The organism is Sphingobium sp. (assembly GCF_032153725.1).
Taxonomy (GTDB): domain Bacteria; phylum Pseudomonadota; class Alphaproteobacteria; order Sphingomonadales; family Sphingomonadaceae; genus Sphingobium.
Window position 1 is genome coordinate 1 of record NZ_JALDYQ010000025.1, and the last position, 57,671, is coordinate 57,671.

The window sequence follows — 57,671 nt, forward strand, 5'->3', positions numbered from 1 at the left end:
AGCTCGCAAGCATCATGCTATGGCTCAAATGATTAAATCGTCACTACAGCCTAGATATTCTCCCCAATCCCTTCGCGCCCCTCCTCCACCAACGCATGGACGCGATGGGGGGCGGAGACTTCCACCCGGCTGGTCACTTCATAATGGGCCTTGGCCTGCCGGACATTGCTGTCGGCCGGCACGCTGTCGGTCAGCCAGACATTGCCGCCGATCACTGATCGGCTACCGATGATGATGCGGCCAAGGATCGTCGCGCCGGCATAGATCACCACGTCATCCTCGATGATCGGATGGCGCGGCAGAGCCTTTTCCAGTGCCCCTTTTCCGTCCGCCGGAAAACTGCGCGCGCCCAGCGTCACGCCCTGATAGATGCGCACCCGGTCCCCGACGATCGCCGTCTCCCCGATCACCACGCCGGTGCCGTGATCGATGAAGAAGCCATGGCCGATTTTCGCGCCGGGATGGATGTCGATCCCCGTGCTGCCATGCGCGATTTCAGAGATGATGCGCGCGACCAGCGGCGCCCCCAGCTGATGGAGCCGATGCGCGAGGCGATGATGCGTGATCGCCATCATCGAGGGATAGCAGATCAGCACCTCATCCACGCTCCGGGCGGCCGGATCGCCCAGAAATGCCGCCTCCACATCGCTGTCGAGCAGTTCGCGCAAAGCGGGCAGGCTTTGCGCGAAGGCGCCGATGATGCGGGTCGCTTCCCCGTCCACGGTTTCAACGGGTTCGTCCTTCATCGCATAGATGAGTTCGAGACGGATTTGGCCGTAAAGGCGGCTGAGGACGGTCTGCAATGTCTGGGCGACAAAGGCATCCTCATTATGCAGACGCACGAAGCTGGGACCCAGCCGCAGCGGAAACAGCGCACCGCACAGCCCCGCCATGATCTTGGTCAGCGTCGCGCGGGACGGAAAACCCTCGGCGCCATATTCGGCATGATGATCCTGCCCCTGACGCCAGCGCCGCCTCACGGTGCCCAGTTCCGCCGCCAGCCGGTCGATATCCCAATAGCCTTCGCCCTGCGCCGTCATATGTGCCTCTTTTCGAACAGGCTTCCGGCATAGCCCGTTGAGGCGCGCGGCGATAAACGAGTTTTGCTTGGGGGTTGCCAGATTCTCTTTGTCGACCTTTCAGCGCTCCCCGACCGGCACATGCAGGCAAATTTCGGCGCGCAACCCGCCGTCGGGGCGATTGGCAAGGATCAGTTGCCCTCCTTCCTGCTCGACCGCGCGGGCGACAATGGCGAGGCCCAGGCCAAGCCCGCGCGTATTGCGCTGACGCGCCTCGTCCAGGCGGGCGAAGGGTTTGAGTACCTCCTCCAGCCTGTCGCGGGGAATCCCCGGACCGTCATCGTCGACGCGGATCAGAACCTCCCCATCCCCGCGTTCCAGCATCACGCGGGCGCGGGCACCGTAATGCAGGGCATTTTCGATGAGATTGACAATGGCCCGGCGCAGCGAAAGCGACCGCACCGCCATTTCCAGATGATCCGGCCCGGCATAATCGACATCCTTTCCCTGGTCCTGAAAAGCGTCGACCACCGTTGCCACCAGCACCGCCAGATCGGTACGCACCGGCGGCTCGCCATTTTTCTCGCCCCCCAGGAATGCGAGGAGCGAATCGATCATCTCCCCCATTTCCTCAAGGTCGCCCTCCATCGCCTCCCGCGCGTCATTTTCCGGGAGATTGTCCATCCGCAGGCGCAACCGGGCCAGCGGCGTGCGCAGGTCATGGCCGACGGCGGCCAGCGTCTCGGTCCGCTCGGTGATCAGGCGATGGATGCGCGTCTGCATCGCATTGAAGGCGCGGATGAGGTTGCGCACATCATTGGAGCCGCCCTCCTCCACCACAACCTCATCGCTAAGGCCAATACGTTCGGTCGCCCTGGTGAGATCGCGCAACGGCGCCAGGGTGCGGCGGATCATGATGCCCCCGACGACCAGCAACGCCAGCACCGGGATCAGCGCCAACCCCATGCGGCCGATGGTGAAGGTCCATTTGCCGCCGCTATGCCGCATGCCGAAATAGAGCCAGCTGCCGTCCGCCAGCCGGAGCCCGCCATTGATCTCCGACACGCGCCCGGGCGAGGCCAGGCGCAGCCAGAGGCCCGATTGTTCCAGCGTCGGTTCCCATGTGATGATCTGACGGCGCATCCGCTCCAGTCCCGGCGCCAGCGGCGGCGGCGGCGGCGAGGCCGGGGTCCAGTGGATGTCGTAACGGTCTGTGGTCAGTTGCAGCGCCAGCGCGTGGCGATCCTCCAGTGGTTGTTCGATCAGCAGCTTGCGGGCGATGACCAGATGCTCGGCCAGGCGGCGGGCCTCGTCATCCTGCAGGGACAGATGGTTGGCCCGCTCATAGACCAGGGTGCCGACGGCAAATTCCAGCGTGAGGGTCAGCAGCAGGATCGCGAAAATCTGCCCGACCAGGCTGACATGCCGTCTCAAGCGCGGCTGACCTCCGCATTGAACATATAGCCGACGCCGCGAACGGTGGTGATCGGCGCGGTGCGATCCTCCGTCGACAGCTTGCGGCGCAGGCGGCTCACGAGGACGTCGATGCTGCGGTCGCTGCTGTCGCCCATGCGGGTACGGGACAGTTCGATCAGCCGCTCACGGGCGATGACGCGCTGCGGGTGGCTGAGGAAGGAACCGAGCAGATCAAACTCCGCGCCGGTCAGATCGACGATCGCACCGGTGGGCGAGCGCAACTCGCGGCGGGGGAAATTGACGATCCAGCCGTCGAAGCGCGCTTCATTCTCGCGATGTTCCTCCGGGCCGCGCTCCACCCCGACGCGGCGCAGAATGGCGCGGATGCGGGCGATCAATTCGCGGGTGCCGAAGGGCTTGGGAAGATAATCGTCGGCGCCCAGTTCCAGCCCGACGATGCGGTCCGTCTCGCTGCCCTTGGCGCTGATGAAGATGATGGGCACATCGCTCTTGCGCCGGATCTGGCGGCAAAGGTCGATGCCGTTGGTACCGGGCAACATCACGTCGAGCACGACCAGATCGACCGGTCCCGCTTCGAAGGCCACCCACATTTCCGGTCCTGAGGATGCCGGGCGGACCTGATAGCCATGTTCCTGCAACGCCCGCGCGGTCAGCGTACGCAGCGGCGGGTCGTCTTCCACCAGAATGATGGTCGGGGCGGTCATGCCGCGCGGCACAGAAAATTGCACATGGGGAGCGAGATAGGTCCCGCCACGCGGAGGGTCAACCGGACGTTGCCGCAGCAACGGGGCGAGCCAAGTTTAGCAACAATTTGTCACGCCCGGGACAATCGCCTGTCCCGACGCAGCAATTTTTGTCATGCCGGGCCTCGCATGCCAAGGGCCGATGATCATGTCATCGGACCTTGGTCAAGTCCGCGCGGCGTCTGGGCGAACTCGCTCAGACGCCACGCGGCATGCATCTCGTCAGAAAGCCGCCGAAAGGGAAAAGACCAGCTGGCTGCGCGCGATCGACTTGCCGAAATTGTCGGCATCCTGAACCATGAAGTTCGGGCGGAGGTAATTTTCCTCGACCCGCGCAATGTCGGTGTCGACATAGGCGACGCCCAGCGTCAGCGGCGTGCCGGGGATGGCGAGGTCCGCGCCCACCAGCCAATCCAGATATTTGCCGGTCGGCGCGACCGAGGTGCCATTGGGGCCAAGACCCGCATTGCCGTTCGACCAGCCCAGATGCGCCTTCAGCGTGACCGGCGTGTTCGGCACGGCGCCGCTGATGTCGCCCCAGACGTAGAGATTGTCTTCCTTGTCGCCCGGATCGAACACTGTGCAGGCAGCATCGCTGCACCATTTGCCCAATGCTTCCTGCTTGGGCGCATAAGCGACGCCGATCAGGCCCTTCACCGGACCCACCTGGCTCGACAGCTTCACATAGGGTTCGGCAAAGTCGGTGATGTCCGCGCCCGACGGATACATGTACCAGGTCAGGCCGACGTCCAGCGTCGCGCCGCCCAGCGGGATCGCATAGCCGGCGAACAGGTCGAGTTCCATGTTCGCGCCGCCGAACTGGCCCCAACCGGCAAGGCTCGATCCCCAGGTGCCGACATAGACACCGCTTTCGTGCGTCGCGGTGACGCCGCCCTGAACGGCCATGGCCTTGTCGGACTGCGACACGCCACGGAAGCGATAGTCGGATACCAGCGCGACGCTGCCGGAAACGGTGACGGGACCTGCGGGCTCTTCCTGAGCGAAAGCCGGAGCGCTGGAAAACAGCGCAAGCGCGGCACAGGCAATCTGATACTTCATGAACATTCCCCTTTTAGGCAAGAATGTTCCGTCCTGCGTCCGCTCCGTCCGAAGATCTGTTGATCGTTCGTCTTCGATACCGGCGGATCAGGAGGAGATTATGGAGGTGCAGGGAATTGGGGAAACGGCTTTTTCGTAAGTGCAACAGGGAATGACCGCACTGTGTTGTCGGCAACACGATTATTGTCTTACACCATTCTGAATATTTCCATTTCGTTTCTGATACGCAACACAAAACCGCCGCATCACTGGGAGGGGGTGATGCGGCGGTTCGCTGGTCGCACTGGGAAGGGGGTGGGATCAGGCGACGAGGTGACGCATGCGGCCAGTGGCGCCGAACAGTTCGACCTCTGCACCGGCGCCCCGGCGGCGGTCGACCCATTCACGGACCATTTCCGCGCAAGTATGATCGATATGGCCGAGCCGCTCGACATTCAGGATCACCGGCCGTCCGGCGGGCACCGATTCCAGCTTGGCCGACAGCCTGGGCAGGCTGAGGAAGGTGGCGGTGCCGTGCAGCGCCAACTCATGCGCATCCTCGCGGCTTTCCTCGTCCAGCCCCAGGCGCAGGCGGCGTGCATGGGGCAGCATTTCCAGCATGGAAAGGCCTATGCCAACCAGCACGCCGGTCAACAGGTCGGTCGCCACGACGCAGATCAGCGTGGCCGCCCATACCACGGCCGGCAGCGGACCATAACGGTGGAACAGGTGCTTCGCATGATCCAGGCTGACCAGACGGATACCGGTGACGACCAATATGCCCGCCAGCGCCGCCATCGGGATTTCGCGCAGCAGCCAGGGCAGCAAAGCGACGAAGCCCAAAATCCAGACGCCGTGGAGGATGGTCGACAGGCGCGTCCTGGCGCCAGCCTGCACATTGGCGGAACTGCGAACGATCACGCCGGTCATCGGCAGCGCGCCCGCCACGCCGCAAAGCAGATTGCCGAGTCCCTGCGCGCTGAGTTCCCGGTTGTAATTGGTGCGCACGCCGTCATGCATCCGGTCGACGGCCGCCGCCGACAACAGGGTTTCGGCGCTGGCGATGAAGGCGATGGCAATGGCCGTGGTGATCACGGTCGGGTTCATCAACTGCTGAAGCAGGCCCTGCTCCGGCAGCGAGATGGCGGCAACGATCGATTCCGGCACGACGACACGCGCCACCGGCAGGCCGAGGATGAAGGCCACCAGCGTCGCCAGCACCACGCCGACCAACGCGCCCGGCAAAAGCTTCATCGAAGCGGGCCGAATCCTTTCCCAGCCCAGCATGCCACCGATGGTGACAAGACCGACCGCGAAGGCCGTCGCCGCATCCTGATTGGAAAGGCCGAAAATCTGCCCGGGCATCGCCACCAGATTGGCCAACCCACTCGACAGGGGTTTATCATCGAACAGCACATGGAACTGACCGACGACGATCAGCACGCCAATGCCGGCCAGCATGCCGTGCACCACGGCGGGTGAGATGGCGCGGAACCAACCGCCGACCCGCAGCAGCCCGGCGACCACCTGAATGGCGCCGGCCAGGATCAATATCGGGCCAAGGGCCGACAATCCCTGTTTCTGCACAATTTCGAAGACGATGACGGCCAGCCCCGCCGCCGGACCGCTGACCTGCAAGGGCGAGCCCGCCAGCAAGCCGACAATCAGGCCACCGATCATGCCCGTGATCAGGCCCTTTTCCGGCGGTACGCCGGACGCGATGGCAATGCCCATGCACAGCGGCATCGCCACCAGGAAAACGACGATGGAGGCCGTGAAGTCGCGGCTGAAGGCGCCACCGGAAAATGCCTTGAGCATGGGATTACTCCGCCGCCTGCGCATAGGCGATGTCAGCTGCAAGGCGCCTGGCATGCGGCAGAGCGACAGGCAGCGGCTGGCCTTCGCGCAGCGGCAGGAAACGGCCGGTTTCGCCGTCCAGACCCAGAACCTGACCCGCATGAATGTCGACATACCAGCCGTGCAGCGCGATCTCGCCGCGGGCGATGCCCGACGCGACCGAGGGATGGGTACGCAGATGGGCAAGCTGTACCACGATATTTTCCAGCGCCATGTTGCGCAGCTTCTCTGAGTCGCTCAGATCGTCGGGATAGCTTTCGCGGCAGACCTTCTGCGCGGCGTGGCTGTGACGCAGCCAGGCGGCGACATTGGGCATCGCGGTGAGATCGGCGTTGGTGGACAGAGCCTTCATCGCGCCGCAATCGCTGTGACCACAGACGATGATGTCGCGCACGCCCAGAACCATGACGGCATATTCGACGGTCGAGGTGACGCCGCCATTCTGCGTGGCATGCGGCGGCACGATATTGCCGGCATTGCGGCAGACGAACAGGTCGCCCGGATCGGCCTGCATGATATGTTCGGGGACAATGCGCGAATCCGCGCAGGAGATCATCAGCGCCTTGGGGCTTTGTCCTTCACTGACCAGGCGGTTGTAGAGCGCGCTCTGGTTCGGAAAGACCTGACTTTCGAAGCTGAAGACGCGACCGATCAGCTCGTTCATGGCATTGCTTCCTTCTTGTCTGATCGCCGGTCAGGGGGCAGACCGGCCTTGATCATCAAGGATAGGGAAGCGTTTTTGCTGCGGCGCAGCGGCTTTGTTAAATAATATGTCTGGGCCTCTGAAGACGCGATCGGGCCGGCAGCTCGCCTGATTTTCCAGTCGAATCAATGCCATGATCAGGAAACAATCAGGGTCAGCGCCGGTCGACCACCGCGCTGAACATATATCCGCCGCCCCGCACCGTGACGATCGGCGCAGGCCGCCGCCCATGGCCGAGTTTGCGCCGCAATCGGCTGACCAGCACATCGACGCTGCGGTCGGAGGACGGCGTGTCGCGCACCCCCGCCAATTCCATCAGGCGCGAGCGGGCGATCACCACCTGCGGATGATCGAGCAATACCAGCAGCAACGAAAATTCCGCGGCGGTCAGGTCGACCTGCGCGCCATCGGGATCGATGACCTCGCGCCGGGAGGAGTCGACCACCCAACCGTCGAAGCGCGCCTCGGCCGGGCGGCGCTGGCCCAGGGCGCGCTCAGTGCGGCCACGGCGCAGCACCGCGCGCAGCCGGGCGGCCAGTTCGCGGGTCGAATAAGGTTTCGCCATATAGTCGTCAGCGCCCAGCTCCAGCCCGACCACGCGGTCGACCTCGCTGCTGTTGGCGCCGACCAGGATGATCGGCACGTCACTGCGTTCCCGGACGTCACGGCACAGGTCCATGCCGTCCGGGCCTCGCAGCGCGGCATCCAGCACGACCGCGCCCACGGCCATGCTGTCGATCGCAGCCCAGATGTCATTCGCGCAGGCAGCGGACAGGGCATGGAACCCACTCTCCTCCAGCGACTGGTGCACCTCGTGACGCACATCCTGCCGGGCCTCGGCGATCACTATGAGCGGTGGGCTCATCCGCCTGTCACGGCGCCTTTCACGGACAGCGCATGGATGCCGTCAAGCTCGTTGACCAGCACGGCGCGGTCCCGCCGCGCGACACCGACAGCCTCGGCCTTGCGGACGGCATTATGGCGCGCCACTTCCCCCTCGATCTGGCCGCGCGCGGCGGAACAACCGCCCGCATGGCTGCCCGAGATGGGAGCGAAGCGGTGGATCGGCTTGGCGACGGCGGCCAGCGTGCGGCCTTGCGCCGCGACATCGCGGTTCACGACCAGTTCGGCCTGCCAGCGGCACACCGGCACCGATGGGCGGTTGGCGAAACGGGATTCCACCTCGCGGAAACGGACGGTCGATTCCGTCTGATAGCTGGCCGTGTAGGCGTTGGACGCGTGGGTGATTTCGGCACTGTGGATCGGCGTGGCGACGGCAAGGGCTGCCGCGCTGGAAGCGAGAATGAACGACATGGGGGCCTTCTCCTTGACAACCGGAAATGGTCGATCGGGATTTAGGCCCCCTGAATGTCTCCGTAATTTGCCGAGCGTTACAAATTGTTGCTCAACGATTTTCCGATCCGGGATTTTCCGATCCGGGATTTTCCGTTCAGGAGAGGCCCGCCAGCGCAGGGCGCTCGACCACCGGCTTGCCCGCGATATGATCCAGCAGGCAGGACAGCCACAGCGCATCGCTCGCCGCGCGGTGCCGCGCCGGATAGCGCGCATCGGCAAGCACCACCGCTTCCATGATCCGCCGTTCACCAGCGCGATGTTCGTCCAGCAACAGCGAGACATGATCGATCATGAAAGGCGTCGCCCGCCCTGCTGCATCGGCCAGGGTTTCCAGCCAATATTGGTCGATCACGCTGTCGGCGACCATCCGATGACCGGCCACTGCCGCCACCAGTTCCGCCAGCACGGTTTCCACGGGCAAGCCATCGCGGTTCACCGTCTCCAGCTTCAGGCCATGCAACGCCTCGGCCTCCGCCGACCAATGCCAGCCAGCCCAGTCGTCATGCGGACGGATCAGCCAGCTCTGCGCTTTGCCGCCGCCGGCAATGCCGACTTCGATCGGGTAGGACAGGCCGTGCCGGGGCAGGCACGACGCCTCGAAATCGATCGTGAGGATCGTCAATTTACTCTCCATATTTCAAGGCCATGTCCGCCCCTCTTCAGACCGGCCAGCCAGTTTGTCGATGTGACCTCCTAGAGCGGGACTATGTCAGTCCGAAGTCAGCCGCGCGAAAAATGATGCGGACGGGCGCTTTCCGGCGACCAGCCGAACAGACCCGGAATTGAGCAAAATCCGGACATGCCGGCGCAATCCTCATGCAACTTGCAGGGCGTTCACGCTTTTAAGAGGGGCGCCCGCCGCAGGTCGGGGGATCGGTGACGGCGCCCGCCTATCGGAGAGGAATGCCCGACCATGAAAATCGCCCAGATTGCCCCGCTTGCCGAAAGCGTGCCGCCCCGTCTTTACGGCGGCACCGAACGTATCGTATCCTATCTGACCGAAGAACTGGTCCGTCAGGGCCATGATGTGACGCTGTTCGCGAGCGGCGATTCGGTGACGCGGGCCGAACTGGTCCCGGTAACGGAGATGGCGCTGCGGCTGAACCCCGCCGTGCGCGACCCCATTCCCTATCATATGATATTGCTGGACGCGGTGCGGCGACGGGCGGACGAGTTCGACGCGCTGCATTTCCACATCGACCTTATCCACATGCCGCTGGTGCAGGATTTCATCGACCGTTGCGTGACGACACTGCACGGGCGGCTCGACCTGCCGGACCTGCCCGCTTTCTACCGGACATTCGGCAAGCACAGTCTGGTATCGATCTCCGACCATCAGCGGCTGCCGATGCCGCCGGTCAACTGGGCGGGGACCATCCATCATGGCCTGCCCGCCGACCTGCTGTCGCCCCGCACGGGGCCGAGCGAGGGCTATCTCGCTTTTCTGGGCCGGATTTCCCCGGAAAAGCGGCCCGACCGGGCGATCCGCATCGCCGCGCGCGCCGGATTGGCGCTGCGCATCGCGGCAAAGATCGACGCGGTGGACCGGCTTTATTGGGAAAAGGAAATCGCTCCGCTGGTAGAGCGTTACCCGAACATCCATTATATCGGCGAGATCAGCGAAGCGCAGAAGGCCGAATTTCTGGGCCGGGCGAGCGCCCTGCTCTTTCCCATCGACTGGCCTGAACCCTTTGGACTGGTGATGATAGAGGCGATGGCCTGCGCGACGCCGGTCGTCGCCTTCCGCTGCGGGTCCGTGCCCGAAGTGATCGACCATGGCCAATCCGGCTTCATCGTCGAGAACGAGGATGAGGCGGTGGAAGCCGTCCGCCTTCTGCACGAACTGGACCGCCGGCGGGTGCGCGCCGCCTTTGACGCACGCTTCACGGCAGAGCGGATGGCGGCCGATTACGTGGGGCTCTATCATGCCCTTCCCGGCGCGCGGACGCAGCCCGCCATGCTGTGCCGATTGCGTGGAGAAGGCGCGGAACTTCAGGTCGTGGGATAATCAAGGAGAGCGGCATGACGGCGAGCCAGTTGCAGCCCGAAAACCCGAGCCCTTCGGTCCAGAACATCAATCCCGGACAGGCTCTGTCGCAGGCGCAGACCCAATTCTTCATTCCGGCCACGGCGTCGCTGCATGAGCGGCGCCCCCGGACGCTGAAACATGGCGACAGCTTCGCCGTGTTCGACCATAGCGGCGACGCGATCGCGGGTCCGGGCAGTCCGGAGGGGCTGTACCATCGCGACACGCGGCATTTGTCGCATCTCTACCTCACCATCAACGACACGCGGCCGATCCTGCTGAGTTCGGGGCTGCGCGACGACAATGCGATGCTGACCTGCGACCTCACCAACCCCGATTTCACGGGCGATGATGGCAGGGTGGCGGTGGAGCATGACCTTATTCACCTGCGCCGCACGCGTTTCCTGTGGGAAGGGGCAGTGCATGAACGGATCACCATCCGCAATTTCGACACGGACATCCGCGCGGTCGCGGTGAATATCAGCTTTGCCGCCGATTTCGCTGACCTCTTCGAGATACGGGGCATGACGCGGTTGCGGCGCGGCACGCTGCGGGAGCCGGTAATCGGCGCGGATGCGGTGCTGCTGGGCTATGACGGGCGCGATGACAGGCGGCGCGAAACGCTGCTGCGCTTCGACCCCGTGCCGCAGACGCTGAGCGAGAATCAGGCCCGTTTCGACGTGACCGTGCCGCCGGGCGAACGACGCACCATCTATCTTCAAATCCGTTGCCAGCCGACGGACCAGCCCATCGGCGATCTTTCGAAACATTTCCTCAAGACCCTTCGGGAATCCATGCAGGCCCTGAAGCAGGCGCGGTCACGCGCGGCCACGGTGCAGACATCCAACCAGCTGTTCAACGAAGTCGCGCGGCGATCCGTGGCCGACATCACCATGTTGTCGACCGATACCGAATATGGGCCATATCCCTATGCGGGCATCCCCTGGTTCAGCACCGTATTCGGACGCGACGCGATCATCACCGCGCTGGAAACGCTGTGGCTGGACCCGGCGATCAGCCGGGGCGTGCTGGGCTATCTCGCCGCGCATCAGGCGACCAGCTTCGATGCCGCCGCCGATGCCGAGCCGGGCAAGATCCTGCATGAAGTGCGCCACGGTGAAATGGCGGAATTGGGCGAAGTGCCCTTCCGCCATTATTATGGCAGCATCGATTCCACGCCCCTGTTCGTGATGCTGGCCGGCTCCTATCTGGAGCGGACCGGAGACAGCGCTTTCATCGCATCCATCCTGCCGAATGTGGAGGCCGCGCTGGCCTGGATCGACCAGCATGGCGACCGCGACGGCGACGGTTTCGTCGAATATGGGCGCCTTACCGATCAGGGGCTGGCCAATCAAGGCTGGAAGGACAGCCATGATTCCGTCTTCCACGCCGATGGCAGCATTGCGCGCGGCCCCATCGCGCTGGCAGAAGTGCAGGCCTATGTCCACGGCGCCTGGGTCGCTGCCGAGGCGATCTTCACCGTGCTGGGCGATCCGGACAAGGCAAAGGAGTATCGCACCCGGACAGATGATCTGCGCGAGCGGTTCGATGCGGCCTTTTTCGATGCCGGGATCGGCACCTATGTCCTGGCGCTGGACGGCGAGAAAAGGCCCTGCCGCGTGCGTTCCTCCAATGCGGGCCATGTGCTGTTCACGGGACTGGCCAAGGAAGAGCGCGCGGAAACGGTCGTACACACGCTGATGGCGCCCGCCTCCTTCTCGGGCTGGGGCGTCAGGACCATCGCCTCGACCGAAGCGCGCTATAATCCGATGAGCTATCATAACGGCTCGATCTGGCCGCACGACAATGCCCTGATCGCCGCGGGCTTTTCACGCTACGGCTATCGCGCGCAGGCCGCGCAGATTTTCGAGGGGCTGTTCGCGGCGGCAACCTATGTCGACCTGATGCGCCTGCCCGAACTGTTCTGTGGCTTTCCCCGGCGACGCGCGCAGGGGCCGACCTTCTATCCCGTCGCGTGCAGCCCGCAGGCCTGGTCTGCGGCCGCGCCGCTGTCGCTGATCCAGTCCAGCCTGGGCCTGACCTTCGACGTCGCCAGCGGCGAGATTGCGCTGCGCGAACCCACCCTTCCCCGCTTCATCGACGAACTGACGCTTTACGGGCTGCGCGTGGGGGATGCGACGGTCGACATCGCCTTTGACCGCATGGGCGACAAGGTGGTGGTGAAACCGCTCGATCGCAGGGGGCGCGCGCGCGTCGTGACCATTGCGTGAAAACTGGTGCTTGGCATTGCCGCAAATAGCCTTACATCCCGGCCATTCACCTGAAGGGATGGAAGAGAGCATGACGGGAACCGCGCTGATCACCGGAGCAACCGCAGGCATCGGCGCCGCATCGGCGCGGCGTTTCGTGGCGGCGGGCTGGAAGGTGATCGTCACCGGACGTCGTGCCGACCGGCTGGATGCGCTGGTGAATGAACTGGGCGCGGACAATGTGCACGCGATCAGCTTCGACATGCGCGACGAAGCCGCGATCGACGCGGCGCTGGCCGCCCTGCCCGCCGGTTTTTCCGATATTGATCTGCTGATCAACAATGCGGGGCTGGCGCTGGGAACGGCACCCGCGCAACAGGCCGATCTCACTCAATGGCGCCAGATGATCGATACCAACATCACGGGCCTGGTCACGATGACCCACAAGCTGCTGCCGCGCCTGATCGAGCGCAAGGGCATGATCATCAACATCAGTTCGGTGGCAGCGACCTATCCCTATGCCGGCAGCAATGCCTATGGCGGAAGCAAGGCGTTCGTCACGCAATTCTCCCTTGGCCTGCGGTCGGACCTGCACGGCACCGGAGTGCGCGTCACGACGATAGAACCCGGCATGGTCGAAACCGAATTCACGCTGGTCCGAACCGGCAGCCAGGCAGCGTCCGACGCGCTGTACGGCGCTGCCAACCCGATGACGGCGGAAGATATCGCCGAAACCCTGTTCTGGGTCGCCAGCCAGCCGCCGCACATCAACCTCAACCGGATCGAGCTGATGCCGGTCAGCCAGTCCTTCGCCGGTTTCCAGGTCGCGCGCGAAGGTTGAGGAAAACGCCGCCGCAAGACGGCATTGGCATTCCGCGACGGGAATGATAAAGCCCCGCGGCAGGGGATTTTCTTATCATGGAACGCATGAGTGGCCCTGCATCTGCTGATCGTCGATGATGACGAAGCCCTCGCCCCGCAACTCGCCGAACAGCTCCGGCTGATGGGGCACAGCGCCGTCATGGTGCAGGACGGCCGGCGCGCCATGGAGGCAGTGGCGGGCGCCCAGTTCGATGCGATCATCCTGGATCGCATCCTTCCCGGCATGGATGGCATCGCGGTGCTGCGCAGCCTGCGCGCCAACAATATCCTGACGCCGATCATCATGCTGACCGCATTGGGCCAGTCCCGGCAGAAGGTCGAAGGACTGGACAGCGGCGCCGACGATTATGTCGTGAAGCCGGTCGATCCGGCCGAACTCAACGCCCGGCTCCAGGCGCTGGTGCGGGCGCGGGGCTGGGGGGAACGCGGGTCGGACGAAACGCTGCGCGCCGGCGACCTGCTCGTCAGTCCCACGAAGCATAGCGCCTGGCGCGACGGCAAGGCGCTCAACCTCCAGAAGATCGAATTCAGGCTGCTGACCGAATTGGTGCGCAATGCCGACAGCGCGGTCACGCGCGCCATGCTGCTGGAGCGGGTGTGGAATTATGATTTCGAGCCGGCAACCAACATCGTCGAAGCCTATATTCGCAGGTTGCGGATCAAGCTGACCGAATTCGGGGGCGATGATCCCATCAAGACCATTCGCGGCGTCGGTTACATGTTGAGGGGATGATTTGCGGTTGCGATCGTCGCGGGCATTGGCGCTCGCTTTCTTCGCCGTTTTTCTCTGCGCCACGCTGGCGGCGGCTTTCGGCGGTCCATTTTCCCATCGCATGAAAAATGGCGCACTACCATAAGGTAGCGCGCCATTTTTCAATTCAGCTCCGATCAGAACTTGATGGATGCTTCGACGCCATAGGTGCGCGGCGCGTTGAAGTTGCCATAGTCGCCCAGGACGTTGGCGATGCTGCCGGTCGTCGTGCTGGTGGTCGGCGCGGCGGGCAGGCTGTTCGACGGATCGCGACGGAACACATATTGTTCGTTGAACAGATTGCGGCCCCAGAGGCTCAGCGTCAGGCTGCGGCCGTTGCCCGTGCCGATGTCGGCGAGCGAGATGCGGCCGTTGAAGATCAGCGAACTGTCATTCTTCGTGGCGAACTGGTCGAAGGCCTGGGTGGCCTGCGAATAGTTGCCGTCGAAGTGGAACTTCAGCTTTGTGTCGCCGCCGCCGATGGGCAGGGCGTAATCGATCGACCCGCTGGCCGCGTTGCGCGGCGTGAAGACGATGTAGAAGTCCTGATAGACATTGGTCGCGGTGATCAGCACCGGCGGGATCTTCGTGTAGGTATAGGCATAGGAGGCGTTCAGCGTCAGCCCGTCGAGGGGCTCAACGGTCAGGTCGGCTTCGATGCCACGGATCTTGGTGATGCCCGGAGCATTGATGGTGACCAGATTGTTGAAGCTGCTCGTCCCCACGAACTGGATCGAGCTGATGTCGACCTGGCTGTTCTTGCGGTCCATGATGTAACCGGCCAGATTGAAGCGGGCGCGGTTGTTCCAGAAGTCCGACTTCAGGCCGACTTCATAGGACTTCACATCTTCAGGATTGAAGGTCTGGTAGTTGGACGTGCGCGAACTGGCGCCGCCAGCGCGATAGCCGGTCGCATATTTGGCATAGACGTGCAGGCCGTTGCTGACGTCATAGGCGATCGTCGCCATCGGATTGAAGCGGTTCCACGTCGCATCCAGCGGCTTGTAGCCGACGCCAGTGAGGAAGGCGGCCGTGGCGGTGTCATAGTTGACGTTGCGCGAATAGTGCAGGACGCCCTTCTTCTCGTCATGCGTATAACGGCCGCCCACGGTGATATGCAGCGCATCCGTGGCGTTCCAGGTCAGCTGGCCATAGGCGGCATAGCTCTTCGACCAGACTTCCGAAGCGCGGTCGATCGAACAGCCGTTGACCGCCTTGCCGACGAAGGCCGGGGTCGATGCGGTGCAGAAGGGGATGGTGACGTAGTTGGCGCCAGTGACCACGCCGGCGGCGTTCTTGACGGCAACGGCACCCATCGAGCTGGGGGTCGCGGCGTCGTCGCTGACATGTTCGTTGAAGTAGAAGCCGCCCGCGACATAGTCGATCGAACCGACCGTGCCGACAGCCTGGAGTTCCTGGCTGAACTGGCGCTGGCGCAGGTCGGCGAGGCTGTAGCGGCTGAAGGCACACGGCGAGGCTGCAGTGCACGCACTGGTGGTGGTGCCAAGGCCGAGGTTGACCAGCGGCGGACGGTGGGCGCCGCCCGAATTGTCCCACTGGGTGGCGTCGACGCCGCGCCATGCGGTGATCGAGCGCAGCTCGAACGCGTCGGACAGGTGCCACTTCAGATTGTTGGTGAAGCCGTGCGTCTTGTCTACGCTGACCTGCTGCGGCACGCCGATGTCGGCTTCGCTCATGCGGCTATCGCCGTTGACGACGACGCCGGGCAGCAGCGCCTTGACCGGGCCACCGGTCAGGTTGGTGTAGTTGGTGCCCGGCAGCTTGCAGTTGGGCTGCGACGCCTGGGTGCCGTTGGCGCAACCATTGGGATCATAGTTCAGCAGCTGGCTGTAGAAGGGCGTATTTTCATCCTTCGCGACGTCATAGGAGAAGTCGTTGGTGATGGTGCTGGTCGGCTGCCAGCGCACGGCGGCGCGCATGCCCTTGCGGTTGTAATAGTTCCAGCCGGCCTGGCCCGCGAGCGGGTTCTCGGTGGTCGCATCCTGATGCTGGATCACGCCGTCCAGCTTGATCGAGAAGCCTGCGATCTTGGGCAGATCGATGTGGGCATCGGCGGTACGGCCACCATAATTGCCGGCGCCTGCCTCGATGCGGCCGCCCCATTCGCCGGTCGGCGCCTTGCTGACGATGCTGAGCGCGCCGCCTTCGGTGTTGCGCCCGAACAGCGTGCCCTGCGGGCCCTTCAGCACTTCGACGCGCTCGATGTCGAACAGCGCGGCGTTCAGGCCATGCTGGCGGCCCATGTAAACGCCGTCGACGTAGATGCCGACGCCCTGTTCACGAGCGGGCTGGTTGGCGTCGAGCGGCACGATGCCGCGAATGCCGATGGTAAGAGCCGACTGGCGCGCTTCGAAAGTCGCGACGCGCAGCGACGGGACGGCGCCGTCGGCGAGGTCGTAGAGGCTCGCGACATGGCGATCCTTGAGCGCTTCGGTGCTCATCACCGCCATGGAAATCGGGGTTTCCTGCAAATTGGTTTCACGCTTGGTGGCGGTGACGACGATCATGCCAAGGCCGGAATCATCGACGGCGGCGTCTGCGGGCTGCTCGTCAGTCGCGGCGCTCGCCAGCGCAGGCGCTGAAACCGATGCCAGCAGCAGCCCGCAAAGCGACGCGCGCAGCAAGGAAGCGGAAGAACGAATCATGCGTGTAACCCCTTTTGAAATCCATCGAGTGGACGTTTCGCGGGGCCGCCATTAGGTTTCGATCACAACATTTTTGTTACACTGGGTGTAACAATAACCCTAGCAATCTTGTAATTTTCGTTTCATAATTCAATTTTCATAAATAAAACTTTGGTTATTTTTAATCAATTCTCAAACATAATAAATTATTTATAATAACTTAAAGAAAAATATCTTTAAATTATCTTCTAAAATTCACATTTTCAGAAATATTTAAAAATCATCTTACGTACTATAGCTATTTCAAGCTAAGTGGTTTTGCTTGCAGGACAAGCAAAATCCGACATGCATGAAGCAGGTTCAGGCCACCGCCCGTCCCATGTCGCGATAATCTTCCGCCACGCAAAACTGGACCTGCGCCTTGCCCTTGGCTTTCGAACGATAAAGCGCGGCATCCGCGCAGGCGATGAGGCGTTCCATGTCCACGCCGAATTCGGGGGCCAGCGCGACGCCCACGCTGACGGTGACGCGCATTTCGATGCCGTCGATCACATAAGGTTCGCTGAGTTGCCTGATGACCCGGCGGGCAAGCAATTCAGCCTGATCCTGATGCTGCACATTGGCCTGGATCAGAAGGAATTCGTCTCCGCCAAGCCGGGAAGCGACATCTTCCGAGCGCACGATCGAACTCAGCCTCTGGGCCACCTCCAGCAACATCCTGTCACCGGCCGGATGCCCGTGACAGTCGTTGATCGCCTTGAACCCGTCCAGATCGAGATAGTGGATCGCCAACCCGCGGGCGGCCTGCTGGGAAGATTTGAGTCCCGATTGAAAGGACTCCCGCAACAGCAGGCGGTTGGGAAGCCCGGTCAGGGGATCGAAACGAGCGAGCTTGGCCAGATCATGCTTGGCGGTCAGATGCTCCACTGCGGAGCTGTAGAGATGCCGGACGGAACCCATGCTCATGGCGGCGACTGCCAGCAGCAGCAACGCCTCGAAAGCGAAGAATTCGGCGTGAAAGGGTTCGTCATATTCGGTCGTCGCATGGGCCAGCATCGCGGCAGCGGTAGGCACGACCGCCAGCGCAAGGCTGATCACGCACAGCCGGGGCCGGCCTGCATTCCTTGAAACGATGCCCGCGCCGAAGGTGAAGACCAGGCTGATCGTGGCGATATGGACAAGCGGCTGATGCGCTATGAGGGCGCGGATGTTGAGGGCCGCCAGCAACAGCGCGAACACATAGGTCAGGCTGGCGTAGCGCCATTCCCAGAGCCGGAGTTCCGCAATCCCCTGCGATGCTCCGCCAGCCCGATGATAGGAAGAGATGACATGGACGCGCAAGGCCGTGACCGCGATCGCGACAATGGTGAGCGCGGCGACCACCCAATCGTGCCATTTCAGATAAACCAGCGTGCCGACGATCAGATAGAGCAGGCCGAAACCGACGATCAGCAGCCGCATGGAGAAAAGCGTCGAGAGAAGGTCGCGATACACCGCCTCCGGCAGTTCGCCTGCCGAACTTCCCAGGACCGCGCCCAGCATGGAACGCAGCCCGCCTCTCTCCCCGGTTCTGTCCATGCGCCATCTTTCCACGAGGAAGGTTAACGAAATCCTACCCCCACGCCCAGCCGAGGCGGTTCCGAAGCCGCCGGCAAAATGGAGGTGTCATTAACAGGCTGATAACTATCCCAGGTTAAGACCTCGAGAAATTGTCATAGCGATCGAAGCTGCGGGGAAAAATGATCGACATCCAGAATCTCCTGCGTGCGCGAAAGACACGCATCATCGTGGCTGCGGTCCTGATCGGGGGCGGCGCCATGGGATTCGCGCCCTATATGCTGAACGACGTCTCCACCCAGGCGGCGATCAACGCTCCCCTGATCCGGCTTACCGCCGCAGCCGACGGAACGGTCGCCGATCTTCCGGCCAATGGCCGGTATTTCGACCGGACGACGGAAGTTCATCTGCTGAACCTGTCGCAGGACACCGGCGACGTCGCTGATCTCAGGGCCGAAGCGGAACTGGCGCGCACGGAAATGGCGCTCGACCAGCGGCAACTGGCGGAGTTGAACGGCCAGAGCCAAAGACTGACGCAGCGCGCGGCGCTCTTTTCCGGCGCGATGACCGCCCGCCTCGCAGCCGACCGTGACTCGGCCCAGGCCGACCTCACAGGCTGCCAGGCCGAACGCGCGGAACAGGCCGCCAACCTGGCACGCACGCGCACCCTGGCGGCGCAGGGCTTCATCTCGCCTGCCGGAGTGCAGAAGGCGGAAGCGTCGGCATCGCTGAAGAACAGCAATTGCAGCAGCGCCGCCGCACGGTTGCGGGCGATCCAGGTCACCCGCGACGCCGCGCAGTCCGACGTCTTCATCGGCGACAGCTATAATGACGCGCCCTATGCGGTGCAGCAGGCCGACCGCCTGCTGTTGCAGAAACAGGCGGTCGAAAAGACGTTGAGCGATGCGACGGCCCGTTATCGCCAGGCCAGCCTGCGGCTGAAGGATGCGCTGGCCCGGGCGGGCTATCGCGCGCCGGCAGGAACGCTGATATGGGCGGCGACGGCCAGCCCCGGCGCCGCGATCCGCGCGGGCGAACCCGTGCTGGACCTGCTCGATTGCCGCCGCCGCTTCGTTCAGGTCGCCCTGCCGGAACGCAAGGCGGAGGTGATCGGCCCCGGCACGCCCGCCGATGTCCGCATGATCGGTTCCGACCAGTGGCTCAAGGGGCAGGTCGTGAACATCACCGGCGCGGCGGGTCGCCGCAAGGAAGAATTGCTGGCCGCATCCACCTATTCCCTGCCCGAAGATCGGGAAATCGTGGTGGACGTCGCTCTGCCGACGCCCGACCCGCGGCGGATCGACGGCGCGCGCAAATGCGATGTCGGACGCCTGGCGGAGGTGCGGTTCAGCCGCAGGCTCTGACGGCGCATGTCCGGCATCGCCACCACAGCCCCCTTCGCGCCGCTAGTACTGCTGGCCGGCCTGCTGCTGCTCTTCGGCAAGATATGGCCGTCCAGAGCCGGCCTGGTGGCGACCATCGGGTGCACGATCCTCTATTATCTCCAGTGGCGGATCACCCAGACGATCCCCTGGGGCGAAGGCGCGGATAAGCTGTGGTGGCCGCTGACCTGCCTGTTCGTGGAAAGTGCCGCGCTGTTCGACGGCATCATATTGCTGGCGATCCTCTCCCGGCCGCGCGACCGCTCGGCGGAGGCGGATGCCGGCGAAGCGCGACTGCGCTCGGCTTGGGACGAGGATGCGGGTCTATTGCCCGCCGTCGACATCTTCATCGCCACCTATAACGAACCGCGCGAAGTGCTGGAAAAGACCATTCTCGGCTGCCTGTCGCTCGAATGGCCGGACGCGCGGGTGTGGGTGCTGGACGATGGCCGGCGCCCATGGGTACGCGATCTGTGCGTCGCGAAGGGCGCGGGCTATATCAACCGGCCTGACAACAGGGGCGCCAAGGCCGGCAATATCAATCACGCATTGACCGTGACCGACGCGCCCTTCGTGGCGGTGTTCGACGCGGATTTCGTGCCGCGCCGCGACTTCCTGCTGCGCACCATGGGCTTTTTCGATTCCAGGCGGATCGGCATCGTCCAGGTCCCGCATAGTTTCTACAATCACGATCCCATGCAGACCAATCTGGGACTGCAACAGGCGATGCCGGACGACCAGCGTTTCTTCTTCGAATCGATCATGCCCGGACGCGACGGTTGGGATGCCGCCTTTTGTTGCGGATCGAACAGCGTGACGCGCAGGACGCTGTTCGAATCGATCGGCGGCGGGCTGCCGGAAGGATCGATCACCGAAGACATGTTGCTGACGCTGGCCAGCCTGCGTCAGGGCTATGTCACCCGTTATCTGAACGAACCCCTCGCCTATGGCCTTGCGCCGGAAAGCACCGCCGCCTTCTTCGTCCAGCGTCAGCGCTGGGCACAGGGCGCGATCCAGATCCTGTACCTGAAACAGGGTCCGCTGGGGCCGGGGCTGAAGCTGCGCTATCGACTGCTGTTCCTGCCCAGCGCATGGATCACGCAGGGATTGCAGTCGGTCTTCACCGTGCTGACGCCGATCTTCTTCATGCTGTTCAACCTGGCCCCCATGGTCGGCATCAATCTGGAGGCGGTCGTTCATTACGTACTGCCGCTGATCATCGCGATGCTGAGTGGCATCACCTTGCTGGCGCCGGGGCGTTACTACCCGCTCGCGGCGCAGATATTGTCGCTGTTCCAGACCTTCCGCATCCTGCCGGTCGCCCTGCAAACGCTGTTCCGCCCCAGGGGCCTTGTCTTCAAAGTCACGCCCAAAGGAGCCGACGCGGGCGGCAGTCCATGGGAAAGCACGATATTATCCGCTTCCCTCGCGCTGATCGCATTGAGCTTCGCCGGCCTGATGATCAATGCCAACCCGGATTATCGCATCGTTTCGCAGGTCGGGCTGATGCCCATGGTCACTTTCTGGACGATCGTGAACATGTTCATGCTGATGCTGGTCGCCATGATGTGCCTTGAAAAGCCGCGCGTCCGGGGGGAGGAACGCTTCGCTTTGCGGCAAGGCGTGACGCTGCTGGGCGAACAGGGACAGATGATCCGGTCCGACAAGGGCGATATCTCCATTTCCGGTCTTGGACTGGAAGTGGCGGAGGCCACGGACCTGCGCGTCGGCGACCGCGTGGAGATCATCTTGCCGGACATTGGCCTGTTGCGCGGCTTCGTGCGACGTTCGGGCAGGCGCATCGGCATCGAGTTCGACTTTCATTCGGAACAGCTTCGCGACCGGCTGATCGTCGCTCTGTTCACGGACGAGATCCGGATCAACGCCCTGCGCCCCTCCGCGCTTGCCGTCGCGATCGCCGTGGCGAAACGCCTCTGGTCAGCGGATCTGCGCATTGTCGAAGCCCCTCCCCGCGCCACCGCTCTGACGCCCGCTTCGGACAAGCTGAGCGCAATGACCCGAGTCATCGCCCCATGGGAAAAAGAGGAGCGGAAAGCCCCCGTCCGCATTGCCGCCACTCGCGCCGGAAATGATCGGGCGGCGTAAAAGCAATGCGGGCTTTCCGCGATCCGGATCGCGGCCCTCCCGGCACGACCGTCACGCAGTCGCCAGACTGGCCTCCCCCGCGATCATCCCGGCCAGGCGCGATGCGATGATGCTTTCCGCTTCGCGCATGATCCGCTGGAGCAACACCTCGCAGGTCGGGATATCGCGGATCAGTCCCTGCACCTGCCCCGCCCAGACGAGTCCGGCATCGATGTCCCCTGTTTCAAGTGCGACGCGACCCTTGGCGCCCGATACCAGCGGCCTGATATCCTCGAACAGCGCACCGTCGCGGGCCGAGATTTCCACGACCTGATCCGACACGCTGTTCCTGGCGACGCGACCGGTATTGTGGAACTTGCGGAAGATCAGGTTGGTGCTGCGCTCGTCATTGTCGACGATGAACTGCTTCACCCGATCGTGGATCGGCGCCTCCACCGTGGCGCAGAAGCGCGTTCCCATGTTGATGCCTTCCGCGCCCAGGGCGAGCGCGGCAGCAAGCCCCCGGCCGTCGCCGAAGCCGCCGCTGGCGATCATCGGAACCTTCACCTTGTCCGCCGCCGCCGGAATCAGGATGAGGCCGGGAATATCATCCTCGCCCGGATGGCCCGCGCATTCGAAACCGTCGATCGAAATGGCATCCACGCCCATCCGCTCCGCCGACAGGGCGTGGCGGACGGCGGTGCATTTGTGGATGACGGTGATGCCGTGCGCCTTGAAATGCTCGACATGCTCCTGCGGTTTGTGCCCGGCGGTTTCGACGATTTTCACGCCGCTCTCGATGATCGCGCGGCGATATTCAGCATAGGGCGGCGGCGCGACGGAGGGCAGGATGGTGAGGTTCACGCCGAAGGGCTTGTCCGTCATCGCGCGGCAACGGTCGATTTCGCGCCGCAGATCGTCCGGCGTCGGTTGGGTGAGCGCCGTCAATATGCCAAGGCCACCCGCATTGGACACCGCCGCCGCCAGCTCGGCCCGACCGACCCACATCATGCCGCCCTGAACGATGGGATGCTCGATCCCCACCAGTTCGGTGAAGCGCGTCCTGAGAGCCATTTACAACGCCTCCACGATGGTCACATTGGCGATGCCGCCCCCCTCGCACATGGTTTGCAGGCCGTAACGCAGCCCGCGCGCCTTCAGCGCATGGATCAGCGTCGCCATCAGCTTCGTCCCGCTCGCGCCCAGCGGATGGCCCAGCGCGATCGCGCCGCCATTGACGTTCAACCGATCGGGATCCGCGCCCAATGCCTTCGCCCAGGCCAGGGGAATCGGCGCGAAGGCTTCGTTGACCTCATAGAGATCGATGTCGCCGATGGTCATGCCCGCGCGTTCGAGTGCCCTCTGCGTCGCCGGAATCGGCTCTTCCAGCATGATGACCGGGTCGCCAGCCGTCACTGTCATGTTGACGATCCGCGCGATCGGCGTCAGGCCATGCGCCTTGAGCGCCCGTTCCGATACGATCAGCGCGCCGGAAGCGCCGTCGCAGATCTGACTGGCATTGGCGGCGGAAATCACGCCACCTTCCTGCAACAGCTTGACGGAGCCGATCCCTGCCAGCGTCGCGTCGGCACGAATGCCTTCGTCGATGACATGGGGGACGCCATCCACGTCCAGCGGCACGATCTCCCGTTCGAAGGCGCCGGCCTGCGTGGCGGCGGCGGCACGACGATGGCTTTCCAGCGCGAAGCGGTCCAGCGTCTCGCGGTCGAAGCCATATTTGGCAGCGATCATTTCCGCGCCGTCGAACTGGCTGAAGCTCTTCACGCCGAAACGTTGCTGGATGCGGGGACTGAACGGGCCGACGCCGACGCCCTCCTTCGCGTGAAAACTGGTGTTGGAGAACATTGGCACGCGGCTCATGCTCTCGCCCCCTGCCGCGATCACCACATCCTGCGTGCCCGACATCACCGCCTGCGCCGCGAACTGGATCGCCTGCTGCGACGATCCGCATTGCCGGTCGATGGTGACGGCGGGGACGCTGACCGGCAGTCTGGAGGCCAGCACGGCATTGCGGGCAAGGGCAAAGCCCTGCTCACCCGCCTGTGTCACGCACCCCAGGATCACGTCATCGATCGCCGCCGGATCGATGCCCGTTCGGTCGACCAGCGCGTTCAACACTTCCCCCGCCATGTCGGCCGGATGCCAGCCCGCCAGCTTCCCATTACGCCGTCCACCGGCAGTGCGCACCGCTTCGACAATATAGGCTTCCGCCATGTTCAGACTCCTTTGAAGTTGGGCGACCGCTTTGCGAAATAGGCGGCCAGACCTTCCCGGCATTCGGGCGTGGCGCCCGCCCGCGTGATCGATGCGACCTCGCGTTCGAGTTGGGTTTCGAAACTGCTCTCCAGGCTTTGCCGCAGCAGAGCCCGCGCCGCGCCGATCGTGCCGACCGCCGCACCGGCGAGCTGCGCGGCCAGCCTGTCGCCTTCCTCGGCCAGCGCTTCATCATCCACCAGGCGCGTCACCATGCCGATCGCTTCGGCCTCCTCCGCCTTGATCCGGCGATTGGTGAGGATGATCTCCTGCGCCTTGCGAAGGCCCACCAGACGGGGCAGCAGCCAGCTCATCCCGCCATCGGGCGTCAGCCCCAGCGTGCCATAAGCCGCCGTGAAATGCGCCGACCGCGCACACAGCACGACATCGCCACCGACCGCAAGGCTGAGGCCCGCGCCGGCAGCGGGGCCGTTCACCAGCACCAGCAACGGCTTGGCCATATGCGCGAAGCGGGTGAGCGCCATGTGCAAGGTGCCCGCCAGGTCGCTCAGCAACGCATCGACATGATCGCCTGCGGACTGGAACAGGCCGATATCGCCGCCCGCGCAGAACAGCCGCCCGGCGCCGGTCAGCACCACGCAGCGTATGCCCTCGTCGGTCTGGCAGCGGATCGCGGCCTCCACCAGCGCGCGCGCCATGGGCAGGTCCACCGCATTGCCCGCCTCCGGGCGATTGAGCGTGATGCGCGCGACGCCGTCCATCACGGAAAACAGAACCGGTGCGTCGTTCATCGGCACCCCTCCATGCTTTCGACGGCCAGGGCGATCAGGCGCGGCAGGCTTTCGGCCCGCTCCTTCGCATGGGCGGAGGCCGCCGTCCCCCGGATCACCCGCCCCTTGATGCCGTGGAAGATCGCCGCCAGCCGGAAGAAGTTGAAGGCGACGCAAAAGGCGTAGTCCACCTCCGAAATCGGCGGACGGCCGGCATTCCGGCAATAGGCAGCGCGATATTCATCCTCGCCCGGGATGCCGAGCGCGGCGAGATCGGCCCCGCCCAGCCCCGCCACGATGTCAGGCGGCATGCGGAACATCATCGCATGATAAGCGAAATCCGCCAGCGGATGTCCCAGGGTCGACAGTTCCCAGTCGAGCACCGCCAGCACGCGCGGTTCGGTCGGGTGGAAGATCATATTGTCGCAGCGGAAATCCCCATGGACGATCCGCGTCTCGTCCCCGGCCGGAATGGCGGTCGGCAGCCACTCGATCAGCCGGTCCATGCCAGGGTCGCGGCCTGCGGCCTCATCCTCCAGATATTGCTTGGACCAGCGGGCGATCTGCCGCTCGAAATAATTGCCGGGGCGGCCATAGTCGCCAAGGCCGACCGCTTCGGGATCGATCCGGTGGAGCGCCGCGATCGTGCCGTTCATCGCATCGAAATAAGCCGCGCGCTCGTCCCGGCTCACATCGGGGAAGGTCGCATCCCAGAAGATGCGCCCTTCGACCATCTCCATGACATAGAACCAGCTGCCGATGACGCTGTCGTCAGTGCAAAGACCGTGGACATGCGCCACCGGAAAGCCGGTCTTGCCCAGCGCCTCCAGCACCCGCGCCTCACGCTCGACGGCATGGGCCCCCTTCAGCACCTGCCCCGGCGGCTTGCGGCGCAACACATAGGACCGACCCGGCGTCAGCAACTTGTAGGTCGGGTTGGACTGACCGCCCTTGAACTGCTCGACGGTCAGCGGCCCCGCGAAGCCCGCCACATGGTCGCCCATCCAGGCCGCCATCCGCCCCTCATCGAAGCGATGGGCGTCGCGGACGGCGGTCGTTCCCGCATTGGCGGATGCATCGACGCTCATGCCCCCTCCCTTGCTTTCCAGTCGCGCCTGATCTTCCTGGCGAGGCTCCATTTGTGCACTTCGGTCGGCCCGTCATAGATGCGGAAGGCGCGGATTTCGCGGAACACCTGCTCCACGATGGTTTCACCGGTCACGCCCGCGCCTCCCATCACCTGGACGCAACGGTCGGCAACCCGCATCAGCGCTTCGGACACCGCCACCTTTGCCATGGAACTTTCCGCCGTGCCCAGCGCACCGCCGTCCAGCACGTCCGCGCACCAGTCGATCATCAGTTCGGCCTGCTTCAGATCGATCAGATTCTCCGCCAGCATGAAACCGACGCCCTCATGATCGATCAGCGTCTTGCCGAAGGCCATGCGGCGATTGGCATAGTCGGTTGCGATCTCATTCGCCCGGATGCACGCCCCCAGCCAGCGCATGCAGTGCGACAGCCGCGCGGGGCTGAGGCGGACCTGCGCATATTGGAAGCCCTCGCCCGCCTGACCCAGCATCTGGTCGGCGGGCACGCGCAGATTGTCGATCGTCACCACCGCATGGCCGCCCGGCATGGAGCTGTCGATCGTATTGGGCACATGATCGATTCGGATCGCCGGATCGGGCAAATCAACCAGGAACATGCATGCACCTGCTTCGGCCTTCGCCATGACAATGCCAACCTGCGCGCCCTGCGCGCCGGTGATGAACGCCTTGCGTCCATTGATGACCCAGTGATTGCCGTCCTGCCGGCAGACCGTCCGCATCATCGACGGATCAGACCCCGCGCCATTTTCCGACGCGGGTTCGGTCATGAAGAAGGCGGAACGCGCGCGCCCCTCCACCAGCGGTTTCAGGAAACGGTCCTTGATCTCCGCATTGCCGACCTTGCCCAGCAGATAGATATTGCCTTCGTCGGGCGCAGCCGTGTTGCAGGCGAGCGGCCCCAGGGGCGAGAGGCCGGTTTTCTGAAGCACGATTGCGGTTTCACGCTGCGTCAGATGGCCGCCGTCGGGCAGGATATGGGGCGTCAGAACCCCTGCCGCCCGCGCCTTTTCCTTGAGTTCGGCGACCAGTTCCTCGCTTGGGCAGTCATGATGATCGCGGCGCGGATCGCGCTCATAGGGCACGACCACCTCGCGGACGAAGGCCTCCACCTTCGCCGCGATTTCCATCGTCTTTTCGGGACCGGCTCCGGTCGATCCGCCGCCGCTCATTTCGGCGCCATCCGGATCGCGCCGTCCAGACGGATGACTTCGCCGTTCAGCATCGGATTGGCGATGATCTGCTCGACCATCAGCGCATATTCGTTGGGCTGGCCCAGGCGGCTGGGGAAGGGCACCTGCTTGCCCAGCGAATCCTGCGCCTCCTGCGGCAGCGACGCCAGCAGCGGCGTCAGGAAAAGGCCCGGCGCGATCGTCATCACGCGGATGCCATGGCGGGCGAATTCCCGCGCGATCGGCAGGGTCATGCCGACCACGCCGCCCTTGGAGGCAGAATAGGCCGCCTGGCCGATCTGGCCGTCATAGGCAGCGACGCTGGCGGTGTTGATGATGACGCCGCGTTCCTCGCCGCCGACCGTATCGACGTCATGCAGGCGGGCCGCGAATTTCGACAGGACATTGAAGCTGCCGATCAGGTTGATGGTCACGATCTTCGAAAAATCTGCCAGCGGAATCGCCTTGCCGTCGCGGCCGATCACCTTGGCGGGCGGCCCGATGCCGGCGCAATTGACCAGGATGCGGGCCTTGCCGTTCAGCGCCTCCGCCTCTTCCATCGCCGCGTCGACGGCAGCCTCGTCCGTTACATCCACCGGGATGAAGTGCCCGCCAATCGCCCCGGCATGGGCCTCTCCCAGATCCGCATTCAGATCGAAAATCGTTACTTTGGCACCGCCCTTGGCCAAGCGCTCCGCCGTCGCCCCGCCAAGGCCTGACGCGCCGCCCGTGACGATGGCCGCAAGTCCACTGATGTCCATTCAACGCTCTCCCGGCAAAATAATGAAACTCAATAGTGCATCATGCACTTATGAGTGTATTGCGTCTTCCGACGTTTCCTGTCAACGCACTATCTGCACCGAAAAAGGGTAATTGATGCAGCCGGCCTCTCCATTTCGCACCCCCGCCCAGAAGGAAGCGGAACGTGCCGCAAAACGGGACGCCGTGCTGCGCGCGGCGGTCAAGATGTTCAACGAACGGGGGTTCCACGCGACCTCGCTGGACGATGTCGCCGCCAGCCTGGGCATATCGAAGCGGACCATTTACCATTATCTGGCGAACAAGGATCAGGTGCTGCTGGAATGCATCACCATCGGCCTGCACCAATTGCTGGAAGCGGCGGCGGAAGTGCGCAGCGAACCGGGCGACGGGCGCCATCGCCTGACGCGTTTCCTGCGCCGCTATGCCGAAATCAACATGGAGGATTTCGGGCGCTGCGTGATCCGAACCGGCGTGGAAGTCCTTTCTCCCGACAGCCTGCCCCGCTATCGCCAGCTCAAGCGTGCCATCGATGACGCGCTGCGCGCGATGATAGAGGATGCCATTGCCGACGGTTCCATTGCGCCGGTCGATGTCAAGATGGCCGCCTTCGTCCTGGCGGGCGCGCTGAACTGGCCGGCGCGCTGGCATGATCCGGAAGGTCCGCTGCCGGTTGACGTCATTGCCAGGAAACTGGTCGATATATTGACCGAAGGCCTCAATCCGCGCCCCTGAAGTCAGGGGATCAATACCGCCTTCACGCAATCGCCCCGCGCCTGGGCGGCAACCGCTTCGTTGATGTCCGCCAGCGGAAAGGTCCGGATAAGCCGGTCGAAGGGGAAACGCCCGGCCCGGTAGAGTTCGACCAGTTCCGGAATGAAGCCGTCAAGGTCGCTGTCGCCTTCGATAATACCGTGAATCCGGTGCCCATAGGTGATCAGCGCCGCCAGATTGATCGACAGGCTGCTGTCGGGCCGGGGCGGTATGCCGACCAGACCCAGCAGACCATGGCTGGCAAGCGAGGCCAACGCCGCTTCCACCACCGCTTCGCGGCCGCTGGTTTCAAAGGCGAATTCAACGCCGTCGGACAGGATCGCGCGGATGGCGGCGGGCACGTCTCCCTCCGCCGGATCGATCGCATGGGTCGCGCCCAGCGACAAGGCCAGTTCCCGCCGTCCCGCCATCGGCTCCACCACGATGATCGTCGCGCATTGCCGGATGACCGCTCCCATCACGGCGGCGAGGCCGACTGGCCCGGCGCCGAAGATCGCAATGCTGGACCCCGCCGGGCAGGCCAGCGAGCGCATCACCCCGCCCGCTCCCGTCTGGAATCCGCAACCCAGAGGTCCCAGCAGTTCGATCGGCACGTCTTCGGCATCGATCTTCACGACATTGCGCTCCTGCGCCAGGGCATGCGCCGCGAAGGAGGACTGGCCGAAAAAATGGGCCGAGAGCGCCCCATCCTTCCCGCAGAGGCCGGTCGTGCCGTCCGCCCGCGCACCGGCATAGTTCAACACCGGGAATTCGCGGCAATAGGAGGGCAGATGCTCCTGGCAGCGCGGACAATGGCCGCAGCTGGAAAAGCCCAGCACGACGCGGTCGCCCGGCTTCACCTTGGTCACGCCCGCGCCCACCGCTTCCACAACCCCTGCGCCTTCATGACCAAGGACCGCGGGCAGCGGAATGGGGATGAACTGGTCGCGCGCCACCAGATCGGTATGGCACAGGCCAACCCCGGCGATCCGCACCAGCACTTCCCCGGCGCGGGGCGCCTCGATCTCGATCGCTTCCATCGAGAAGGGGCCATGCGGTTCCCGCGCGACCGCTGCCATGCTCTCCATCATCTTCCTCGCTGTGGGTTCACACGGCCATGACGACCGATTTGGGTTCCAGATAGGCGTCCAGCACTTCGCTGCCATTTTCCCTGCCGATGCCCGACATCTTCATGCCGCCAAAGGGAAAGGCCGGGTCGGCCAGCATCACGCAATTGACGAAGACGGTCCCGGCCTCGATCGCCGCCGAAGCCCGGTGCGCCGTCGCCAGGTCGCGCGTGAAGACATGTCCGGCAAGGCCATAAGGGCTGCCGTTCGCCAGCGCGATCGCCTCATCCAGGTCGTCGAAGGGCGCTGTCGCCAGCACGGGCCCGAAGACCTCCTCCCGCGCGACCTCCGCATCGGGCGGCACATCGCGAAGGACAGTCGGCGCGAAATAATAGCCGCCGTCAGGCAACTCCGCGCGGAGCGGCACGGCTTCCAGACCGCCACTCCTCGCCCGCGCGACAAAGCCCGCGACCCGCGCCCGCTGCCGCTCGCTGATCAGCGGTCCCATCTGGCTGGCGCGATCGGCGCTCGGCCCCATGCGCTGGGCCGCGCCGACTGCCGCTATGCCCTCCAGCACCCGGTCGTAGATCGAGCGGTGGACATAGAGCCGCGTCCCCGCGTAGCAGACCTGCCCGGCATTGAAGAAACAGCCCATCGCCGCCTGCGGGATCGCCAGATCGAGATCGGCGTCCGCGCAGATGATCGACGGCGACTTGCCGCCTAGTTCCAGCGTGACGCGCTTCAGGTCGGGCACCGATGCCTTGAGGATCGCCTGTCCGGTCGCGGTCGATCCGGTGAAGGCCACCTTGGCGACGAGCGGATGGCTGGCGAGTGCGGCCCCGGTGGCGCCGTCCCCCGTCACCACGCTCAGCACCCCGTCCGGCAGCCCCGCCTCCCGCGCCAGCTCCACCAGCCGCAAGGCGCTGAGCGGCGTTTCAGGCGCGGGTTTCAACACCACCGTGCATCCCGCCGCCAGCGCCGGCGCGATCTTCCACATCGCCAGCACGATCGGGAAGTTCCACGGCGTGATCGCGGCGACCACGCCCACCGGCTCCCGCCGCGAATAGACATGGAAAGCGCCGGGCGTGCCGCTCAATGTCCCGGCCCGTCCCGCCAGCTTCGTCGGCCAGCCCGCATAGACGCGCAGCCAGGCGATGGCGGCGGGAATATCGACCATCTCGACGATGGATATGGGCTTGCCGGTATCCAACGCCTCCAGCGCGGCGATGCGGGGCAGATCGGCCTCGATCGCGTCGGCGAAACGATGCAGCAATCGCTCTCGCGCCAGCGACGTCAGGTCCCGCCAGCCGGGATTGCGGAAGGCCCTGTGCGCCGCATAGACAATCGCATCCACCTGCGCCGCGCTGGCGACGGCCATGTCTGCGAAGGCCGACCCAGTGCAGGGATCGATATCCGGCAATACCGCTTCCGTCGCCAACCTGTCCCCGCCCGCGCGCAGCGAAAGTTCCGGCAAGTGTAGCCCGTCAAAACCCTGGATCACTGTAGCGTCTCCAACCGCCGCCTGCGGAAATCGCTCGGCGTTTCGCCCGCAAATTGCCGGAAGGCGCGCGTGAAATGGCTCTGGCTGGTAAAGCCCAGAGCCTCGGCGATGGTGGCCATCGGCGTGTCCGACTGTTCCAGCATCTGCTGTGCCCGGTCGAGCCGCGCCCGCATCACATATTGATGGGGACTGACGCCGGTCGCCTTCTTGAAGATACGGCAGAAATGGGCGGGCGTGACCCCCGCCTGCGCCGCCATTTCCTCCAGGCTGTGATCGATCTCCGGCCGGTGCAGGATGGCGTTCATGATGTTGTGGATGCGGTAGGACGAAAAGGCGGAGGTCGGAATATCCGCCGCTCCCGCATTGACCGGGCCGCGCAGCATATGCGCCTTCAGCGCATCGACCAGAGCGCTGACATAAATGTCGCGTTCCGGCGTCTGCGGCGCGTAAAGCTCCCCCAGCACCTGCCGCGTCAGCGCGACGCCCAGAGGATCGGAAAAGGCAAAGCGCATCCGCTTGAACTGGTCCAGCGCGGGGGCATTTTGCAGATCCGTCGATGCAACGCTCAAAGTCACCACATCCAATTCGCCGTCGACCAGCCAGCCGGTGGGCTGGCCTGAAGGCACGATGGTCGCGCAGCCCGGCAGCGAACTCGCCTCGCTCCACCCGTCGCGCTCCCAGGTGCGCACATTGGGCTTGCCCGCGATATGGACGACGAACATCGGATCGGGCAGCGCGGGAAGCGTGTAGCTGCCGACGAATTGCCGCCAGCGGCACAGGCGCCAGCGGCCATGCTCCCCCCCCAACTGCATGTCCGGCGCGCGCCCCAGCGCATCCGAGATGATGTCTTCGTCGTTAGACCCGTTGGCGTCGGCCATGTTCCTCTCCTTCAGGCGGGCGTCAGCACCACGTCCAGATTTTTCAGTCCGTTGATGAAATTCGACCTGAAACGGCGAGGCTGCGCCATTATCCGGAAGGATGCAACGCGCTCCGCCAATATGCCGAAGGCCACGCGCAGCTGCATTTCCGCCAGCCGCGATCCGACACAGACATGCTGGCCGGTGCCGAAGCCCAGATGCTGGATATTGCCCCGCTCTATGTCGAAGCGGTGAGGATCGGCAAAGACGCTCTCGTCCCGGTTGGCGGCGATGTACCAGAGGACGATCTTGTCGCCCTTCCGGATCGCCTGACCGCCGATTTCCGTGTCCGCCATGGCCGTGCGCCGCATGTGCATGACCGGGCTGGCATAGCGCACCATTTCGCGCACACCATTTTTCAGCAGGTCCGGCTGCGCCCTCACCTTGTCCCACTGATCGGGATTATCGGCAAAGGCGACGATGGAGTGGCTGATCGAATTGCGCGTCGTCTCGTTCGCACCGACCAGCGCGAGGATCATATTGCCGATGAACTCGCGCAGGGCCACCGGTTGCCCGTTGACCTCCATGGTCGCGAGCAATGTGGCAAGGTCCTGTCCCGGTCGCGCGCGGCGTTCCTCGAACAGTTGCTGCGCGAAGGCCATGAACTCGCCCAGCACCGCCGCCATGGCTTCGGGGGATTGGCGGAAATCGGGATCATCCTCCCCCACAAAGGCATTGGTCCAGTCGTAAAGCTTCACCCACATGTCGGCGGGCAGATCGAACAGCTCGCACAAGGTCAGCAGCGGCAGCGGCGCCGAGAGCAGCGGCACGATATCGACCGTCTCGCCCAGCGGTATCCTGTCGATCAGCGTCAGGCAGCGTTCCCTGATCCGCTCCTCAATCCCCGCCAGCCGCCCCGGCGCGACGGCGGGCATGATATATTTGCGATATTGGGTATGCACCGGCGGATCGACCGAGATGAAGGGGATGCCGATCGCAGCCTCCCCCGCGCCCGTCAGCCCCACTTCATTCTCGTTGAAGATCCGATGCCCGCCATTTTCATAAGCCGAGGAGAAGAGTGCCGGATTGCGCGACACCTCGACAATGTCGGCATAGCGGGTCAGCGCCCAGAAGCCCGCGCCGTCACTCTCCGGGTTCCATTAGACCGGCTGCTCCTGCCGCAGCCGGTCGAACAGGGGATGCGGCACCTGCTGGAGATAAAGGTCCGGGTCCTTGAGGTCCGCGATCATGGGACGCCCTTTCGTCAGAAGCTGAACCGGGCCGTCACGCCATAGGTGCGCGGCGTCGAGGGCACGAGGAAGTTATAGGGGAAGCCCGCCCCGCGCAGGTCGAGGCCGTAGCTGTAGACCTTCCGGTTGAAGGCGTTGTTGATCCAGCCCCTGATCTGGATCGGCCCATGTGCCCATGCCAGCGCTGCGTTGACCTTGGCATAGCCCTTCTGTTGCAGCTCGGCATTGACCTGCCCCGTCCCCGCCGCGTTGACGGCATTGAAGGGCGAGAAATATTGCCGGCTGAAATAATTGACCGTCGGGGAGAAGGTCAGACTGTCGCTGCCCGTATCGAAGATCGTCCAGTCGAACCCGGCCGTCCCGGTCCAGCGCGGCGCGAAGGGCAGATCATTGCCCGACAGGTCCGTGCCCTGAAGCGTCAGCTCCTTATAGGTCGCGTGCAGATAGCCGCCCGACATATTGATCGTGAAGCCGGGAAAGGCGCGGAAACTGGCTTCGACTTCGCCGCCATAGACTTCGGATTTGGGCGCATTGACCAGGAACGACACCGGGCCGGGCCGCGTATCCTGCACCTGCTGATTACTATAGTCATAATAGAAACCGGCCGCCGACAGCGTCAGCCTCTTGTCGAGGAAACGACCCTTGATGCCTGCTTCATAGGCGTTCACCCGCTCCGGATCGATATAGGTGATGCCGACCGAGGAAGTATAGCCGCCGCCGTTGAATGCACCCGACCGATAGCCCCGGCTGTAGCTGGCATAAACCAATGTGCCGCCATCGAAAGTGTAGCTCAATGCCGCGCGGCCGGTCAGCGCCTTGTTGCTGCCGTCGATTTCGTAGCGGGCGGCGGGATCATAAGCGCAGGTCCCGGGCGCACCCGCGCAGGGCACGGTGCTGGCCAGCGGCAGGTCCGGCCCGCCCACATCGCCCGCGAACAGATAGGCATAGCCGTCGCGATAATGCGCCTTGTCCCAAGTGTAGCGGGCACCCAGTGTCAGGACCAGCCTGTCCGTCAGGTCATAATCGCCCTGAAGGAAGACGGCTTGGGAGCGGCGCGATTGGCGATAATGCTGGAAGAAGCCGCCATTGACGCCCGCGCCCAACATGCTGCCGATATTGAAGCGGTTGTCCGTGATCGTCCGGTCCCAGCCGTAGAACAGGCCGCCGACCAGCTTCAGGCTGTCGCCTTCATAATTGAGCCGCGCTTCCTCGCTGAACTGGCGGAAGTTGGAACGCCAGTTGATGTCCAGCACATCCAGCGGCGATCCATCGGCTGCCTGCTGCAAATTCTGCTTGCCGCCATCATAGGAGGTGATCGAGGTCAGCGTGACCTGCGGGCTCAATTCCAGCGCGACATTGGCGGCCACGCCCCAGGCATCGGTACGGCTGTCGCCGATGCGGTTCTCATTGACTTCGAAAAAGCCCTGCCCCGGCGTGCCCGGCCCGGTCAGCCCATGGATGCCCGCCTGCGTGCCGCGATCCCGCCCGGCATAGGCACGGATCTTGATGTCCAGCGGACCATTGCCTGGCCTGACGCGCAGGGAGAAACGGCCCTGAAGCGTATCCACGCTGTTGGCATCACGCCCGCCCGGCGCGACATTGCGCAACTGGCCGTCGCCCTTCTCGTAATTGGCGGCGATGCGGATGCCCAGTTCATCTTCCACCAACGTGGTTTCGATCGCGCCCTGCGCCTTTATCGTGTCGAAATTGCCGTAACCCGCCTCAATCGTGCCGTTGCTGCCCGACAGTTTCGGCGCGCGGGTGATGAAGTTGATCGCGCCGCCCGTGGTATTGCGTCCGAAGAGCGTACCCTGCGGCCCGCGCAACACTTCGACGCGATCGAGGTCGAACAGGCCCATGCCATGGCTGGTCCGCGCGGCGATATAGACGTCGTCAATATAGACGCCGACCGGCGAGGCCTGATTCGAATTATATTCATTGGCGACGCTGATCCCGCGCAGCGAGAAATTGGGCTGCGTATTGCCATAGGGGCTGCTGACCTGCAGGTTCGGCACCGCCGTCGCCAGGCTGGCCGAATTGGAAATGCCCTTGTTCTGGAGGGTATCGCCGCCCAGCGCCGAAATGGCGAGCGGCACGTCGAGCAGCGATTGTGATCGGCGCTGTGCGGTCACGATGATATCCGTGGGGTCGCCGGCAGGGGTTTCATCCTGCGCGATGGCCAGTTGCGACACGCCGCAAAGAAACAGGACGCCCAGATAACCTGTTGTGCGCTTCATTACCCTCTCCTCATCCTTATCTGGCCGCCACGGCCTTATCGACGACCCATTGAGTAGCGGATGAAAGGGGTCTTGGCTTTACACCGGAGTGACCCCGAATTTGCCATTTCTTGCGCTCGCCTTGTGCGCCGGAGCAAATTGATCCTGAATGAGCGCAAGGAAAACAGGCGCGGCCGGGCCAATGCGCATGGTCGCCGCAGGAGAGGTTTTTGCAAAATGCATCCCCGACATCATGCCCTATCGGACCCGCAACGCCCCGCGCTGATCCTGCCCGAACGGCGGCAGAGCGTCAGCTATGGCCAGTTGGAAAGTGCAGCCAACAAAGGCGCGCATCTGTTGCGCGGTCTGGGCATGGCCCGGGGCGATGTGATCGCCCTTCTGCTCGACAATGAGGCGGCGATTTTCGAGGCCGGATGGGCGGCGCAGCGCATCGGCCTGTACCAGACCAGCATCTCGACCAAGCTCAGCGCGGCGGACATCGCCTATATCCTGCGGGATTCCGGCGCGCGCATCCTGATCGCGTCGGACCGGCTGGCCGATCTGGCTGCTCAAGCGCTTGCCGAGGCGCCGGATGTGCGCGGCTATCTGGTCGATCACGCGCAGAACGGTTTCGAAAGCTGGCGCGATGCCATCGCCACCTGCCCGGACCATCCGGTCGCGGACGAAAGCGCAGGCACCGACATGCTCTATTCCTCCGGCACGACGGGACGGCCCAAGGGGGTCAAACCACCCTTGCCCGAAGGCCCGCTGGATGAAAGCACGCCGCTCGAAACCATGGGCGCGCGCCTCTACGGTATGGGGCCGGACAGCCTCTATCTGTCCACATCCCCGCTTTATCACGCCGCGCCGCTGCGCTGGGCCATGACCGTCCACCGCCTGGGCGGCACGGTGATCGTCATGGAGCGGTTCGACGCCGAAAGCGCGCTCGCCATGATCGAGCGCCATCGCATCACCCATGCAACCTGGGTGCCGACGCATTTCGTCCGGCTGCTGAAACTGCCGGAGGAGGTCAGGAAGCGCCATGACCACGGCTCCCTGCGCGCCGTCATTCATGCCGCGGCGCCCTGCCCCGTCCCGGTCAAGCAGGCGATGATCGACTGGTGGGGACCGATCATCCACGAATATTATTCGGGCACGGAATGCTGCGGCATCACTGCCCTCTCCGCACAGGAATGGCTCGCCAAACCCGGCTCGGTGGGCAAGGCCGTGCTGGGCGAGGTAAAGATCGTCGGAGATAATGGCGCGCTGCTCGGCCCCGGCGAAACGGGCGACGTCTATTTCGCGGGCGGTCCGGCCTTCGTCTATCATAACGACCCGGAAAAGACCGCCGCCGCGCATGACGACCGGGGCTGGGCGACGCTGGGCGATATCGGCCATGTCGATGAGGACGGCTATCTGTTCCTGACCGACCGGCGCAGCTTCATGATCATTTCGGGCGGCGTGAACATCTATCCACAGGAGATAGAGAATCTGCTGGTCACCCATCCCAAGGTCGCCGATGCCGCGGTGATCGGCGTCCCCGACGAAGAAATGGGCGAGCGTGTCGTCGCCATCGTCCAACCTCAGGATGCACCCTGGGATAGCGAGGCATTGGCTCAGCAATTGACCCGCTTCACCCGCGAAGCGCTGGGCGGGGTCAAGACGCCGCGCGAATTCCTGTTCCGCGCCGACCTACCCCGCGAACCTACGGGCAAGCTGATGAAACGATTGCTGGTGGAGGAATTCGGAAAGTCCCGCCACCTCCTGCCTTGACAATGACCGTTGCGAACCACATTACACTCATGAGTGCATAGTAAACGATTGAGTGTTATGCTGACCGATATCCAGTCCGCCATACGCGACAGCGTCAGGGCCTTCGCGCAGGAGGAAATCCGCCCCCATTCCGCCCGGTTCGAGGCGGAGGGCGGCTATCCCCCGGCGCTGTTCCAGCAGATGGCCGCGCTCGGCCTCTGGGGCATGACCGCGCCCGAGGCCTTTGGCGGCGCGGAGGCGGATGCGGTGTCCTACGCCCTTTCCCTGATGGAGCTGGCGGCGGCCGACGGGGCGCTTTCCACCATCGTTTCGATCCAGAACTCGATCCTCGTGTCCGGCCTGCTCAAGGATGGCAGCGCGGAACAGCAGGCGCGTTTCCTTCCCGACCTGATCGGCGGCCGGACCATCGGCGCATTCGCCTTGACGGAGGCGGATGCGGGGTCGGACGCTTCCGCCATCCGGACCCGCGCGGTAAAGGTCGACGGCGGCTGGCGCATCACCGGCGCCAAGCAGTTCATCACGTCCGGCAGGATCGGCGGGTTGGTCATGATCATCGCCGTGACCGATCCGGAGGCGGGGAAGAAAGGCCTGTCCGCCTTCATCGTGCCGACCGACCGGGCCGGCTATCTGGTCGACAAGGTCGAACATAAAATGGGCCAGAGCGCATCGGACACCTGCGCCCTGCGGTTCGAGGACATGTTCGTCGAGGACGAATTGCTGATCGGCCAGCCGGGGCTGGGCTATCGCATCGCGCTCGCCAATCTGGAGACGGGCCGCATCGGCATCGCCGCGCAATGCGTCGGCATGGCGCAGCAGGCGCTGGAGATCGCCATCGGCTATGCGAAAGAGCGCAAGAGCTTCGGCAAGGCGATTATCGAGCACCAGGCGGTGGGCTTTCGCCTGGCCGACCTCGCCACCCGGCTGGAAGCGGCACGGCAGCTGGTTCTCAACGCCGCGCGGGTGAAGGATAGTGGCGCGCCCTGCCTGACCGAAGCATCCATGGCGAAGCTGTTCGCATCGGAAGCGGCCGAGGCGGTCGTTTCGGGTGCAATTCAGACGCTGGGCGGCTATGGCTATCTGGAGGAATTCGGCGTCGCCAAAATCTATCGCGATGTGCGCGTGTGCCAGATTTACGAGGGCACGTCGGACATCCAGCGCATGGTTATCGCGCGAAGCTTATAGCAACAAACGACTTGGGAGAAAAAGCATGCAGGACGATCCGATCATCATCGCCAGCTATGCCCGTACGCCGATGGGCGGGTTTCAGGGCGCCTTGTCACCGCTGAAGGCGACCGAACTCGGCGCGGCCGCGGTCAAGGCTGCGGTCGAGCGGGCCGGTGTCGCGGCCGATGCCATCGATCGCATCTATATGGGCTGCGTCCTGCCGGCGGGCCTGGGCCAGGCGCCTGCGCGGCAGGCCGCGCTGGGCGCAGGCCTTGGCCTCAACACCGAAGCAACCACGGTCAACAAGATGTGCGGGTCGGGCATGCAGGCCGCGATCATGGCCTATGAAGCGCTGAGCGCAGGCACGGCCGATATCGTGCTGGCCGGCGGCATGGAAAGCATGACCAACGCGCCCTATGCCCTGCCCAAGCACCGATCGGGCGCGCGCATCGGCCATGATCGGATCATCGACACGATGATGATGGACGGGCTGGAAGATGCCTATGAACCCGGCAAGGCGATGGGCGTCTTCGCCGAGGAAGCCGTGCGCGACTATCAGTTCACGCGGGAAGAGCAGGATGATTTTGCCATCCGCTCGCTCGACCGCGCCAATGCCGCCATCGCCAGCGGCGCCTTCGTGCGCGAAATCACGCCCGTCACCATAGCAGGGCGCGGTGGAGACGTGGTGATCGACACCGATGAACAGCCCGGCAAGGCGAAGCCGGAGAAGATTCCTTCGCTTAAAGCCGCTTTCGTCAAGGACGGCACCATCACCGCCGCCAACGCCTCGTCCATTTCCGACGGCGCCGCCGCATTGGTCATGACGCGGCGGAGCGTAGCGGAGAAACAGGGACTGAAGATGGTGGCGAAGGTCATCGCCACCGCCGCCCATGCGCATGAACCCGCGCAATTCACGACCGCGCCGGTCCCCGCCATGCGCAAGGTGCTGGCCAAAGCGGGCTGGTCGGTCGAAGATGTCGACCTGTTCGAAGTGAACGAGGCCTTTGCGGTGGTGGCGATGATCGCGGCAAAGGACCTCGACATCCCGGCGGAGAAGCTGAACGTCAATGGCGGCGCGACGGCACTGGGCCATCCCATCGGCGCATCGGGCGCGCGCATATTGGCGACACTGATCGGCGCGCTGGAAAACCGTGGCCTCAGGCGCGGCGTCGCCAGCCTCTGCATCGGCGGCGGCGAGGCGACGGCAATGGCGGTCGAATTGCTTTGATCGGCTGACGAATTCCCGGGCATCCGCGCGCCTTTCAGCTTCGCTTTCCGCAAGGCCCTAAAGGCGCGCTGACACTCGCCCATAGTAAAAGCCGCCACTCAGCCCGAACGGGGCGAAATTACCATAGGCTCCCGATCCATCGGATGCGATGACGCCGTTGCGGTCGGGATAGCTGTCGAACAGATTATTCGCCCCCACCGACAGCGTCAGCCGCGCGCTGATATCATAGCCGACATCCAGATCGGCAATCCATTTCGCGCCGAACCGGCGGTCGCCGCTCGCGACATTGCTCGATTCCACATAGCGTCCAAAACGGGTCAGCCGCGCCAGCGCATGCAACGGTCCCAGCGACCAGTCGTTCGTCAACACCAGCTTCGTGCGCGGAGTCGCGGCGACAAGGTCGCGCTGCGCCTGCCGGCCGAACAAGGTGACATTGAGCGAGGCGATGGCCGAAGGCGTGTCGATGACATGGGTGATCTTCGTGCGGTTATAGCTGTAGGCCGCGTTCAGGCGGAAATTGCCGAGGCTGCTCGTGCGCAACGCATATTCCGCCACCACATCGACGCCGCGCGTGCGGGTATCGATGGCATTGGTGAAGAATTGCGCGCTGTCCACGCCATTGATGCCGTTCGCGACCAGGATCGCGCGGATGGCCGATCCGCCATTGGACGCCGTACCGAGAAATTCCGTCTTCACGATGCGGTCATCCACATTGATCTGATAGCCGTCCACCGTCAGGCGGAACGGCCCCCGTTCAAAGGCAAGGCCAGCGGTATAGTTCAACGACTTTTCCGGCTTCAGGGGCCGCGCGCCCAGTGCCTGGGCTGCCACGCTGCTGACCGGCAGGAATTTCGACGTGGTGCTGATCCGCTCACTGCCAATGATCGTCACCGTGTTTTGCGTGGTCGAAAAGCCGGTCTGCGCGAGCGAGGGCGCGCGGAAACCGGTATTGACGCCCCCACGCAGGGCAAGGCCCGGCGCCAATTCATAGCGGGTGGAGAATTTGCCCGACACGGTGTCGCCCGCGCTGTCGTCATAATGTTCGAAACGTCCGGCGACGCCTACGAACCAGCCGGGCGTCACGTCCGCCGACAGATCGACATAGGCGGCCAGATTGTTGCGGCTGAGCGTCGCCTCATCCGCCGGGGATGTGCCGGTGAAGGACACAAGGCCAGGCGAAGGCGATCGGCCGCCATAGGCATTGCCGAACGCCGTCCCGTCGGCGGGAATCACATAGCCGCCGTCGCGATAACTATCCGGCTCTCCGGCGCGATTGCGGAATTTCTCCCAGCGATGCTCCAGACCCACCGCCACGTCCAGCGGCTTGGCAAGACCGACGTCATAGCTGCTGGTCAATTCCAGATTGTTGACCCAAAGATCCTGAATCTGCTTGCCCATGAAGAAGCTGGTCGGACTGGACGGCCCCAGCGAGGGGTTGAGCGTGCCTTCGGCGCCCAACTTCACATGGTCGCGTCCATAGGTGGTGGAAAGGTCGAACGCCCATCCCGCGCCTACATCGCCGCGCAGCCCCACCGCCGATTGCCAGTCCCATTCCCGGATGCGCCGCCGCGCCTGGAAGCCGGAGGGATAGAGCCCCGGCAGCGACGTATAACCCTGAACATTGGCCTGCCCGCCATAACCGGTCGTCGCGGGAACGACCGCCCCGCGATTATCGTCAATATCCCGATAGCTGAGCGTCGAGAAGCTGTAGACCGTCAGCCCCTCCCCCACCGGCAATTCGGCATTGACCGATCCATTGACGATCTTGTCCCGGTTGGACCGGCCATAACCACCCGCGATCAGATGATCGGCATTGGCTTCGCGCGGGTCGGGGGCGCCGTTCACGAAGGGATAGATATAGGGCACGGGTTCGGCAGAGCTGTCCGCGCGGTCATGATATTTGCCCTCCACCGCGATGCGCACGAAGCCCTCGCCGCCGATGCGCGTGCCATAGCTCAGCCCCTGCTGCACCAGCGCGCCGCCCTTTTCATAAAGCTGCCCGGCGGTGGCCGAGAAGGCGCCCCCCTCCGGCGCGTCGTCCAGCAGGATGTTGATGACGCCCGAAATCGCATCCGATCCATATTGGGCGGCGGCGCCGTCGCGCAGCACTTCGATGCGGCCAACCGCATTGGTGGGGATCAGGTCGATATCGACCGGCGTGGAGCCGCCCGATATGCGCGAGAGATTGTTGATGAGCGCGGTCGTGTGGCGCCGCTTGCCGTTGACGAGCACCAGCAGATAGTCGCCCGACAGACCGCGGATGGAAATGGGCCGCACGCTGGCCGAAGTGCCACCCCCGCCCAGCGCCGGCATGGTGAGCGACGGGATGATGTTGCCCAGCACTTCCTTCAGGCCGGTGCGGCCGGTCGATTGCAATTCCTGCGGGCCGATGACGTCGATCGGCACCGGGCTGTCGGCAACTGTCCGGCCCCCGCCCCGGCGCGTACCGGTGACGACGATCGCCGATCCGGCCTCCGCATCGTCGGCCGGGGCAGCGCTTTCCCGCGCGACGGCAAGGGACGGGAGGGCGGCGCCGGACAGGGCCGCCGCACCGACGAGGAGCAGGCTTTTCATCATATTTCCTTCGAAAGGGGAGAAAGGGAAGCGTCAGTCCTGCCGCGCCAAAGTCGTGGCGTTGAAGGACGGGTCATAGCCGCCCCGAATGTCGGGCAGCGTGGGAATGATGCCGGCGCGCTGATAACGGGCGAAGATATCGGCCTGTTCGCGCACCAGCGCATCGTCGATTGGCCGGGCGGTGCCGAGATAGGCGGCAATGGAAAAACGGGCGACTTGGAGGGGCAAGCCGGTTTCGCGTGCCAGCGTTTCGGCATAGGCATCGGGATGCGCCGCCGCCCAGTGGTGAGCGCGGTTCAGCCGCGCGAGGAAATCGCCCAATATTTGCCTTTTGCCGGCGATGGCTGAATCCGACGCCGCGAAGAAACCCACCTGCGTCGGCAGGCTGCTGGCGTCCGCCAATATGCGGTCGCCATTTTCGGTGACGGCGATGCCGACATAACTGCCCCAGGTCGACCAGGCGTCGATCGCGCCGCTTTCCAGCGCCGCCTTCGCGGCACTATTGTCGAGATAGGTCCAGCGGATATCGGACGGCGCAAGGCCCGCCCTTTCGATCAGGCGGAGCGCCAGATCCTGCCCGGCCGAACCCCGCACGGTGGCCAGCCTGCGTCCCTTGAGCTGACCGATCGAGCGGACCGGGGAATTTCCCGGCACGACGATAGCGGAGGCGCGGCCAGCCTGGGCACCCTGGGGCCGGTAGGCGAAGACGGCCTTGATCTTCGCCCCACCCGCATAAGCGAAAGCGAAGGGCGCGCCGCCAATCCCGCCGACATCGATCGCGCTCGCGCCGAGCGCCTCCAGCAAGGGGGAGGCAGCCGGGAACTGCGCCCACTCGATTCGGTAGGGCACGCCGTCCAGTTCTCCGGCGGCGCGCATCAATGCCTCTGCGCCGCCGCGCTGGTCACCGATCTTCAGGACCGGCTGGCGCTGACCGCCTCCGCCATGCAGGCCCAGCGCAATCAGGCCCATCGTCACCACCGCGATCAGGACGGCCAGAACGATCCACAGGCGTTTCCGGCGCGTTGAAACGGATATTTGCGTCATGGCGTCCCGTCGCGGTCGGTTGCAGGATCAAAGGTTCGCGTGGAGCGGTTCGTCCGCGATCAGGATGCGGTCCAGCACGCGCGGGAAATCGCCATAATTGCGCACCGCATAGTGGACCGCCGCGCGATTGTCCCAGAAGGCGACCGAATTCGGACGCCAGGAAAAGCGCACCTGATATTCGGGCCGCTTATACTGCCGGACGATCTCTTCGAGCAGTTCGCGGCTCTCGGCCAGTTCCACGCCCAATATCTGGGGCCGCTGGGTATAGTTGACCCAGAGGATTTTCCGGCCCGTCTCGCGATGCGTGCGCACGACGGGATGCGCGACGATCGGATAATCATGCCCGGCGCCGACCAACGCCTCGCGGAAATCATGGGTGACGTGCAACCCCTCCAACCGCGCCTTGATGTCGTCGGAAAGCCCTTCATAGGCAAGGTTCGCGTCGACCCAGATGGTGTCGCCGCCCACTTCCGGCAGCGTGACCGCGCGCAGCACCGCGCCCCAGGTCGGCACCAGCCGCCAGCTCGTATCGCTATGATAGCCGTCGCCCGGCTTCACGTCGCGATGGATGCGTTTTTCATATCTGGCGGCATCGACCGCGGCGATCTTGTGGATCGGGGATATCCTGGTATCGGCGGTGGTGCTGGGATGGGTATAGAGCGGCCCGAAGGCGGCGGCGAAGGCGGCATGCTGTGCATTGTCAAGCGGCTGGTCGCGGAAGAAGACGACCTTGTAGCGCAGGACGGCAGCCCGGATGGCGTCGCGCTGTTCGGGGGAAAGCGGTTTGCCGAGATCGACGCCGTCAATCTCCGCACCGATGGTCGGTTGCAGGGGACGGATGCCGATGATCGCGTCGGCGCGATCGAGAATATCTGCTGCTGCGGAGGACATATCATCACCTCTCAAGTCGCCGGAAAATTCCAAGCCTGACGATTGCTAGGCGACAAACGACCGGTTCAGTTATGATGATTGGGCCGCCATGCTTTGAATGTCCCAATATTATTGGCATTCCTCAATCCTGCGCAGACTTATTGGATAAAGGCATGGGAAATGGCGACCGATGCGCGTTGGCCGGCCTCTGTCGATCCCACAGTTCAGCAGCTTCAAACAGTCTATGAGAAGCCTTCATTGGTCGCCGCACCATGCTTTTCCTAATCTCCGTCCACATTCGGAAGGATTTGGACATGACGGAAACGACACGGCGGCAATTGCATCTTGGCGCGATATTGGAAGGCGTCGGCGCGGATCACAACAGTTGGCTCGATCCGAACCTGCCGGGCGACGCCAGCATCGACATCAACTGGTATATCGACAATGCCCGCGCGGCCGAAGCGGCGAAGTTCGATCTCGTCTTCATCGTGGATTCGCCCTACATCACCCCGGACACCGCGCCGCATTTCCTGAACCGGCTGGAACCGCTGACCCTGCTGTCGGCAGTGGCGGCATCGACCGCCCGCATTGGCCTGGTGGGAACGCTCACCACCTCCTATTGGGAACCCTATAATGTCGCGCGGCAATTCGGATCGCTCGACCAGATCAGCGGTGGCCGGGCCGGCTGGAATGTCGTCACCACCGGTCTGGAGGGCGCCGCGCGCAATTATGGGCGCGAAGAGCATTTCGACCATAAGGTCCGCTACGCCCGCGCCCGCGAATTTGTCGACGTCGTGCAGGGCCTGTGGGACAGCTATGAGGATGACGCCTTCCCCCGCGACCGGGCAGCCCGCCTCTTCCTCGACAAAGCCAAGCAGCATCGGCTGGATCACAGGGGCGAGCATTTTTCGGTCGCCGGCCCGCTCGCGCTCAGCCGCTCACGGCAGGGCCAGCCGGTGATCTTCCAGGCTGGCGACAGCCATGAAGGCCGCGATCTGGGCGCCGCCATTGCCGAGGGCACGTTCACCGGCGCGCAGGATTTCGAAACCGGCCGCTCCTATTATGCCGATATCAAGGCGCGCGCCGCGGCGCTCGGGCGCAATCCCGACCTGATCAAGATCCTGCCGGGCCTGACCCCGATCATCGCCGAAACAGACGAGGAAGCGCAGGCCATCGCCGCCGCCGCGCAGGAGGCGCTGGATATCGACAAGCTGCTGGTCCAGCTGGGCCGCGCGTTCAACTATCATGATTTTTCGCGCTATGATCTCGACGCCCCCTTCCCCGACCTCTCGGGCGTGACGCTGAACAGCTATAAGGGCCATGCCGAACGGATCATCCGCGAAGCACAGGGGCGCAAGCTGACGCTGCGGGAGGCGGCCTATCAGCTGGGCCAGTGGCGCACCGATTTCGTGGGTTCGCCGCAAACCATCGCCGACAGGATCGAACAATGGTTCATCGGCCGTGCGGCCGACGGCTTCCTGTTGCGGGTCACGCGGCCCGGCGATTTCGCGCTGTTCCGCGAGCGGGTCGTGCCAATCCTGCAAGAGCGCGGGCTGTTCCGCGCCGACTATGCGCATGACACGCTGCGTGGACATCTGGGTTTGCCGATACCGGAAAACCGCCATGGCCGGGAACGGCGCGAGCCGCCCGCAATCGCTGCGGAATGACAGGTCGTTTGCACGATTCCAGGCTCATCGGCCCCTTGCGCAAAGGGGCCGAAATTGCCGCCGGCCGCCCACTATTCTCACGCGCCCGGCTATGCGCTATCCGGAATTCACGCCGGAGCTGACGATATCGGCCAGCAATTTGATGGGCGAATAACGCCGGAGCCGCCATCAGACCCGGAGCGGATCGCAGGAAATTCCCGTCCTCATCGAATCAACCGCGATGCTGATCGATCCGATGCAGGATCGCCTCCGCCTCCGGCCGGTCGAGCCAGTCGGGGCTGACCTGCAACCAGCGCAGAATGCGCCCCGGTCCCACGAGCAGGAAAGCAGGCTGCGGCAATTCCCAGCTGTTCGTGCCGGTCACTTCACCGATCCAGCCCGGCGGCGCGGGCGAAGGGCGTTCATCGGGCTGGAAGCTGATATGCAGCAGGCGCGCCAACCTGTTATCGGCATCGGTCGCCACGAAATAGGGCAGATCATGCCGCTCCTTGATTTCACGCAGCAGAGGAGACGGCTGCGGGCTGAGCGCGACCAGCGGAATGCCGCGTTGTTCCAGACCGGGGAAAAGCGTGTCCGCATAATAGGGCAAGGCGATGTTGCAGGCCGGACAGCCGGCAAAACGGAAGAAGACGAACAATGCCTCCCCATCGCCGGTGAGTTGGTCAAGGCTCAGCGTATCGCCATCGACCTCTTCGAAGGACAGAGGCGGCAGCTCGGTGCCCGGCTGGGCCGCCGCCGCGGGATCGAACCGCTCCAGCAAAAGCCTGCGTTGCCGCGCATTGCCCTCCAGCTGAGCCGGGGACCAGTTCCTCTCGCGCTCCGCCTGCAAGGCGGCATAGCGGGTCTTGAGCGTGTCATTGATTGTCGTGGCCATGATAGTCTCCTTCGCGCCGTGCCGGCCCTTTTTGGCGAGGGCCCACGACCGCCGCCAATGAGACTTGCCCCGTCAATCACGAAGAATGTTCATAGATGACAGGTCAGGCCGCATCGCAACGGACATCATCCTGTTCATGGCGATTTGCCCGGATATGCAGGCCCGGACAGACTGCGATCCAAGGATAGGATTGCAGTTGGCGCTGGGGCATATCGGCTCCTGTCAGGCGTCGAAGCCGGGCGACTGGCGCCGCGCCTTGCGAAGCGCGGCATCCCAGACGAGGTCGTGATGGGATCTGGCGCCCTCGACAGGCTTGCGTTCGCGGCTGATCTGCTGCCGCACCTCCTCCTGCGCCGCTTCGGGCGCGATCAGCACCTTGTCGCGGCCGATGGCGAGGGTGCGCACCTGCGCCTTGCAAGCTTCCTCCAGATGATAGATGCCGCTGAACGCCTCCCCCGGGGAAGCGCCCAGCGCCAGCGTGCCATGGTTGCGCAACAGCATGACCTTCGTTTCGCCAAGGTCGGCCACCAGCCGTTCGCGCTCGTCCAGATTGAGCGCGACGCCTTCATACTCATGATAGGACAGGCGGGGGATCAACGCGAGCGCACGCTGGTTGAGCGGCAGCAGCCCTTCGGCATGGGCCGACACCGCCATGCCGTCGGCACTGTGGAAATGGGCGATATAATGGGCATCTTCCCGCGCGCCATGGATCGCGCTGTGGATCACATAGCCCGCATAGTTGATGCCATAATCATTGTCGCCAATGACATTGCCGTCCAGGTCGACCTTCACCAGACTGGATGCCGTGATCTCATCGAACATCAGGCCGAAGGGATTGATCAGGAAATGATGTTCCGGCCCCGGCACACGTGCGGAGATATGGGTGTAGATGAAATCGTCCCAGCCATGGAGGGCGGACAGGCGATAAAAGGCGGCCAAATCGACGCGGACCTTCCATTCCACTTCGCTGATGCCTGAATGGCGGAAACGGTTATCCTTCAAGACTGTGGCCATGGCGATGCTCCTTTGCGTAGGATTTTAGGGATGCGGCAGGGCGCCGCCCAATGAGGATCTCTGAAGGGTCGATGAGCGCCGCTCAGGCTGGATAGATGCCCGGATCGACCAGCGACGCCACATCGACACGCGACGGCAACTCTCCATCGGCATGAAAGCGGTCCACGACGCGCTGCAATGGCTGGATCACCGCGGCATCGGGCGGGATGAGCAGCGGGTTCTGGCGCTCGACGATCAGGGCGGCCAGTTTCGGATCGACCCTGGTTTGCCGGGCGAAGAGCCGGGCATAATCGGCGGGATGAGCCTGCGACCACATGCTGGCCTTGCGGAAACGGGCCACCACGTCGCGCAGGGCCTCCCGCTTCGCCGGATCATCCAGCGCAGCCTGCGACGCGGCGATCAGGGTCAGGCCGGTATTGATCCCCTGCCCGTCGCGCAGCACCCGCGCGCCGTGCTGCTCCGCCGCGATCTGATAGGTGCCGAAAGTCGCCCAGGCCTCGATCCGCCCGGCGGCAAAGGCGGCGGCGGCATCATGGGGCAGCATGAAGCCGATATCGACCTCGCGCCGGTCAAGTCCCGCTTCCTTCAGCGCTTCGAGCAGCAGATAATGGGAAATGCTGCCCCGCGCGCTGGACACGATCACGCGCTTGCCGGCCAACCCCGCGACCGATCGGATCGGGGAGCCGCCCGGCACGATGATGCCGATATCCCTGGTGGAGGAAAGCGACCCCGCCACGATCTTGAGCGGCACTCCCGCCGAAGCGGCCAGCACCACCGGCAGGTCGCCCGCCGGAGCGGTGTCGACCGCCCCGGCGTTGAGCGCCTCCAGCAAGGGCGCGGCACCCACGAAATTGGCCCATTCCACATCATAGGAAAGATCGCCCAGCGCGCCTGCCGCCTCCGCCTTGGACTGGAGCAGATGGACCTGATCGCCCAGCACCAGCCGGATGCGTCCGCTTTTCCTCCCGCAGGCGGCAAGGCCCAGTGCACCGGCCAGGAAGGTCCGGCGATCAGAAAGCAAGCGCGATCCGTCCATAATAATAACCACCCGCCGGGTTGAAGGGCGACGGGCCGTAATAGCCCTGTCCCGTCTGGGGATTGCCCGGCCCGTTGGTTTCCGGGCGGACGTCGAACAAATTGGTGGCGCCGATCGAGAGGGTGGCGAACGCCGTCACCTTCGCACTGATGCTGGCGTCGGTGATGATCTTCGCGCCAAAATGCCGGTCGTCGCCTGCCGCCGTGCGCTGGGTATATTTGCCGTAGCGGGTGGCGGTGAGGTTAAGGCCGAACAGGCCCCTGCTCCAGTTCAGCGTGCTGACCAGCTTGCTATGCGGCTGGAGCACTTCCAGTTCCCCGATCTTGTCGCCGCCAAAGAAGACCGATCCCGCGCCCAGCAGCGAAGCTCCGGTGGCGCTGAACAATTGGGAAGGCGTGGCGACCACGTCCGTCACCTTGGTCTTCGAATAGTTGAACGCAAAGGTCAGGCCCAGCTTGCCCAGATCGCCAAGGTTCCTTGAATAGTCAGCGACCAGATCGAAACCCCTGGTGGTCGTATCGGCGGCGTTGATGAAATATTCGGCCTGTTCGATATCGGCCAGGCCATTGGCGGCGAGGATGGCGGAAATGCCGGTGCCGAACAGGCGGCCGGTGCGTTCGATCCGGTTCTTGATGCGGATATAATAGCCGTCCAGCGTCACCGACAGTGACGGCGCGGGCGTGAACACGAAACCAAGCCCCGCATTCCAGGTCTTTTCCGCCTTCAGCGGTTTGGCGCCCAACAACTGGCCGACGGTCGAGTCCGCCGTCACCAGCTTGGCGACGGTGGGCCGCAATTCCGTCTGGCCGGTCGCCGCGTTGAAGTAGGAGGATGTGCGCCCGTCGGTCTGGGCATAGCCGATCTGCGTCAGCGACGGCGCGCGGAAGCCGGTGCCCACCGTCCCGCGAATGGCGAAGGCCGGGCTGAATTCATAGCGGCTGTTGAGCTTCAAACCGACCGGGCTGCCTGACCCGTCGCTATAATGTTCGGCACGGACCGCAGCGCCGATATACCAGGCATCGAGCGGATAGATGCCAAGATCGACATAGCCCGCATAGACCTTCCGGCTGATGTCGGCTTCATCGGCGGGCGACAGCACGATCGCCCCCTGCACCACCGGCGAGGCACTGACCCCGACATTCCAGTCATATTGCTGATCCCCCGGCTGAAAGCGATAGGTCGCCGGTTCATAAGCCAAGGGATCGCCCGCGAAAGTCCGGAAGCGGTCGAGCCGATATTCGCCGCCGACCGAGATTTGCAATGGCCGGGCGAGGCCGACCTCCACTTCCCGATGGAGATCGACATTATGGGTCCACTGCCGAAACTCGAAATTGGCAAGATTGGGCCAATAAGTCGGGCTGTCCGGCCCCAGGGACGGCCGCACCGACAGTTTCGAATATTGATGGCTATAGTTACGGCCGAAGGAGGAACTGACATCATAGTCCCAGCCCCAGAGTACACCCTTCAGGCCGCCGACGATCTGGAAATCATTCTCATCGATATTGTTGAGCGGATAATAGCCATCGGGGAACAGCGCCGTGAAATTGGCGGTGCTGTTGGGACGGCGGAAATTATTGCTGATCTGCGCGTCCCGCTCGCCATAGGTGCCGAAACTGTAGAGGGTGGCATTTTCCGTCACCGGCAATTGCGCATTATAGGAAAGGTTGAACGCCTTGATCTGCGGATCGCCATTATGCGCGCCGTCGCGGCTCCACTGCGCGTTGCGGGTGTTGGCAGCGGCGATATTGGCCAGCACCTGATCGCGGGTCAGGCCGCTGCTCGCGACAACCTGATCGACGGTTCGGTTTGCAGGCAGGCCATAGATGTTGCTATCGGTCGCTGGCAGGTTCCACCATGCCCCGCCGCGTTTACGGATATCACCGCTCAGCGTCAGGAAACCGCCGTCATTCCCGATTTTCGTGCCATAGCGGATCGTGCCCTTCCAGCTGTCGGGCCTGCCATTGGCATCATAGAGCGTGCCATAAGTGAAATCGCCGCTCAGACCCTCTTTTTCGGTCAACTGGATATTGATGACCCCGGCAATGGCATCCGTGCCATATTGTGCGGCGGCGCTGTCCTTCAACACCTCGATCCGGTCGATGGCGCTGGTGGGGATAAGGTCGATATCGACCGGATTGGCGCCCGATGTATCGGCGGTCGAATTGTTGAGGAAAGCGCCATTATGCCGCCGCTTGCCGTTGACCAGCACCAGCGTATAGGCGGGCGCCAGCCCGCGATTGGTGACCGGACGGCCGATCGAGAACACGCCCGCATGGGTCGCCCCGAAATTGAGCGAGGGCAACAGCTTGGACAGCGCCTCGCCAAATTCGGCCGATCCGGTCGCCTGCAACTTCTCCGCGCCGACAACGTCGATCGGCGCCGGACTTTCCGCGACCGTGCGCGGCGCGCCGCGCCCGCCGGTCACAATGATGGTACCCGCATCGGCGGCATCGGCCGTGGCAGTCTGCGCGAACAGGGACGCCGGCGTCAGCAACGCCCCCGCAAGCGCAGTGGAGCAAAGATAGAAGCGATGATGATTCATGGATATATCCCCCGTTTGTGGGGTCCGTTTATTTTCTATTAAATTGATTGAGAAATGACTTCGCTATCGGATCCATGAGTAAATCTGAACATCAGATCTGCTTGGGCGGGACAAAGCCCCGCTTCACCCGCCCTTGCCATCATCACCGCCGAAACTATTGTCGAAAGCATCCGTAACAGCGCGCTTGCCATCGGTCAGGCCGGCTTTCTGGAAGCGCTGCGTAATGTCCTGCTCATGCGCGATAATCTTGCCGTCGATCGGTTGCGACACGCGGTTGTTGCGGTCGAAACTGGCGCGGGCGATGTCGATCGGCAGGCCGGTTTCCTTGGCCAGAACCTGCGCAAAGGCATCCGGATGCGCCCGCGCCCAGGCGACGGCCTTCGCCTCCCGCTTCAGGAAATCGGCCAGCATGGCCCGCTTGGGGCCGATGGAATCGGCATGGGCGATGTCGATGTAGAGCGGCAGGCCATAATCTTTCGCGTCGACCACCGCCCGCGCGCCCTCCTTGATCGCGACATTGGTATAGGGCGTCCAGGTCGCCCAGGCGTCGATCGCGCCGCTGTCGAAGGCCGCCTTGGCATCGCCGGGCGGCAGGAAAGTGACGCGCACCCTGTCCGCCGCGATCCTGGCCCGCTCCAGAGCCTGAAGCAGCAGATGATGGCCGATCGACCCGCGCGTGGTGGCGACCGATCGGCCGATCAGGTCCTGCGCCGATCGGATCGGCGAGCCATTTTTCACCACGATGGCGAGCGCCTCTCCGACCTGAGCGGCCGGTGCCTGAACCGCGATCGCCTTGATCGGGCTGCCGCTCTGATAGGCGAAGATGAAGGGCGCGTCAGCGGCGAGGCCAAGGTCCGCAGCGCCTCCGCCCACCGCCTCCAGCAACGGTTGCGCGGCAGGAAATTCCGACCATTCGACCGTGTAGGGCGCGCCCTTCAGTACGCCCGATGCCAGCATCATCGCCTTGACCTGTCCCTTCTGATTGGCAACGCGAAGCAACTTGTCGTCGTCGCCGCCAAATTTCGCGGCGGCAAGGCCAAAGCCCGCCGCCGCCGCCAATACTACCGCGATGATGACACCCCTGTTTTTCGCCATGTCAGCCCGCCAGCGCCGGACGGGCTTCTTCCCGCTCGGCCACCTTCCGCCGCACGACAGGCAGCAATTCCCGGCCGTACAGGATGGCGTCGCCCAGCGGATCAAAGCCACGGATCAGGAAATGATCGATGCCGATATCATAATAATCGAGCATGGCGTCGGCCACCTGTTCCGGCGTGCCGACCAGCCCCGTGCTGTTGCCCGCCGCGCCGGTCAACGCCGCCACCCCAGTCCACAGCCTCTTGTCACGCCGATTGACGCTCGCAGTTTCCAGCAGCCGGAGCGAACCGGCATTGGGCGGACGATGGCCGGCCAGCGGCAATCCGGCAGCGGCACGGTTTTCGCGCACCTGCTCCTCAATCTCCCGCGCGCGCTTCCATGCCGCTTCCTCCGTATCCGCGATCACCGGGCGCAGCGAGAGGGAGAAACCCGGATCGCGCCCAAAGCGCGCCGCCGAACGCCGCACCTGCCGAACCGTGTCCTGCACCGCCTCCAGCGTTTCGCCCCAAAGCGCATAGACATCGGCATGGCGTCCGGCCACGTCGATCGCTTCAGGCGAGGAACCGCCGAAAAAGACCGGCAGATTGTCGGGCTTGATCGCGCTGAACGCCTGTTTGACATCGTAAAACCTGCCCTGATGGTCAAAGGGCTGGGTCGCCGTCCATTCCTGCCGGAGGATGGTCAGATATTCGTCGGTGCGGGCATAGCGCTGCGCCTTCACGCTTTTCGTGTCGCCATCGCGCGCCATTTCCTCATCGGCGCCGCCGGTGATGATATGCACCGCGACGCGCCCGCCCGAAAGCTGATCCAGCGTCGCCAGCTGCCGCGCCGCGACGGTCGGCTGGGTAAAACCGGGCCGATGCGCAACCAGAAAACCGAGCCGCGTGGTGATTGCGGCGGCATGGGCGGCAACGATCTGACTTTCCGGACTGTTGGAACCGAAGGGGATCAATACGCGGTCGAAGCCGCCCTCCTCCTGCGCCTTGGCCGCTGCCTCGACATAATCCCTGTCGAGCGCGCGGCTGCGCACGGCCGACTGGATTTCCGAACCATTATTGAAGCCGATATAGCCGATGAACCTGACGCTCATTTTGCGTCCTTTCCCAATTTAGATAATGAAAAAGCCGTGCGTGCCGTCGCGCTCCAATTGGGCAACGAGGCCATATTCCCAGTCGAGATAGGCCTGCATCGCAGCCGCCTTGTTGTCGGTGCCCTCATAAGGGCGCTTGTAGCGTCCCTCCGGCCCACGCGGACCGGGCGCGCCGTCCGGCCCCTTTTCCAGAACCACCGCCGACCAATCGACGTCGAGCACAAACACCTCCCACCCCAGCTGGGCAAGCCAGGAGGCGGTCATGTCGGCGCGCGGCCCCAGATCGTCCGTGACAACGATGCGCGCGCCGCGCACCGGGGCATTATGGTCGGTTTCCTGCACCAGCTGGCCACCCTGCGCATTGCGGAAGCCGGGCAGATGGCCGCCCTCATATTCCCGCGGCTGCCGCACGTCATAGAGATAGAGGGTACGGCCCGTCTCCGCCTTCAACGCCTCCAATTCCTCCCAACCAATGCGCTTGACGCCGGCGCGATAGGCGACGTCGCGGGCATGGGCGCGCGCCTCCTCGACCAAGCGGCTGTCGACCTCCGGCGCGACGCGGCTCTGGCCGGTTTCCAGTTCCTGCCCTGCCAGCGTCCAGCCGATCGTGCCGTTGCGCAGCGCGAAGATCCGGTTGGGCAGGCCCGCATTGACCAGCGACTGGGTGCCGATGATCGACCGCGTCCGGCCGGCGCAATTGACGATGATGCTGGTGTCGGGATCGGGCGCGATGCTCCGGGCGCGCAATACCAGTTCCGCGCCGGGCACGCTGGTGCCGGTCGGGATGCTCATCGTGTGATATTCATCGTAGCGGCGGGCGTCGAGGATCGCGATGTCAGCCTTTTCGCGGATCAGCGCCTGCACTTCCTCCGCCGCCAGCGAGGGCGTATGGCGGCGGTGCTCGACCAGTTCGCCAAAGGCCTTGGAATAGCTGTTCACATCCTCGAACAGCTCATAGCCCGCATCCCGCCAGGCGTTGAGGCCATCCTCCAGCTCGCGAACATCGCTATAGCCCAAACCCTCCAGCCGCACGGCCGCCTTGCGCGCCAATCCTCCGCCATCGTCATAAACGATGATCGGCGTGTCGAGCCGGGGAATTCGCCACCGCGCTTCCGCATCGATCCGGCGCAGCGGAATCTGCGCGGCGAAGAGAGGGTGACCCTGCGCGAAATCATGTTCCTCGCGCACGTCGATCAGGGCGATTTCGCTGCCCAGCAACAGAGCGCGGCGAATATCCTGCGGCGTGGCGGTCAAAGTGCGGTCGCTTATACGATCCAGCGTGTCGGTGGTCATGCGCTTCTCGATCTGTCCCAGAGGTTGGGGATCACGCTGTTGGCGTAACCCGATATGAAGGTTTTGGGCGTGCCGTCGGGCGCATAGGTCGCCCGCTCGACCGCGCCGATATTGGCGCCATAGACATGGATGCTGATGGAGGGCCGGTCGCTCAGCGCATTGGTCACGCGATGAATGTCCCCGATGCGGGGCGACACGGCATCGACCTGCCGCTCATGCAGGATATCCTCCCCGGTCGCGACCAATCCGCCCGATGGCTGGCGGCGAAAACGCTCGACCTTCTCGGCGCCGCGCAACACCCCCACCAGGCCCCAGACGGCATGGTCATGCACAGGCGTCGATTGCCCGGGTCCCCAGACAAAGCTGACGACGCTGAATCGCTCACGACTGTCGCAATGGAGCAGATATTGCTGGTAACGGTCAGGATGCGGCCGGGTAAATATTTCGGGCAGCCAGTCATCCCGGGCGATCAGGCGGGCCAGCAGCGCGCGGCCGCTTTCCAATATCGCGCGCTCATCGCGCGTGGCCGCCAGCAGATCGGCAAAGGCGGTGACGAAACCGCGCAGGCGTCCAATGTCCGTACCGCCCTCTACAGGCCGGTCGATCGCGGCAAGGGCATTCATTCCGCCGCCTCCGCATAGCGGCCGAAGGGCAGAACGCCCTCCCCATGATCCTCTCCGCCCAGATAGGATAGCAGCTTTTCGCGCAGGCGACCGGAAAGGCCGGCGCGTTCGCCGCGCGGAGCCGCGATCCGCTCCTGCGCGACAATGCGACCCCTGTCGAGCACCAGCACCCGGTCGGCAAGGGCGATCGCCTCTTCGACATCATGGGTGACGATCAGCACGGCGGGCCGGTGCGCGCGCCACAGCGACAGCACCAGATCATGCATCCGGTAGCGGGTGAGCGCGTCCAGCGCGGCAAAAGGCTCGTCCAGCAACAACAGCCTGGGTTCGCGCACCAGCGCGCGGGCCAGCGCGACACGCTGCGCCTCGCCGCCCGAAAGCGTCAGCGGCCAGGCATCGAGCCGATGCCCAAGGCCGACCTCCTTCAGCGCCGCCTCGCTGCGATCGCGCACCTTGTCGCCCTTCAGGCCGAGCGCGACGTTCTTCCACACCGGCTTCCACGGCAACAGACGGGCGTCCTGAAACACCACGGCGCGGGAGTCGGGCACGTCCACATCCTGCCCGCGTACTTCATCAAGGCCAGCCAACGTGCGCAGCAACGTGGTCTTGCCCGAACCCGACCGGCCAAGCAGCGCGATGAACTCGCCCGGCGCGATGTCCAGGTCCAGGCCATCGATGATCGTGTTGGCGCCGAAGCGGCGGACGAAGTTGCGCAGCCTGACTACAGGTTCCGGGTGCGGCTGATCGCGGTGGTCGGCGGCGCTTTTCAGGGCGGTAAATCCGAGGCGGGCGTCCATGCTTATTGCTCCACTATGCTGGGGCGCCAGATCAGGGCGCGGGCTTCGACGATGCGGACCAGCCAGTCGGCCCCCAGGCCGAGGATGGCGTAGACCATGAGGCAGACGACGATGATGTCGGTCCGCATGAAATCGCGGGCATTGTTGATGAGATAGCCGAGGCCGGCCGAGGCGTTGATCTGCTCGGCGACCACCAGGACGAGGATGGCGACGGACAGCGCATAACGCAGCCCCACCAGCAGGGATGGCAGCGCGGAAGGCAACACGACATGCCAGACCTGCTCCCAGCGGCTGAGGCCGAAGCTTTTCGCCGCGTCCAGCAGGCGCAGGTCGACGCCGCGGATACCGCTGTAGAGATTGAGATAGACCGGAAAGACGGAGGCAAAGGCGATCAGCGCGACCTTGGGCGTCTCGCCAATGCCGAACCAGACGATGAACAGCGGCGTCAATGCAAGCACGGGGATGGTCCGCTTGATCTGCATCAGCGGGTCGACCGCGAGTTCCCCGGTGCGCGAAAGCCCGGCGACCAGACCAAGGGCCAGACCCAGGCCGATCCCGATCAACAGCCCGGCAGCCACGCGGGCGAAGGACACCAGCAGATTGGCGGGCAATTCGCCCGACCACAGCATTTCGGCCAGCGTGCCGATGACCGCGGAGGGCGCGGCCAGCGTACGCTCCGGGATCAGGCCGCTGCGCGATCCCAATTCCCAGAGCAACAGCAGCAGAACGGGCGAAAGCCAGCGCCCGCCGAAGCGCGCCAAGGAAGATGTCTGGCCGCGGGATGGCTCCGGGCTACGCCTGTCCAATGTCAGAACCGTCATCAACTCGCCCTCTTTGTGATAAGGCAAGCCCAACATGATTTCTCTACTAATTCAATTAAGTTTTATTCGCGCCATCTATGAGCGATGATGATAGACAGCGATCGACTGCGGCAAAGGCGCCGCCAGCCGCAGAAAATGGCGGCTTTTCGGCGTTCGATCGTTTTCCGCGAAGATTTTCCTGGCCCCGTTAAATCTCTACTAATTTGATTGATATATGAGGATTGGCGATAAGGCCTGCTTCCCGTTCCCGGCATCGGCCTGGATGCTCCAGGCCTTTGTTTTTCCGCGTTTTCCGAGTCGGTAAGTCATTCTACCTGCTTCGAAACCGCTCTATGTTTCATTCATGGAGTTTCTGCATGCCGGTCAACCTACCTACCAATTTGTTGCGCAGTTTCGTTGCCATCGTGGATACCGGATCGATGCTGAACGCATCGGAGCAGGTGTTTGTGACCCAATCGGCACTCAGCCTTCAGATCAAGCGACTGGAGGAACTGGTGCAACAAACGCTGTTCCTGCGGGAGGGACGGCGGCTGAACCTGACCTCGGCCGGGGACGTGCTGCTCGATTATGCGCGGCGCGTGCTGCTGCTGCATGATGAGGCGGTCGCCGCGGTCAGCGCGGGCCGTTTCGCCGGGCCGGCGCGGATCGGCATGGTCCAGGATTTCGCCGACAGCCTGCTCAGCGGCCTGCTGTCGCGCTTTTCCGAACTGCACCCCGATGCGCAAATCTATGCACGGGTCGCCGGAACCGCAGAGCTGCAGACCTTGCTGGAGCGGCGGGAACTGGACA

General features: G+C 64.0%; 47 protein-coding genes (1 of these 47 running past the window's edge). 12 read left to right on the plus strand and 35 right to left on the minus strand.

From position 1 onward, the window contains the following. Nucleotides 1–50: 50 nt before the first annotated feature. The 9 genes from epsC to RUH75_RS10220 all read right to left on the minus strand — a co-directional run bounded on the left by epsC (nucleotide 51) and on the right by RUH75_RS10220 (nucleotide 8,787). Nucleotides 51–1,040: a serine O-acetyltransferase EpsC gene (gene epsC, locus RUH75_RS10180; RefSeq protein WP_313805430.1), complete on the minus strand. Its 990-nt coding sequence runs from the start codon at nucleotides 1,038–1,040 to the stop codon at nucleotides 51–53. Between the two features lie 99 nt (nucleotides 1,041–1,139). Continuing rightward, nucleotides 1,140–2,453 (minus strand): ATP-binding protein, encoded by a 1,314-nt coding sequence (locus RUH75_RS10185; protein ID WP_313805432.1) that lies wholly within the window; start codon nucleotides 2,451–2,453, stop codon nucleotides 1,140–1,142. After that, nucleotides 2,450–3,160 carry a response regulator transcription factor gene (locus RUH75_RS10190; RefSeq protein ID WP_313805434.1) on the minus strand — a complete coding sequence of 237 codons (711 nt, stop codon included), beginning with the start codon at nucleotides 3,158–3,160 and terminating at the stop codon, nucleotides 2,450–2,452. The genes RUH75_RS10185 and RUH75_RS10190 overlap by 4 nt, the downstream gene beginning before the upstream one ends. 261 nt (nucleotides 3,161–3,421) lie before the next feature. Further along, on the minus strand, nucleotides 3,422–4,264 hold the full coding sequence (locus tag RUH75_RS10195) for a TorF family putative porin (protein WP_313805436.1): 843 nt from the start codon (nucleotides 4,262–4,264) through the stop codon (nucleotides 3,422–3,424). Between the two features lie 294 nt (nucleotides 4,265–4,558). Beyond that, entirely contained in the window at nucleotides 4,559–6,055 is a 1,497-nt protein-coding gene (locus RUH75_RS10200) for a SulP family inorganic anion transporter (protein ID WP_313805438.1), read from the minus strand. 4 nt (nucleotides 6,056–6,059) lie between these two features. Next, on the minus strand, nucleotides 6,060–6,758 hold the full coding sequence (locus RUH75_RS10205; RefSeq protein ID WP_313805440.1) for a carbonic anhydrase: 699 nt from the start codon (nucleotides 6,756–6,758) through the stop codon (nucleotides 6,060–6,062). A 193-nt stretch (nucleotides 6,759–6,951) separates the two neighbouring features. Then, nucleotides 6,952–7,662, minus strand: coding sequence for a response regulator transcription factor (locus RUH75_RS10210; protein ID WP_313805442.1), 711 nt, complete (start codon nucleotides 7,660–7,662; stop codon nucleotides 6,952–6,954). After that, nucleotides 7,659–8,111 carry a hypothetical protein gene (locus RUH75_RS10215; protein ID WP_313805444.1) on the minus strand — a complete coding sequence of 151 codons (453 nt, stop codon included), beginning with the start codon at nucleotides 8,109–8,111 and terminating at the stop codon, nucleotides 7,659–7,661. The genes RUH75_RS10210 and RUH75_RS10215 overlap by 4 nt, the downstream gene beginning before the upstream one ends. Before the next feature lie 136 nt (nucleotides 8,112–8,247). Next, nucleotides 8,248–8,787: a hypothetical protein gene (locus RUH75_RS10220; RefSeq protein WP_313805446.1), complete on the minus strand. Its 540-nt coding sequence runs from the start codon at nucleotides 8,785–8,787 to the stop codon at nucleotides 8,248–8,250. A gap of 279 nt (nucleotides 8,788–9,066) precedes the next feature. On the opposite strand from RUH75_RS10220, the gene RUH75_RS10225 reads away from it, so the two are divergent. The 4 genes from RUH75_RS10225 to RUH75_RS10240 all read left to right on the plus strand — a co-directional run bounded on the left by RUH75_RS10225 (nucleotide 9,067) and on the right by RUH75_RS10240 (nucleotide 14,004). Then, the gene (locus RUH75_RS10225) at nucleotides 9,067–10,161 is read left to right on the plus strand and encodes a glycosyltransferase family 4 protein (RefSeq protein ID WP_313805448.1); all 1,095 of its coding nucleotides are present in this window, start codon (nucleotides 9,067–9,069) and stop codon (nucleotides 10,159–10,161) included. A 14-nt stretch (nucleotides 10,162–10,175) separates the two neighbouring features. Continuing rightward, nucleotides 10,176–12,410, plus strand: a complete 2,235-nt coding sequence (locus RUH75_RS10230) for an amylo-alpha-1,6-glucosidase (RefSeq protein WP_313805450.1) — start codon at nucleotides 10,176–10,178, stop codon at nucleotides 12,408–12,410. A 70-nt stretch (nucleotides 12,411–12,480) separates the two neighbouring features. Beyond that, nucleotides 12,481–13,230 carry an SDR family NAD(P)-dependent oxidoreductase gene (locus tag RUH75_RS10235; RefSeq protein WP_313805452.1) on the plus strand — a complete coding sequence of 250 codons (750 nt, stop codon included), beginning with the start codon at nucleotides 12,481–12,483 and terminating at the stop codon, nucleotides 13,228–13,230. Between the two features lie 90 nt (nucleotides 13,231–13,320). Continuing rightward, entirely contained in the window at nucleotides 13,321–14,004 is a 684-nt protein-coding gene (locus tag RUH75_RS10240; protein WP_313805454.1) for a response regulator transcription factor, read from the plus strand. A 155-nt stretch (nucleotides 14,005–14,159) separates the two neighbouring features. Here the strand turns inward: RUH75_RS10240 and RUH75_RS10245 are convergent, their stop codons facing one another. Both RUH75_RS10245 and RUH75_RS10250 read right to left on the minus strand, forming a co-directional pair. Then, the gene (locus RUH75_RS10245) at nucleotides 14,160–16,688 is read right to left on the minus strand and encodes a TonB-dependent receptor (RefSeq protein WP_313805456.1); all 2,529 of its coding nucleotides are present in this window, start codon (nucleotides 16,686–16,688) and stop codon (nucleotides 14,160–14,162) included. Nucleotides 16,689–17,027: 339 nt separating this feature from the next. Continuing rightward, nucleotides 17,028–18,245 (minus strand): GGDEF domain-containing protein, encoded by a 1,218-nt coding sequence (locus tag RUH75_RS10250; protein WP_313805459.1) that lies wholly within the window; start codon nucleotides 18,243–18,245, stop codon nucleotides 17,028–17,030. Nucleotides 18,246–18,406: 161 nt separating this feature from the next. Between RUH75_RS10250 and RUH75_RS10255 the strand changes: the two genes are divergently transcribed. Both RUH75_RS10255 and RUH75_RS10260 read left to right on the plus strand, forming a co-directional pair. Next, on the plus strand, nucleotides 18,407–19,588 hold the full coding sequence (locus RUH75_RS10255; protein ID WP_313805461.1) for an HlyD family efflux transporter periplasmic adaptor subunit: 1,182 nt from the start codon (nucleotides 18,407–18,409) through the stop codon (nucleotides 19,586–19,588). 6 nt (nucleotides 19,589–19,594) lie between these two features. Beyond that, nucleotides 19,595–21,712, plus strand: coding sequence for a glycosyltransferase family 2 protein (locus tag RUH75_RS10260; protein ID WP_313805464.1), 2,118 nt, complete (start codon nucleotides 19,595–19,597; stop codon nucleotides 21,710–21,712). Nucleotides 21,713–21,763: 51 nt separating this feature from the next. Here the strand turns inward: RUH75_RS10260 and RUH75_RS10265 are convergent, their stop codons facing one another. From RUH75_RS10265 to RUH75_RS10290, 6 genes are read right to left on the minus strand one after another with little or no spacing between them, the layout of a single operon-like run. Beyond that, complete coding sequence (locus RUH75_RS10265; protein ID WP_313805466.1) at nucleotides 21,764–22,765, minus strand: nitronate monooxygenase family protein; 1,002 nt, start codon at nucleotides 22,763–22,765, stop codon at nucleotides 21,764–21,766. Continuing rightward, nucleotides 22,766–23,926, minus strand: coding sequence for an acetyl-CoA C-acetyltransferase (locus RUH75_RS10270; RefSeq protein ID WP_313805468.1), 1,161 nt, complete (start codon nucleotides 23,924–23,926; stop codon nucleotides 22,766–22,768). A 2-nt stretch (nucleotides 23,927–23,928) separates the two neighbouring features. Further along, a complete protein-coding gene (locus RUH75_RS10275) occupies nucleotides 23,929–24,717 on the minus strand; it encodes an enoyl-CoA hydratase-related protein (protein WP_313805470.1) in 789 nt (262 codons plus the stop codon). After that, complete coding sequence (locus tag RUH75_RS10280; RefSeq protein WP_313805472.1) at nucleotides 24,714–25,784, minus strand: phosphotransferase; 1,071 nt, start codon at nucleotides 25,782–25,784, stop codon at nucleotides 24,714–24,716. Before RUH75_RS10280 ends, RUH75_RS10275 begins: the two co-directional genes overlap by 4 nt. Beyond that, nucleotides 25,781–26,974, minus strand: coding sequence for an acyl-CoA dehydrogenase family protein (locus RUH75_RS10285; RefSeq protein WP_313805474.1), 1,194 nt, complete (start codon nucleotides 26,972–26,974; stop codon nucleotides 25,781–25,783). The genes RUH75_RS10280 and RUH75_RS10285 overlap by 4 nt, the downstream gene beginning before the upstream one ends. Beyond that, nucleotides 26,971–27,735 (minus strand): SDR family NAD(P)-dependent oxidoreductase, encoded by a 765-nt coding sequence (locus RUH75_RS10290; protein WP_313805476.1) that lies wholly within the window; start codon nucleotides 27,733–27,735, stop codon nucleotides 26,971–26,973. Before RUH75_RS10290 ends, RUH75_RS10285 begins: the two co-directional genes overlap by 4 nt. 115 nt (nucleotides 27,736–27,850) lie before the next feature. Between RUH75_RS10290 and RUH75_RS10295 the strand changes: the two genes are divergently transcribed. Beyond that, on the plus strand, nucleotides 27,851–28,468 hold the full coding sequence (locus tag RUH75_RS10295) for a TetR/AcrR family transcriptional regulator (protein ID WP_313805478.1): 618 nt from the start codon (nucleotides 27,851–27,853) through the stop codon (nucleotides 28,466–28,468). A gap of 2 nt (nucleotides 28,469–28,470) precedes the next feature. On the opposite strand, the gene RUH75_RS10300 is transcribed toward RUH75_RS10295, so the two are convergent. The 5 genes from RUH75_RS10300 to RUH75_RS10320 form a co-directional block, all read right to left on the minus strand. After that, nucleotides 28,471–29,574, minus strand: a complete 1,104-nt coding sequence (locus RUH75_RS10300) for an NAD(P)-dependent alcohol dehydrogenase (RefSeq protein WP_313805480.1) — start codon at nucleotides 29,572–29,574, stop codon at nucleotides 28,471–28,473. Between the two features lie 19 nt (nucleotides 29,575–29,593). Then, nucleotides 29,594–31,054: an aldehyde dehydrogenase family protein gene (locus RUH75_RS10305; protein ID WP_313805482.1), complete on the minus strand. Its 1,461-nt coding sequence runs from the start codon at nucleotides 31,052–31,054 to the stop codon at nucleotides 29,594–29,596. Beyond that, nucleotides 31,051–31,932 carry an AraC family transcriptional regulator gene (locus RUH75_RS10310; protein WP_313805484.1) on the minus strand — a complete coding sequence of 294 codons (882 nt, stop codon included), beginning with the start codon at nucleotides 31,930–31,932 and terminating at the stop codon, nucleotides 31,051–31,053. Before RUH75_RS10310 ends, RUH75_RS10305 begins: the two co-directional genes overlap by 4 nt. 11 nt (nucleotides 31,933–31,943) lie before the next feature. After that, nucleotides 31,944–33,008 carry a cytochrome P450 gene (locus tag RUH75_RS10315; protein ID WP_313805486.1) on the minus strand — a complete coding sequence of 355 codons (1,065 nt, stop codon included), beginning with the start codon at nucleotides 33,006–33,008 and terminating at the stop codon, nucleotides 31,944–31,946. Between the two features lie 167 nt (nucleotides 33,009–33,175). Continuing rightward, nucleotides 33,176–35,398, minus strand: coding sequence for a TonB-dependent receptor (locus RUH75_RS10320; RefSeq protein WP_313805488.1), 2,223 nt, complete (start codon nucleotides 35,396–35,398; stop codon nucleotides 33,176–33,178). Between the two features lie 216 nt (nucleotides 35,399–35,614). On the opposite strand from RUH75_RS10320, the gene RUH75_RS10325 reads away from it, so the two are divergent. Genes RUH75_RS10325 through RUH75_RS10335 form a run of 3 tightly spaced genes read left to right on the plus strand, consistent with a single transcriptional unit; the run spans nucleotide 35,615 to nucleotide 39,542 of the window. Then, nucleotides 35,615–37,150 (plus strand): acyl-CoA synthetase, encoded by a 1,536-nt coding sequence (locus RUH75_RS10325; protein WP_313805490.1) that lies wholly within the window; start codon nucleotides 35,615–35,617, stop codon nucleotides 37,148–37,150. Nucleotides 37,151–37,207: 57 nt separating this feature from the next. Beyond that, nucleotides 37,208–38,332, plus strand: coding sequence for an acyl-CoA dehydrogenase family protein (locus RUH75_RS10330; RefSeq protein ID WP_313805522.1), 1,125 nt, complete (start codon nucleotides 37,208–37,210; stop codon nucleotides 38,330–38,332). Nucleotides 38,333–38,357: 25 nt separating this feature from the next. After that, a complete protein-coding gene (locus RUH75_RS10335) occupies nucleotides 38,358–39,542 on the plus strand; it encodes an acetyl-CoA C-acyltransferase (RefSeq protein WP_313805492.1) in 1,185 nt (394 codons plus the stop codon). Between the two features lie 57 nt (nucleotides 39,543–39,599). Here RUH75_RS10335 and RUH75_RS10340 read toward each other — a convergent pair whose 3' ends face one another. Genes RUH75_RS10340 through RUH75_RS10350 form a run of 3 tightly spaced genes read right to left on the minus strand, consistent with a single transcriptional unit; the run spans nucleotide 39,600 to nucleotide 44,051 of the window. Continuing rightward, complete coding sequence (locus RUH75_RS10340; RefSeq protein WP_313805493.1) at nucleotides 39,600–42,116, minus strand: TonB-dependent receptor; 2,517 nt, start codon at nucleotides 42,114–42,116, stop codon at nucleotides 39,600–39,602. A gap of 33 nt (nucleotides 42,117–42,149) precedes the next feature. Continuing rightward, on the minus strand, nucleotides 42,150–43,160 hold the full coding sequence (locus RUH75_RS10345) for an ABC transporter substrate-binding protein (RefSeq protein ID WP_313805494.1): 1,011 nt from the start codon (nucleotides 43,158–43,160) through the stop codon (nucleotides 42,150–42,152). 27 nt (nucleotides 43,161–43,187) lie between these two features. Continuing rightward, nucleotides 43,188–44,051 carry a TauD/TfdA family dioxygenase gene (locus tag RUH75_RS10350; protein ID WP_313805495.1) on the minus strand — a complete coding sequence of 288 codons (864 nt, stop codon included), beginning with the start codon at nucleotides 44,049–44,051 and terminating at the stop codon, nucleotides 43,188–43,190. 293 nt (nucleotides 44,052–44,344) lie between these two features. Between RUH75_RS10350 and RUH75_RS10355 the strand changes: the two genes are divergently transcribed. Next, nucleotides 44,345–45,697 carry an LLM class flavin-dependent oxidoreductase gene (locus RUH75_RS10355; RefSeq protein ID WP_313805496.1) on the plus strand — a complete coding sequence of 451 codons (1,353 nt, stop codon included), beginning with the start codon at nucleotides 44,345–44,347 and terminating at the stop codon, nucleotides 45,695–45,697. 211 nt (nucleotides 45,698–45,908) lie between these two features. Here the strand turns inward: RUH75_RS10355 and RUH75_RS10360 are convergent, their stop codons facing one another. The 10 genes from RUH75_RS10360 to RUH75_RS10405 form a co-directional block, all read right to left on the minus strand. Continuing rightward, nucleotides 45,909–46,571, minus strand: a complete 663-nt coding sequence (locus RUH75_RS10360; protein ID WP_313805498.1) for a peroxiredoxin-like family protein — start codon at nucleotides 46,569–46,571, stop codon at nucleotides 45,909–45,911. 222 nt (nucleotides 46,572–46,793) lie between these two features. Next, complete coding sequence (locus RUH75_RS10365; RefSeq protein ID WP_313805500.1) at nucleotides 46,794–47,585, minus strand: class II aldolase/adducin family protein; 792 nt, start codon at nucleotides 47,583–47,585, stop codon at nucleotides 46,794–46,796. An 82-nt stretch (nucleotides 47,586–47,667) separates the two neighbouring features. After that, nucleotides 47,668–48,606, minus strand: coding sequence for an ABC transporter substrate-binding protein (locus tag RUH75_RS10370; protein ID WP_313805502.1), 939 nt, complete (start codon nucleotides 48,604–48,606; stop codon nucleotides 47,668–47,670). Continuing rightward, a complete protein-coding gene (locus RUH75_RS10375) occupies nucleotides 48,596–51,163 on the minus strand; it encodes a TonB-dependent receptor plug domain-containing protein (protein WP_313805504.1) in 2,568 nt (855 codons plus the stop codon). The genes RUH75_RS10370 and RUH75_RS10375 overlap by 11 nt, the downstream gene beginning before the upstream one ends. A gap of 123 nt (nucleotides 51,164–51,286) precedes the next feature. Next, nucleotides 51,287–52,258: an ABC transporter substrate-binding protein gene (locus RUH75_RS10380; RefSeq protein ID WP_313805506.1), complete on the minus strand. Its 972-nt coding sequence runs from the start codon at nucleotides 52,256–52,258 to the stop codon at nucleotides 51,287–51,289. A gap of 1 nt (nucleotide 52,259) precedes the next feature. Beyond that, entirely contained in the window at nucleotides 52,260–53,348 is a 1,089-nt protein-coding gene (locus RUH75_RS10385) for an LLM class flavin-dependent oxidoreductase (protein ID WP_313805508.1), read from the minus strand. A gap of 18 nt (nucleotides 53,349–53,366) precedes the next feature. After that, entirely contained in the window at nucleotides 53,367–54,641 is a 1,275-nt protein-coding gene (locus tag RUH75_RS10390) for a rhodanese-like domain-containing protein (protein WP_313805510.1), read from the minus strand. Beyond that, complete coding sequence (locus RUH75_RS10395) at nucleotides 54,638–55,264, minus strand: cysteine dioxygenase (RefSeq protein WP_313805512.1); 627 nt, start codon at nucleotides 55,262–55,264, stop codon at nucleotides 54,638–54,640. Before RUH75_RS10395 ends, RUH75_RS10390 begins: the two co-directional genes overlap by 4 nt. After that, the gene (locus tag RUH75_RS10400; protein WP_313805514.1) at nucleotides 55,261–56,061 is read right to left on the minus strand and encodes an ABC transporter ATP-binding protein; all 801 of its coding nucleotides are present in this window, start codon (nucleotides 56,059–56,061) and stop codon (nucleotides 55,261–55,263) included. Before RUH75_RS10400 ends, RUH75_RS10395 begins: the two co-directional genes overlap by 4 nt. 2 nt (nucleotides 56,062–56,063) lie before the next feature. After that, entirely contained in the window at nucleotides 56,064–56,882 is an 819-nt protein-coding gene (locus RUH75_RS10405; RefSeq protein WP_313805524.1) for an ABC transporter permease, read from the minus strand. Nucleotides 56,883–57,238: 356 nt separating this feature from the next. On the opposite strand from RUH75_RS10405, the gene RUH75_RS10410 reads away from it, so the two are divergent. After that, nucleotides 57,239–57,671 carry the 5' portion of a LysR substrate-binding domain-containing protein gene (locus tag RUH75_RS10410; RefSeq protein WP_313805516.1) on the plus strand. It continues 404 nt past the right edge of the window, so only the first 433 of its 837 coding nucleotides appear in the window; its start codon is at nucleotides 57,239–57,241; its stop codon lies off the right edge, out of view.

Excerpts from the sequence above, each read along its gene's own strand:
- epsC (WP_313805430.1), bottom strand. The coding sequence starts at position 1,040 with ATGACGGCGCAGGGCGAAGGCTATTGGGATATCGACCGGCTGGCGGCG.
- RUH75_RS10190 (WP_313805434.1), bottom strand. The coding sequence starts at position 3,160 with ATGACCGCCCCGACCATCATTCTGGTGGAAGACGACCCGCCGCTGCGT.
- RUH75_RS10195 (WP_313805436.1), bottom strand. The coding sequence starts at position 4,264 with ATGTTCATGAAGTATCAGATTGCCTGTGCCGCGCTTGCGCTGTTTTCC.
- RUH75_RS10200 (WP_313805438.1), bottom strand. The coding sequence starts at position 6,055 with ATGCTCAAGGCATTTTCCGGTGGCGCCTTCAGCCGCGACTTCACGGCC.
- RUH75_RS10205 (WP_313805440.1), bottom strand. The coding sequence starts at position 6,758 with ATGAACGAGCTGATCGGTCGCGTCTTCAGCTTCGAAAGTCAGGTCTTT.
- RUH75_RS10210 (WP_313805442.1), bottom strand. The coding sequence starts at position 7,662 with ATGAGCCCACCGCTCATAGTGATCGCCGAGGCCCGGCAGGATGTGCGT.
- RUH75_RS10215 (WP_313805444.1), bottom strand. The coding sequence starts at position 8,111 with ATGTCGTTCATTCTCGCTTCCAGCGCGGCAGCCCTTGCCGTCGCCACG.
- RUH75_RS10220 (WP_313805446.1), bottom strand. The coding sequence starts at position 8,787 with ATGGAGAGTAAATTGACGATCCTCACGATCGATTTCGAGGCGTCGTGC.
- RUH75_RS10225 (WP_313805448.1), top strand. The coding sequence starts at position 9,067 with ATGAAAATCGCCCAGATTGCCCCGCTTGCCGAAAGCGTGCCGCCCCGT.
- RUH75_RS10230 (WP_313805450.1), top strand. The coding sequence starts at position 10,176 with ATGACGGCGAGCCAGTTGCAGCCCGAAAACCCGAGCCCTTCGGTCCAG.
- RUH75_RS10235 (WP_313805452.1), top strand. The coding sequence starts at position 12,481 with ATGACGGGAACCGCGCTGATCACCGGAGCAACCGCAGGCATCGGCGCC.
- RUH75_RS10245 (WP_313805456.1), bottom strand. The coding sequence starts at position 16,688 with ATGATTCGTTCTTCCGCTTCCTTGCTGCGCGCGTCGCTTTGCGGGCTG.
- RUH75_RS10250 (WP_313805459.1), bottom strand. The coding sequence starts at position 18,245 with ATGGACAGAACCGGGGAGAGAGGCGGGCTGCGTTCCATGCTGGGCGCG.
- RUH75_RS10255 (WP_313805461.1), top strand. The coding sequence starts at position 18,407 with ATGATCGACATCCAGAATCTCCTGCGTGCGCGAAAGACACGCATCATC.
- RUH75_RS10260 (WP_313805464.1), top strand. The coding sequence starts at position 19,595 with ATGTCCGGCATCGCCACCACAGCCCCCTTCGCGCCGCTAGTACTGCTG.
- RUH75_RS10265 (WP_313805466.1), bottom strand. The coding sequence starts at position 22,765 with ATGGCTCTCAGGACGCGCTTCACCGAACTGGTGGGGATCGAGCATCCC.
- RUH75_RS10270 (WP_313805468.1), bottom strand. The coding sequence starts at position 23,926 with ATGGCGGAAGCCTATATTGTCGAAGCGGTGCGCACTGCCGGTGGACGG.
- RUH75_RS10275 (WP_313805470.1), bottom strand. The coding sequence starts at position 24,717 with ATGAACGACGCACCGGTTCTGTTTTCCGTGATGGACGGCGTCGCGCGC.
- RUH75_RS10280 (WP_313805472.1), bottom strand. The coding sequence starts at position 25,784 with ATGAGCGTCGATGCATCCGCCAATGCGGGAACGACCGCCGTCCGCGAC.
- RUH75_RS10285 (WP_313805474.1), bottom strand. The coding sequence starts at position 26,974 with ATGAGCGGCGGCGGATCGACCGGAGCCGGTCCCGAAAAGACGATGGAA.
- RUH75_RS10290 (WP_313805476.1), bottom strand. The coding sequence starts at position 27,735 with ATGGACATCAGTGGACTTGCGGCCATCGTCACGGGCGGCGCGTCAGGC.
- RUH75_RS10295 (WP_313805478.1), top strand. The coding sequence starts at position 27,851 with ATGCAGCCGGCCTCTCCATTTCGCACCCCCGCCCAGAAGGAAGCGGAA.
- RUH75_RS10300 (WP_313805480.1), bottom strand. The coding sequence starts at position 29,574 with ATGGAGAGCATGGCAGCGGTCGCGCGGGAACCGCATGGCCCCTTCTCG.
- RUH75_RS10310 (WP_313805484.1), bottom strand. The coding sequence starts at position 31,932 with ATGGCCGACGCCAACGGGTCTAACGACGAAGACATCATCTCGGATGCG.
- RUH75_RS10320 (WP_313805488.1), bottom strand. The coding sequence starts at position 35,398 with ATGAAGCGCACAACAGGTTATCTGGGCGTCCTGTTTCTTTGCGGCGTG.
- RUH75_RS10325 (WP_313805490.1), top strand. The coding sequence starts at position 35,615 with ATGCATCCCCGACATCATGCCCTATCGGACCCGCAACGCCCCGCGCTG.
- RUH75_RS10330 (WP_313805522.1), top strand. The coding sequence starts at position 37,208 with ATGCTGACCGATATCCAGTCCGCCATACGCGACAGCGTCAGGGCCTTC.
- RUH75_RS10335 (WP_313805492.1), top strand. The coding sequence starts at position 38,358 with ATGCAGGACGATCCGATCATCATCGCCAGCTATGCCCGTACGCCGATG.
- RUH75_RS10340 (WP_313805493.1), bottom strand. The coding sequence starts at position 42,116 with ATGAAAAGCCTGCTCCTCGTCGGTGCGGCGGCCCTGTCCGGCGCCGCC.
- RUH75_RS10345 (WP_313805494.1), bottom strand. The coding sequence starts at position 43,160 with ATGACGCAAATATCCGTTTCAACGCGCCGGAAACGCCTGTGGATCGTT.
- RUH75_RS10350 (WP_313805495.1), bottom strand. The coding sequence starts at position 44,051 with ATGTCCTCCGCAGCAGCAGATATTCTCGATCGCGCCGACGCGATCATC.
- RUH75_RS10355 (WP_313805496.1), top strand. The coding sequence starts at position 44,345 with ATGACGGAAACGACACGGCGGCAATTGCATCTTGGCGCGATATTGGAA.
- RUH75_RS10360 (WP_313805498.1), bottom strand. The coding sequence starts at position 46,571 with ATGGCCACGACAATCAATGACACGCTCAAGACCCGCTATGCCGCCTTG.
- RUH75_RS10365 (WP_313805500.1), bottom strand. The coding sequence starts at position 47,585 with ATGGCCACAGTCTTGAAGGATAACCGTTTCCGCCATTCAGGCATCAGC.
- RUH75_RS10375 (WP_313805504.1), bottom strand. The coding sequence starts at position 51,163 with ATGAATCATCATCGCTTCTATCTTTGCTCCACTGCGCTTGCGGGGGCG.
- RUH75_RS10380 (WP_313805506.1), bottom strand. The coding sequence starts at position 52,258 with ATGGCGAAAAACAGGGGTGTCATCATCGCGGTAGTATTGGCGGCGGCG.
- RUH75_RS10385 (WP_313805508.1), bottom strand. The coding sequence starts at position 53,348 with ATGAGCGTCAGGTTCATCGGCTATATCGGCTTCAATAATGGTTCGGAA.
- RUH75_RS10390 (WP_313805510.1), bottom strand. The coding sequence starts at position 54,641 with ATGACCACCGACACGCTGGATCGTATAAGCGACCGCACTTTGACCGCC.
- RUH75_RS10395 (WP_313805512.1), bottom strand. The coding sequence starts at position 55,264 with ATGAATGCCCTTGCCGCGATCGACCGGCCTGTAGAGGGCGGTACGGAC.
- RUH75_RS10400 (WP_313805514.1), bottom strand. The coding sequence starts at position 56,061 with ATGGACGCCCGCCTCGGATTTACCGCCCTGAAAAGCGCCGCCGACCAC.
- RUH75_RS10405 (WP_313805524.1), bottom strand. The coding sequence starts at position 56,882 with ATGACGGTTCTGACATTGGACAGGCGTAGCCCGGAGCCATCCCGCGGC.